This is a genomic window from Pseudomonas sp. GW821-FHT01A09 (assembly GCF_058986725.1).
On record NZ_JBYSWB010000016.1, the window covers coordinates 57,237 to 112,754 of the forward strand.

Genomic DNA, 55,518 nt, shown 5'->3' on the forward strand with positions numbered 1-55,518 from the left:
GCAGCAGGTGGTCTACAACCTGATCGTCAATGCCTGCGATGCCATGGCCGGGGTATCGGCGCAGCAGCGCTGGTTGACCATCGGGTCCAGCCTGCCGTGCCCGGATCAACTGGTGGTGACCATCGAAGACACCGGTACCGGCATCAGCCAGGAGAACCAGGAGCAGATCTTCAACGCGTTCTTTACTACCAAGAGCAGCGGCATGGGCATGGGACTGGCGATCTGCCGGTCGATCATGAACGCTCAGGGCGGGACCTTGCACATGCTGCAAGGGCGGCAGGGGCAGACGATTTTCGTGTTTACCTTGCCGTGCTGACAGGTCCACCGATCGCCTGCTAAGCGCACTGTCGGCAGTACCGGCTGCCGACAGTGCCGGTTCCTATTGGCTGGCGAAGGCCAGCAGGTCCTGGTTCAGCTCGTCCTTGTGGGTGAAGTAGGTCGCATGGGGCGCGCCGGGGTAGACCTTGAGTTCGGCGCCGCGGACCAGTTCGGCCGCCGCCTTGCCGGTCACATCGAAATTCACCACGGCATCGCCGTCGCCATGGATCACCAGCGTGGGGATGTCGATGGCCTTGAGGTCAGGACGGAAGTCGGTTTCGGAGAAGGCTTCGATGCAGTCATAGGTGCCTTTGATGCCGGCTTGCAGGGCCAGGAACTGGGTCCAGTCGAGCATCGGCTTGCCGACCTTGGAGCCAGGCTGGTCGCTGCCGGTGAAGATCGGACCGAAGGCGTCGAGGAAACCTGCGCGGTCATTGAGCAAGCCGGCGCGGATGCCATCGAAGATCGCCGGGTCCATGCCCTCGGGGTGATCGTCGCGGCGAATCATCAGCGGAGTCACCGCGCTCAGCAGCACGGCCTTGGATACGCGCGCGGTGCCGTGGCGTGTGAGGTAGCGGGCCACTTCGCCGCCGCCCATGGAAAAGCCCACCAGCACGGCATCCTTGACGTCCAGTTCGGTCAGCAGGGTCTGCAGGTCGTCGGCGAAGGTGTCGTAGTCGTAGCCGCTCCAGGGCTGGCTCGAACGACCGAAGCCGCGGCGGTCGTGGGCGATCACACGAAAGCCGTTGGCGGCGAGGAAGTTCATCTGGTAGTCCCACATGTCGGCGTTCAGCGGCCAGCCGTGACAGAGCACGATGGGCCGGCCGCTGCCCCAGTCCTTGTAATGGATTTCGGTACCATCGGCGGTAGTGACGTAAGGCATCTCTGACTCCTGCAGCGGTGGATTGAGTTGAAGATCAAACCTAAGCGCATGGCGCGACAAAGTACTTTAGCCGAGCCTGAATCCTTCTGAAGGCTGCCTCGCGAGGCGCGCCGGGTGGATCGGCAGTTTCGCGCACAAGCCTTGCTCCCAGCGGGTGCGCTCAGGATCGGCATGCGCTGTGTGAGCAGGGCCTGCCCGCGAAGAGGCGAGCCCTGCCAGCACAGATTTCAGAACGTTTAACCTTTGCCAAAGTACAAGGCGCCCGGCGGTGGGGGAGACTGGCGTCGTTGACCTGTCTTCGCAAAGGAACGTCACCCATGAACACGTTGACCCTTGCCGCCCCGGCCGCGCTGGACTCTGTCGCCCTGCAACTGGTGCAGGCCCTGGCCACCGCACTGGCGCAAGCCAATCATGCCCAGCAGGAGGTGCTGTACACCACCTCCCGGGCCCTGTGCAGTCACCTGCTCGACCGCTATGCCGGCGACTGCGGCGAGGCCTCCCACCAGCGGGTGGCGTTGTCACCCTGGCAGGAGCGGCTCGCCAAGCAGACGATGCTCGAACACATGGCCCACGGCCTCTCGATCGCGGAAGTCGCGAGCCAGTGTTCGCTGTCGCGCAGCCACTTTTCCCGAGCCTTCAAGAAAACCACCGGCATGGCGCCGCGCGACTGGTTCCTGCAGGCGCGTCTGGACAAGGCCCGCGCCTTGCTGGCCGACAGCCCGGCGTCGATTTCGCAGATCAGCCTGGAATGCGGCTTCGCCGATCAGTCGCACTTCACCCGCGTGTTCACCCGCAGCATCGGCACCACGCCTTTTACCTGGCGTCGTGCGGCAGCGGCTCGCAGTGCCTGATGTGGCGTTGTTGGCTGGCCGGGACGTAGTTGGCCCTGTGGGTAACATCCGCAGGGATCGGCATGGCCCGGGCTGAAAAAAGCACATTTGTTCAAGGCGCAATCGCCGGCCCCGTGCTTGACTCGCTGCAGACATCTGCCCGCCCCTCGGATGAGGCCGCTCCCTCGCCAAGGACGACGCCTGGAGCCTTGCCATGAACCGTAATGACCTGCGCCACGTAGACATGAATCTGCTGGTGATCTTCGAAGCGCTGATGTTCGAGCGCAACCTGACCCGCGTGGCCGAAAAGCACTTCATGGGCCAGCCCGCGGTCAGCGCCGCCCTCGGTCGCCTGCGCGATCTGTTCGACGACCCGTTGCTTATCCGCAATGGCCGCAGCATGGACCCGACTCCACGGGCGCTGGCCATTCTCGAAGAGCTGCAGCCGGCCCTGGATACCATCTCGGGCGCCGTCAGCCGCGCCAAGGACTTCGACCCGGCCAGCAGTTGCAGCGTGTTCCGCATCGGCCTGTCGGACGACGCCGAATTCGGCCTGTTCCCGCCGTTGCTCAACACCCTGCGCGAGGAGGCGCCGGGCATCGTCATCGTCGTGCGCCGGGCCAATTACCTGCTGATGCCGACCTTGCTCGCCTCGGGGGAAATATCCGTGGGCGTGAGCTACACCACCGACCTGCCGGCCAACGCCAAGCGCCGCAAGATGCGCGACATCGGCTGCAAGGTGTTGCGCGGCGATTCACGGCCCGGGCCGCTGACACTGGATGAGTACTGCGAGCGGCCACACGCGATGGTGTCGTTCTCGGGTGACCTGAGCGGCAATATCGACCTGGATCTGGCCAAGGTCGGCCGCTCGCGTCGGGTGGTGCTTGGGGTGCCGCAGTTCAACGGCCTGCGCGCGCTGCTCAAGGGCACCGACTTGATCGCCACCGTACCGGATTACGCCGCCTGCGCGCTGGTGGACGATGGCGTGTTGCGCGCCGAGGAGCCGCCGTTTCCGATCGTGCCGGCGGAGCTGTCGATGGCCTGGAGCGGGGTACACGATAACGATCCGGCCGAGCGCTGGTTGCGTGGGCATATTGCCCAATTCATGTCGGCGCCGTTGCCGGGGTAACTGGCCTGGACGTTATGGGCCAGCCATGCCGGCCTCTTCGCCAGCAAGCTGTGCTCCCACAGATGCGAGACTTGGGCCTCCTCGCCAGCAACTGTGCTGCCACAGGTGCTGGACTCAGGGCCTGCCTGCTTTGTGGGAGCAAGGCTTGCCCGCGAAGGGGCCAGTCAGCGCGGCGAAAAATACCAGGCAGCACGACCGTTCCAAAGGCAGCACGCTCATGCAAGCCGTGCGTGCCTGGCTGATTCATGATGACTCGCATCGACCATGGCCCGAAGGCGGGCCGCGTGCCCCAGGGACGAACACTATGAGTGCCGGCAATCTGCAGCCCATTGAATTTGATGACCCTGCCAAGGAGCTCGGGTTGTTGTGGCTGCGCGTCAGCGCTGCACTGTTTCTGCTGTGCGTGCACGGCCTGCCCAAGTTGCTGAATTTCTCTCAGCAGTTGCAGTTGATCGAAGACCCTTTCCACTTGGGTTCTGCCGTGACGTTGAGCCTGGCCATTTTCGCCGAGGTCGCCTGTCCGCTGTTGATCATCGCCGGCGTGCTGACGCGCCTGGCCTGCTTGCCGGTGCTGTGCGTGCTGCTCATTGCAGTGGGCGTGGTGCATCCCGACTGGACACTGGACCAGGGCCAGTTCGCCTGGCTGCTGTTGATTCTGTTCAGCGCGATTCTGCTGGCCGGTCCGGGGCAACTGTCGCTGCGTTCGAGCTTGCCCGGGCGTCTGCGCTACGCCTGAACCCTAGCCGTTGGCCGGGTCGCGAGGGTGCGGCGCCGTGCTCTTGCGAATCCAGTTCAAGGAGTCACCGTACATGCCGAATTCATCCATCGTCGAACCCGCATTGCAGGGCAATGCCGACGAGTTGGTCACACTGGTGGTCAAGCACCGGGTCAAGGCAGGCACCGAGCAGGCCTACGAGGCCTGGCTGCGGCGGATCGTCAGCACTGCGCGGACCTTCCCCGGCCATCTGGGCGTCGACGTCATGCCGGGCACCAGCGCCGGTCTGCGCACCTTCACCAGCGTGCTGCGCTTCTGCTCCACCGCGCAGGTGCAGCAATGGCTCGATTCGCCGCAGCGCCTGGCGTTGCTCAAGGAGGCCGAGCACATGCTGGCCGACGGTGACGTGACTGAAATCGGCGACGCTGGCGAATTCTGGTTCACCCCGCCCAGCGAGCCCGGCACTGCGCCGCCCCCGCGGTGGAAGCAGGCCGTGGTGAGCCTGCTCGTCATTCTGCCGCAGACCCTGTTGCTGCCCTTCATTTGGGGCCCGGTGTTTCGCCTCAACAGCTTTTTCGGCAGCTACTTCGTCAGCACCTTTCTCGTCACCATCACCATCGTGCTGTTGGTGGTGTACCTGTTGATGCCGGCTGCCACGCGCCTGTTCGCGCCCTGGCTCAACGCTTCTTCCTCTGCAGAAAAGGACCCGCAATGAACGCCGATCTGATTCTATTCAATGGCAAGTTCCACACCGTCGACCGTGCAAAACCCCGCGCGACCGCGGTCGCCATCAGCGCCGGTCGCTTCGTCGCGGTCGGCAATGATGCCGAGGCCATGGCCCTGCGTGGCACCGGCACCCAGGTGATCGACCTCAAGGGCCGCACCGTGATCCCCGGCCTCAACGACTCGCACCTGCACCTGATTCGTGGCGGCCTGAACTACAACCTCGAGCTGCGCTGGGAAGGTGTGCCGTCGCTGGCCGATGCCATGCGCATGCTCAAGGAACAGGCCGATCGCACGCCGACGCCACAGTGGGTACGCGTGGTCGGTGGCTGGAACGAATTCCAGTTCGCCGAGAAACGCATGCCCACCCTGGCCGAACTCAACCAGGCCGCACCCGACACGCCGGTGTTCGTGCTGCACCTGTATGACCGCGCCTTGCTCAACCGTGCCGCCTTGCGTGTGGCCGGTTATACCCGCGACACGCCCAATCCGCCGGGTGGCGAGATCCAGCGTGACGCCAACGGTGACCCGACCGGCATGCTGGTTGCACGCCCCAACGCCATGATTCTGTACTCGACCCTGGCCAAGGGCCCGACCCTGCCATTGGAGTACCAGGTCAACTCGACTCGTCAGTTCATGCGCGAGCTCAACCGCCTGGGGCTGACCAGCGTGATCGACGCCGGCGGTGGTTTCCAGAACTATCCGGATGACTACGCGGTGATCGAGGAGCTGGCCAAGGCCGAGCAACTGACCATCCGCATCGCCTATAACCTGTTCACCCAGAAGCCCAAGGCCGAGCTGCAGGACTTCAAGAACTGGACCGGCAGCGTCACCCTGCACCAGGGCGATGACTTTTTGCGCCATAACGGCGCCGGCGAAATGCTGGTGTTCTCGGCGGCCGACTTCGAGGACTTCCTCGAGCCGCGCCCGGACCTGCCGCAGACCATGGAACAGGAGCTGGAGCCGGTGGTGCGCCACCTGGTCGAGCACCGCTGGCCGTTCCGCCTGCACGCCACCTACGACGAATCGATCTCGCGCATGCTGGATGTGTTCGAGAAGGTCGACCGCGATATCCCCTTCAATGGCCTGCCGTGGTTCTTCGACCATGCCGAGACCATTTCGCCAAAGAACATCGAGCGTGTGCGGGCCTTGAACGGCGGCATCGCGATCCAGGACCGCATGGCCTTCCAGGGCGAATATTTCGTCGATCGTTACGGCGCGCGTGCGGCGCAAGCCACGCCACCGATCAAGCGCATGCTGGCCGAAGGCGTGCCGGTCGGCGCCGGTACCGACGCCACGCGGGTGTCGAGCTACAACCCCTGGACCTCGCTGTACTGGATGGTCAGTGGCCGTACCGTTGGCGGCCTGGAGCTGTATCCGGAAGGCCTGTCGCGGGACACCGCTCTGGAACTGTTCACCCATGGCAGCGCCTGGTTCTCGTCCGAGCAGGGCAAGAAGGGCCAGATCAAGGTCGGGCAACTGGCCGATGTGGTGGCCCTGTCGGCGGACTTCTTCAGCGTCGAGGAAGAAGCCATCAAGTGGATCGAGTCGGTGCTGACCGTGGTGGGCGGCAAGGTGGTGCATGCCGACGCGGAGTTCGGCGACCTCGATCCGCCGCGCCTGCCGGTGCTGCCTGACTGGTCGCCGGTGGTGCGCGTACCGGGCCACTGGCGCCCGACCTCGCCACTGCAGGCCCAGGTGCACCAGTGCAGCGGCCCCTGCGCCGTGCATTCCCACAGCCACGAGCGAGCGCGGCAGTCGAGCGTTCCGGTGAGCGACTTCCAGGGCTTCTGGGGTGCCTTCGGCTGTTCCTGCTTCGCGTTCTGATGGCCTGGTCGCCTTGTTCGCCGAGGGGGCTTGCCCCCGATGGGCGACCCTGGCCTGTTGCTGGCCGTAAAACTTTTCGGGGGCAAGCCCCCTCGCTACACCTGACCCGTAACCTTCGAGGATTGCACAATGAGCAACGCCCCCCGTTACAACCGCTTGAACAAAGACGACGCCGTGGTTCTGCTGGTCGACCACCAGGCTGGCCTGATCTCGCTGGTGCAGGATTTCTCGCCCAACGAATTCAAGAACAACGTGCTGGCGCTGGCCGATTGCGCGAAGTTCTTCGGCTTGCCGACCATCCTGACCACCAGCTTCGAAAAAGGCCCCAACGGGCCGATGGTCCCAGAGCTCAAGGAGATGTTCCCGGACGCGCCGTACATCCCGCGCCCTGGCCAGATCAACGCCTGGGACAACGATGACTTCGTTGCTGCGGTCAAGGCGACCGGCAAGAAACAACTGATCATCGCTGGCGTGGTGACTGACGTGTGTGTGGCATTCCCGACCTTGTCGGCATTGGCTGAAGGCTTTGACGTGTTCGTGGTGACCGATGCTTCCGGTACCTTCAACGAAACCGTGCAGCAGGCTGCCTGGGCACGCATGAGCGCTGCCGGCGCGCAATTGCTGAACTGGTTCGCGGTAGCCTGCGAGCTGCAACGCGACTGGCGCAATGACATCGAAGGCTTGGGCAACCTGTTGTCCAACCGCCTGCCGAACTATCGCAACCTGATGAACAGCTACTCGGCCAATACCGCCAAGTAATGCTTGGCCTGTAGCGAGGGGGCTTGCCCCCGACAGGGTGTGTCAGCGCCAAAGATGTGGCTGACACCCCGTATCGGGAGCAAGCCCCCTCGCCACAGCTCCGATTCAGCCCGCCATTTCAGGAATTTTCAGCTTTGCCGCCGCTTCACCGCTTCTGCAACCAACTCAAGAATCCGCCTTTTCTGATGGCCACCGGCTTGTGCAGCAGCAACGCATGACTGGTCTGCTGCCTGACCGCCTGCAACTTGTTCAGCGCCTTGCCCACTGCAGCGCTTTGCTCGACGCAGTGTTGCGTCAGCGTCTTGTCGATCCGGTACACCATGGTCGACGTCAACGCGGTGAAGCGCGCCTGCGACGGCGTGTCACCCATGATTCCTTGCTCGCCCATGATCTCCCCGGGGCCCATGCGCCCGACTTCCATGAACCCTTCGCCATCGACGACTTCGGCCGCGACGACGCCGGTGCCGATGATCATCAGGAACTGGGCCACTTCGTCGATCTCGAGAATCCGCTGACCCGCAGCGAACTCCCTGGCGACCATGGCCGCTGCCAGTTGGTCCCTGGCGTCGACGTTCAGCCCCTGGAAGATCTTCACCTCGTCGAGCAGCTCCCGCGCCCGCGTCACCCCCTGCACTGGCGCCATCCCCTCGGCCAGGCGGCTGATGCCGGCGGCCTCCAGATGCCGATGGGCAAGGTCGAACAGTTGATTGCGGACCTCGCCGCGCTTGGCCAGGTCAGCGATAAAGCCGCTGGCCACGTACTCGGTAACGGTTTCGCCAGACGCCTTGACCAGGGCCTTGGGCGGCGGATTGGTCAGCAGCAGGCTAGTACCGCGCAGGCTGCGCTCAAGGGCATCGAGCACGCGCCGCGGGCGCACGTGGTTGGGCAGTTGCACACTGATGGACACGCCGTGCAGGCTGCTGGGGCGGCTGAGGTTGATGATCTTGGCCTTGGCCGCGACCGAGTTGGGCACCACGGCGGTGCTGCCGTCGATGGTCAGCAGGTAGGTGGCGCGCCAGTTGATGTCCAGGACCTTGCCTTCGACGCCGTCGATGCTGATCGAGTCGTCGACCTGATAGGGCTTGGTGGTGTTCAGCACGATGCCCGAAAACACGTCGCTCAAGGTACTTTGCAGCGCCAGGCCGACGATGATCGCCATGGCGCCGGAGGTGGCCAGCAGGCCCTTGACCGGCAGCTGCATGACATAACCGGCGGCGGCGACGATGGCGATGAGAAACACCAGCGCGCCGATCACGTCCTGCAGCAGGCGGCCGCTGTGGCCAATGCGGTGGGTGAGCAGCAGGCCGAGCAGTTCGGTCAGCACCCGCGCCAGATACAGCCACCAGAAGATCGCCAGCGCCGTGGCGCACATCTGCAGCAGCGTGTCGTCCGGCCAGGGCGGCGCGAGCAACGGGCTGACGCCGCCACCGATGATCATCCAGCTGTACAGCAGGAACAGGCCCAGGCGTATGCCCACCTTGGCGATCGGATGCCGCACGGGGGCCAGTTGCCAGACCAGCAGGTCCAGCAGCAGCACCAGCGCGCTCCACAGCAGGAGATGATTGAACACAAGCGTCGTCATGGCGTTATCCGCAGAAGGGCAGGGTAGAGGGTAGGAGGACGCCAGGCATTACGCCATTGGCTAAAGGTTGGGCCGGGCTTGATGGCCTCTTCGCAAGCAAGCTTGGCTCCAACAGGTATACGGATCGGCAACTTTAAGATCAGGGCAGTTCCAACAGGTGTACGGATTGGCATCTGTAAGAGCAGGACATGGCTCCCACAGGTGTACGGATTGGCATCTGTGGGAGCGAGGCTTGCCCGCGAAAGGGCCAGCCGCCGCATCGCAAACCTTGCAGGGTTGCGATATTAATCTGCAGTCCACTACACGAAAATCGGCTATAACGAGCCTGACTGTCTACCGAGGCGAGACAATGAATGCGTTTGAAGACATGCGCCTGTTCGTACAGGTCATGGAATCCGGGAGTTTCACCGCGGCGGCCGATCAACTGGGGCTGTCCAAGCAATACGTCAGTCGGCGCCTGATGCAGTTGGAGGGCCGACTGGGTACCCGCCTGCTCAACCGCTCGACCCGGCGCCTGGATGTCACGCCTCCCGGCCAGAGCTATTACGAGTCGGCGGTGCGCCTGCTGGGCGAGGTCGAGCAGGTCGAGCAGGGCATCGCAGGACAGAACGCCGAGCCGCGCGGCAAGATCCGCCTGAGCGCGCCGCTGTCGTTCGCGGTGGCTCATCTGGGCTGCATCTTGCCGGAGTTTCTGCAGCGATATCCGCAGGTCTCGGTGGAGGTCGACCTCAGCGATCGTCCGGTGGATCTGCTGGGCGAGGGCTATGACGTGGTGTTGCGCATCGGTGTGCTCGAGGACTCCTCCCTGATTGCCCGACGCATCGCCTCGATCCCGCGGGTGTACTGCTGCAGCCCGGCCTATCTGGCCGAACACGGCGAGCCTCGCAGCCCCGAAGATCTCGCCGACCATCAATGCCTGCCCTATGGCCACAGCCGCCAGGTGCAATGGCAGTTTCAGAGCAAGGGCAAACCGCTGGTGCAGGCGGTCAGTGGACGTATTCGCGCCAACAATGGCGAGGTGCTCAAGGATGCGGCGATCGCCGGCCTGGGGATCACCTATCTACCGTTGTTCATTGTCGGTGACGCCGTGGCCGATGGCCGCCTGGTCAGGGTGCTGGACGCCTACGCCACGGAGGCGCTGCAGCTGTCGGCGGTGTACCCGCAGCATCGGCAAAGCTCGCGTGCGGTGCAGGTGTTGGTGGAGTTCCTGCGTGAATGCCTGGCCCACAATGTGGCCTTGCAGGAGAGCGTGCGATGAAGACGGTGGCCATGCTGCTGTATCCCGATTTTCTGCTGCTGGACATGGCGGGGCCGCTGGAAGTGTTCTCCATCGCCAATCGTTATCTCGATCCGGGTCAGCGCTATGAAATCATCACCATGGGCCCCGATGAAGGCATGACTCGTGCGTCCAACGGCATCAAGGTTCAGCCCGACCTGAGTCTTGCCGACGCCGATGGCGCCTATGATCTGCTGTTGGTGCCCGGCGGCCCGGGCGCCTATAACACTCGGCATGATGGCGTCACCGCGTGGCTTCAAAGCGCCGCGCACAAGGCCCGGCGCTATGGTTCGATCTGCACCGGGGCGTTCATTCTCGGCCATGCCGGCCTGCTGGATGGCCATCGGGTCACCACCCACTGGCATTACACCGAACGGCTGCTCAAGGCGTTTCCCAAGGCGTTGGTGGGCACCGATCAGATCTATATCCACGATCGCCAGTTGATCACGTCGGGGGGCGTGACGGCGGGTATCGATATGGCGTTGTCGATCGTCGCCGAAGACCATGGTCGCAAGGTCGCGCTGGATGTGGCCAAGGTGCTGCTGGTGATCATGCGTCGGCAAGGCGGGCAGGCGCAGTTCAGCCCGCTGGTGGCGGCGGTGGCGACTCAGGAATCGCCGATCACGCGGGTGCAGCATTTCATCCTGGACAATCTCGAACAGGAGCTGACCATTGAGCGCCTGGCTGGTCTCGCGGCCATGAGCAGCCGGCACTTTGCGCGGGTATTCACCCGTGAGGTGGAGATGACCCCCATGGAGTTCGTGCAGAGCGCGCGGATCGACAGGGCGCGCAGCTTGCTGGAGAGCACCGAACTGCCGCTTAAGACGGTGGCCTACAAGAGCGGTTTCGGCAGCGTCAGGCACATGCGCGTGTTGTTCAGCGAGCGGCTGGGGCGCACGCCGACGCAATATCGCCAGCAATTCACCTGACTGCAGGGGCCTTGGCCGAAATGTGCATTCGAATGGCCGTGCTAGGCCCCTCATGAATGATTTCGTTTTTGCGCCGGGCTGCCAAGATAGCGCCATACCAGAGACATCCCCGGGGAGGCGCTCCATGACCAGCAACAGCGTGACCGACGAGATTGCCGCCGCGTTGGGCGACAGCATGAGCCCGCGCGATCGTTTGGCCAGTTGGACGTTTCGCTGGTCACTGCAGAGCGGTCAGCTGGTGTGCGCGCAATGTCAGGCATCGCAGTCCGCCAATCAGCCCGAGGTCAGTTTCGTCCATCGCCCCGGGTGCCGGGCGCGGCGTGAAGATCAGCCCTGGCAGGAGCTGGAAACCTTGCTGGGCGCGGTAGCGATGCGCGCGTCGCGGCGCCGCTGAGCGTCGCTCAAGGACGTTTCGCCTTGGGCGCGGCGATGGCCCCATCCCACTCGGTAACCAGCGCTTTTTGCGTGGCGCGCTGGAACAGGCACAGCTCCATGCCGCTGCGGTTGTTCATGAACTTTTGCGGGTAGGTGCCTTGGATCAGCAGGGCGGTGTAGCCGATGCTGTCATCGAACAGTGCCGGGCTGCCGGCGGCGTGGGGGTTCTTGAGTTGGCTGGCTTGCAGGCATTTGCCGAGCAGGGCCTGGTCGTGGGCGGCCCAGGCTTGCGGGGTGGCGGCTTGGATGGTGGTGCAGGCGAGCAGAGTGATGGTTGCGAGCGATATATTGCGCAAGGTCATGGATGTTGGCCTCTGAGGTCGGATCCAGGGCTGCTTCCCGGAGACGGAACTGGGGAAATAGAAACCTATGTCGGCGCCCATTGACGGTCGTATATCTACTTTTTCCGTCATAGGACACGCACCTCGCAAACTGCCTGCAATACGGTCTGTGCGTCCGCTTTCACTATCCCCATCGGACGGCCATCTCGAAGTGCGTCATCAGCGACTGAAAGCAGTGCGAAGGCACGGCGTATCGCTTCCTCTTTGCTGATGCGGTAGCGCCGCGCAATATCCACGAGCGTGGCATCGATGTTATCGCTGACGTATAGGTCGAACCTTGCCATTGGCTTGTCTTCCCTGGGCAGGTGGAAAGTCGTCCAGTTTAGATGGGCTGCGCCAGAAAAGTCATGGGCAAGGATGCCTTTGTCAGGAAGCGGATATTGCTGGGACCAACTAGCGAGCCGCCTGTGTTGCCGAAGGCTTCGCACCGGCCTCGATCGCGGCGCTGAACGAGTCATCGAACAAGCGCGCCGCCGGGTACGGCTTGACCAGCCCGACCTCACCGAAGAAATCCACGGTCTGTTGCGCCTGGGCGATGGCCTTGGCGTCGATCGGGCGCAGGTTGGTGGCGGCGCGGGCGAACCAGCTTTGCGCGATGTTGACATCGGCGTGGGTCAGGTCGGCCCAGGCGGTGGCGTAGGCTTTGGTGTGTGCGGGATCGGCGGCAGCCCATTCGCGGGCGACGCGCAAGCGGGTGAGGAAGTCGGCGATGGCGCTGCGCTTGCTGGCGATGGCCTTGTCGGTGGCGACGAGGAAGGTCTGCGCCGGGATCAGCCCCTTGGCCGTGGCGATGACGCGGGCGCCTTGGCGCTCCTGTTGGGTGACATAGGGTTCCCAGGTGGCGATCACGTCCACCGAACCGCCATCCAGCGCGTGGGAAGCATCCAGGGCGCTGAGGTAATTCAACTGCACCGATTCCTTGGGAATGCCGGCCTTGGCCAGCGCCGTCAGCAGCAACTGCTGGCTCCAGGAGCCTTTCCAGATGGCTGCGCGCTTGCCCTTCAAATCGGCCAGCGTCTTGATCGGCGAATCCTTGGGCACCAGGATGGCGATGCCGTCCAGATTCTGCTGGCTGATGCCCACCACCTTGATTGGCGCCCCCAGCGCACCGAGAAACAACGGTGGCGCATCACCGAGCATGCCGACATCGAGGCTGCCGGCGTTCAGCGCCTCGGCCACTGGCGAGCCCGCAGTGAATTGCTTCCAGTCCAGGGTATAAGGCAGGTCCTTGAGCACCCCGGCGGCTTCCATCACGGTGCGGGTGTTATAGCTTTGATCACCGACGACCAGGGTCTCGGCCTGCAGGGTGAAACTCAGGGTGGCGGCTAGCAAGGTGGCGGCCGTGGTCAGCAGTCTGCGCATGGGATCTCTCCGGTGGGCTCGTTGGCGAGCGAAATAGGGCGAGTCCGGTCCGCTGGTGCGGTGGCAGACACTGGATCAGTGTGGGATGCAGGGGGCGCATTTCGCAGGTGCGGTAGGGCGCGCCGGGGTGTTTGCTTAGAAGCGAAATCGCTGTAATTCGATATTTTTATAATCTACAGCGATTTTGTTATGGTTTGAAATTCATTTTTTTCATAAGTTAATATGATTTTAAGTAATAACCTTACTCACTCCTCTCCCACACCCCCATCACCTGCGTCACCGCGCCATCCAGCACCTCATATTCGACCCCATCCCTGGCCAGCGTGGTCAAGCCTAGCAAGAAGCTGTCGAACACCGCCGCCAGCACTTTCGGTCTGGTACTGGCGGGCAATTCACCCGAGGCGATGGCGCGTTCGATACACGCAGCCATCCCCGCGCGGTTTTGCGCGCGGGCATGGGCCAGCGGGGCGCTGATCAGGGCGCTTTCGGGCGAACAACTGCTCAGGGTACCCAAGGCCACCAGGCAGCCCTTGGGATGGTCAGACTCGCTCTGCATACGTGCGGATCGGCGCAGCGCCAGTTCGATGGCCTGACGCGGCGGCAACCGGGTGTCGAACAGGCTCTCGGTCACGCGCCCGTGGGTCGCCAGGTAGCGCGTCATGACTTCCTTGAACAACGCCTGTTTGGAGCCGAACGCCGCATAGAAGCTCGGCGCCGAGATGCCGCCACCGATGTGGCTCTTGAGTTGACTGAGCGAGGTGGAGTCGTAGCCATGCTCCCAGAACAGGTGCATGGCTTGGGTGATTGCCGTATCGCGGTCGAAGGTGCGCGGGCGTCCCATCGTGGCCATGTGCATTTCTCCTCTGCAAGACTTAAATACTAATCGATACAAAAGTCATTGACCATCATCACCACGCCGATTTACATTTGTATCGATCGTTATATAAATGAGGGGTGGGACATGGCGCGACACGAACACGACACCGGCAAGTTACCGATGGGGGCCCTGTTGGCGTTGGCGATGACCGGGTTTACCTGCATCGTCACCGAAACCTTGCCGGCCGGCTTGTTACCGGCGATGGGCGAGGGCCTGCAGGTTTCGCCGTCGCTGGCGGGGCAGAGTGTCACGGTCTACGCCCTTGGCTCGCTGCTGGCGGCTATTCCGCTGACGATCGCTACTCAAGGATGGCGCCGCCGCAACGTCCTGCTGCTGGCCATCTTCGGCTTCCTGCTGTTCAACTCGATCACCGCCTGGTCGCCCAGTTACAGCGTGATGCTGATCGCGCGGTTTTTCGCCGGGGTGTCGGCAGGGCTGGCCTGGAGCCTGGTGGCTGGCTATGCGCGACGTATGGTCGAGCCGTCCTTGCAGGGGCGGGCGCTGGCGGTGGCCATGGTCGGCACGCCCATCGCCTTGTCGTTAGGCGTGCCGCTGGGAACCTGGCTGGGCAACCTGCTGGGCTGGCGCGCGGCGTTCGCGGTGATGTCCGGGCTTACCTTGATCCTGATCGTCTGGGTGCTGGTCAGGGTGCCCGATTATCCCGGGCAGGCGGCCAGCGCGCGCATTCGCTTGCGGCCAGTGTTGCGCACGCCAGGGGTGCGCCCGGTGCTGGCGGTGGTGATGACCTGGATGCTCGCCCACAACCTGCTGTACACCTATGTCGCGCCCTTCGTCACGCCGGCGGGCCTGGGTGATCGGGTCGATGCGGTGCTGCTGGTGTTCGGGCTGGCGGCGTTGCTGGGCATCGCGATGACCGGTCGCCTGGTGGACCGTCATCTGCGCAGCGCTGTGTTGCTCAGCCTGGTGGCGTTCGCGGCCACCACGCTGCTGTTCGGTCTGTTCGCCCAATCGGCCGTAGTCGCCTACGCCGGCGTATTCGTCTGGGGAATCAGCTTTGGAGGTGCGGCGACCTTGCTGCAGACCGCCCTGGCCGACAGCGCCGGTGATGGCGCAGACGTGGCCTTGTCGCTGAACGTGGTGGTGTGGAACGGCGCCATCGCCGGCGGCGGTGTGCTCGGCGGCGTGCTGCTGGACCAGTTCGGTGTGGACGCCTTTGCCTGGGCGGCACTGGCGTTGATCCTGGCCAGCCTGGCGATCGCCGCGGCCGCCCGCGAACATGGCTTTCCCGGCGGCCACCGACAGGCGCGGGGCCCGGCGCAAGAGGCGACGGCCTGACCTCAACCGATCCAGGCCGAACCGCGAATCACACTGCAGAAATTGCCCGGCTGGAAGGACGGGTCCTTGTCCGCGATGACATCGGCCTTGACGTTGCCGAAGGTGCTGCCCGGCTTGTGCTTGATGCCGTCGTAGAAGGCTTGAATGATGTCCTCCTTGAAGTGCTCGCCGCGCGGATGGGCCCGTACTATGGCGTCACGCTGGGCGTCGCTGTACTGCGGGTAGGTCAGGCCCAGCACGTCCATCTCCACGCCAGCGGTCACCAGGGCCACCACCGGGTGCATGTGCTGGGGAATGCCGGGGGTGGTGTGCAGGGCGATGGAGGTCCACACCGTGTCGATGTCCTGCTGAGCGATGCCGCGGCCCTGGAGGAAATCCCGCGCGGCATTGGCGCCATCGACCTCGAAGCGTTCGCAGGCGCTGCTGTGCTGATGGGTCAGGCCTATGTCGTGGAACATGCACCCGCAGTACAGCAGCTCTGGGTCGAAGCGCAGGCCGCGTTGCTGGCCGGCCAGGGCGGCAAAATAGAATACCCGGCTGGAGTGGTGGAAAAGCAGCGGCGAAGCGGTGTCGCGGACCTGCTCGGTGATTTCCCGGGCCAACTGGCTGTCGGGGATCTTGATGCCGTCGATGTTCAAACTCATGGTCTTGCTCCGTGAAGCGAATGTGCGTCCATTGTCAGCGGCAAATGATCTGTCCTCAATCGACGTAATGCGTCATATACTGCCATTTTCCGTATAAACACGCCGCCCCGTGGGATGCCTTTTCCATGTCCAGAACCATCGCCATGCTCGCCTTGCCGGGCGTGCAACTGCTCGACATCTCCGGCCCGCTGGACGTGTTCGCCCAGGCCAACATCGAGGCGGGGCGCGAGGCTTACCACCTGCAAATCATCGCCTGTGAAGCGGGGCCGATCCGCAGTTCCTCCGGGGCGCGGCTGCTGGCGGATCGGGTCGCCGGCGAGGCGGGGCCGGTGATCGACACCCTGCTGGTGGCCGGTGCGCCGCACGCCGCGAGCATCCGCCTGAGCCCGCCGCTGGTGGCGTGGATCCACGCCACCAGCCAGCAAGTGCGCCGCTTCGGTTCGGTGTGCACCGGTGCCTTTGCCCTGGCCGCCAGCGGCCTGCTGCAAGGGCGGCGGGTGACGACCCACTGGGCGTCGGTGACCGAGCTGCAGCGTCAATACCCGCAGGTGATCATCGAAGAGGACGCGCTCTACGTCCGCGACGGCAAGCTGCGCACGGCCGCCGGGGTGACCGCAGGGCTCGACCTGGCGCTGGCGCTGGTCGAGGAAGACCTTGGCCGGGAAGTGGCCATGCGGGTCGCCGCGCAACTGGTGATGTTCTTCAAGCGTCCCGGTGGTCAGCTGCAATTCAGCCGCAAAGGCGAAGCGCGACCGGCCGGGCGCTCGGTATTGCAGGAGGTGCAGCGCTGGGTGGCCGCCAATCCGCAACTTGAGCTGTCGATCGAGGCACTGGCCGCCCATGCGGGGCTGAGCCCTCGGCACTTTGCCCGGCTGTTTCATGCCGAAGTGGGCATGACCCCGGCCGCCTGGGTCGAGCAAAGCCGCATTGCCGCCGCCCGCGCCCTGCTCGAGGCCGGCACCGATGCGCCCAAGCAGGTCGCCGCCAAATGCGGTTTCGCCAACGCCGACACCTTGCGCCGGGCATTCGTGAAGCACGTGGGCATTACCCCGGCTGAATACCGCAAAAGCTGTGGAGGGACAGTTGACAGTGGCGCTGGCAGGGAATTTTCGGGGGCGAGCCCCCTCGCGACAGGAATGGAGATCAAAGGTCACGATTGTTCAAGATAGCCTGCTCGGGCGTCGGTGGTTGGACTAGATATCCCAGTCCATGATGAGTTTTTGCGCCGCAATCATGGAGTAGTTCCACTCCCGGCCACTCTTGCGTTTCTGGAATAGTCCGTGCTCCACCAAGCCATTCAGCACGGCGGCGGCCGTGTTATAGGAACAGCCCAGATTATCCTTCACGGTCGTGGCGGTGAATTTTTCGCCCCGGCTACTTTGCGCCACTTGCAGAATTGTCTTTTGCTTGTCGTTCAGTTGGGTGTACAGCCCTGATTGATACAGAAAGGCTTTGAACGCTTGCATGCCCTGCAGGGTTTTTTCGTAGGTCGCCTTGAACGTACCGATGGCACGGTTGATCACGGCGCATTGGTAATCAACGAAGTACGTCAGGTCCATCTCGTCGGTTTCGGTGTACAGATAACTCTTGCCGTATTGAACAGGCGCTCACGTAAACGAGCTCGGTGCGCTGGAAAGGGGGGGATGTGGATATTTATTGCAGAGGAGATTGGAGCGGGTAGAGGGAATCGAACCCTCAACTAAAGCTTGGGAAGCTTTCGTTTTGCCACTAAACTATACCCGCATCACTGCTGCAAAAGCGGTAGTCCAATGCAAGCCCTGAGTCGATCCGGGAAGCTGGAGCGCTGTCTGTCACGACACCCGCTGATGCGGCTGACTTTGTACCAGAACTCTTCCCCGATTTGAAGCTTTTCCTGCGCATTCAGTCAGATCACCCCTGTAGCACCGCCCCCCACAGCAAGGCAGCAGCGCTACAGGCGCGATCGATCGTCAGATGGCAAAGGCATGTTGATCCTGCGCCGGACGTGGATGAAAGCGCACGCGTTTCTCGGCGGGCGTGTTGCTGAGGAAATCGATCAGCGCCTGGCGACTGTCGCGACATGCGGCCTTGTGTTCCATATCGAGGAAGTGCCCGGCGCTTTGGATGGTCACGAAATGGCTCTGCGGGATGTGAGCGCCGAACAGGCGAGCATCGAGTGGAGTGGTGTATTCGTCCCATTCGCCATTCATGAACAGCACCGGCACATTGATGTTGGTCGCCGCTTCCAGCGCGCCCCCCAGATTGCTTTGCAGCACCTCGCTGACGTGGAAGTGCATCTGCGCGTATTCGTGCTCGGCCAGGGTGCTGACGTGCTTGTAGTTGAAGCGTTTGAACAGCGAGGGCAGATGCTTGCCGATGGTTTCGTTGATCAGGTCGCCCACCTTATAGCGCTCGCAGGCGCCCAGGTACTCGATGCCGCGGGTCAGGTAGTCGTTCATGTGCTCGTTGATGATCGGCGAGAACGAACTGATGACCGCGCGTTCCAGCGTACGGGGCCGTTGCGACAGGGCCAGCAGCGCGCAAGCGCCACCCCAACTGAAGGACATGACTTGCTCGGCGGCGAAGTGGTCGATGAGTTCGAGCAGAATATGGCCTTCGTCCTCTTTGGTCAGCGAGCGCGCGTTGGCGTTGTGCGCCTTGGACTTGCCGGCGTAAGGCTGATCGAATAGCACCACATTGAACTGGGGATGAAGATTGCGAACGGTCTGGGCGAAGGATGCAGTCGTGGCCAATGAGCCGTTCACCAGGATGATGGTCTTGGCGGCGGCCTCTGCGCGATAGAACTCCGTGTAAACCCGATACTGACCCTGTAAATCCAGCACAGCGATTTCTGGCCTCATGTCGATGACTCCTGGCAAACAATAACGAGTATTCGCGCAACCAGCGTGCACGTTGTTTATGACAGGTAGGCATATGCCTGGAAGAGGGCCCTTGTCGATCCGAGGGAAGGTCGACGGCTGTTGTTATAGGCGGGCATGCCGTGCTCGCGCGCGTCTAGGCGGCGATGAGCGGCAAAAAATTTGCTGAGACTGCGCAAGCGACTGCCGGGTCACATCAGGACCGGCACTTGGATTCAAGCAGTGAAACCTGGAACCCGCAAGTGCCGTCCAGACCCCACTCAGGCAGTTTCGGCCGAGCGGTCGTGACCGCGGAGTGGCTGAATCTCTTCAGCTGTCAGTGGTCGGTACTGGCCGGGTGCCAACTGCGGATCGAGGACGATTTCGCCGATGCGCTCGCGGTGCAGGCGCACCACCTTGTTCTGGAAAAAACCGAACATGCGCTTGACCTGATGGTAGCGGCCTTCGATCAATGTCAGGCGAGCGCTATGGCTACCAACCAGGGTCAGTTGCGCGGGCAGAGTGGTGAGGTCTTCGAAGGCGAAGTAGATGCCCTTGCTGAAGGTCTCGGCATAGTGCTCGCCGATCGGTTGTTCGGTCTCGACCTGATAGACCTTGGGCAGCTTGCTGCCGGGTTGGGTCAGGCGTCGCGACCACTGGCCGTCGTCGGTGATGAGCAGCAGGCCGGAGGTGTTGAAGTCCAGCCGTCCGGCGATGTGCAGCCGCTGTTTGTCCGGCTCGTCGAGGAGGTCGAGCACCGTGGGGTGTTGCGGATCGCTGGTGGCGCTGACGCAGCCCATGGGTTTGTGCAGCATGAAGTAGCGCGGCGGGCGACCCGCTTGCAGCACCTCGCCATCGACCGTCACCTGACTGAATTCGCTGACCGGGTGATGGCTGTCGCGCGCTGTTTCGCCGTCGACCTGCACGCGCCCCTGAACCAGCAGCAGGCGCACTTGCTGACGGTTGAAGCGGGGCAGATTGCTGAGGAAGCGGTCGACGCGCATAGGGGCAAAACGGCTGAAGAGGGGCGGCTATGTTAGCGGATTGTCGCGGCGCTTGCCTTGAGCCGGGCATCGACCTTGGCACAGCGCGGGCACAGACAGGCCTGGTTGCGCAGTTCGTCGGGCAGGGCGTCGAGGATGGCCGGATCGATGCTCACGCTGAAACACCAGCAGGGCTGGTCGGCGGTGGCGGGATCGGCCTGGGAGCAATCGTTGCGGGCGCCGCAGGCGGGACAGAGGGAGGGTTCGCTCATCATGGGATATCTGACGGGACTGGCGCGCATTATGCGCCTGCACCGATCAATGTAGCGAGGGGGCTTGCCCCCGATCGAGGTGGGTCAGTGACCCATCAGGTGGCTGACACCCCTCATCGGGGGCAAGCCCCCTCGCTACAGGGATCGGGTGTCAGCGGATCGGCGATCGCGGTGAATGGGTTGGCTGTCAGCGGCTGGCCAACCACGCGCGCCAGCCGCCGAGGTGGCTGATATCCTCTGCGCCCTCCAGGCCATAAGGCTCGCAGATAAATCCACTCTCCCATCGTCCATCGGCCAGTTGTACTTTGCCCAGGCCCAGCGGCGCCGGTATCCCGGTCAGGAACGAGCCCAGCTCGCTGCTCGGCAACTCCCAGACTTCCACCTCGATGGCTACCCCGCCCTCGGCGACGCGCAACATGCCCGGGCGCAGCGGTGGGCCGCCGGCCAGCGCATACAAACGGTAATCGGCCGAGCTGTGGGTGGTTTCCAGCAGGCGTGCGCCGCGACGCTTGAGCTGCCAGTTGAGGGCCAGCCCATCCAGGTGCGCGCCGCAGACCACCAGGCGGGCTTTGTCGCCGCGTGCCGGGGTGCCTGGAACCTGCTCGCCACCGTGCAAGGCGCTGGCCACGCTGAGCAGGTATTGATCGGTGAAGGCGCGACCAAACAGGGTCACGCCCCAGGGCAGCCCGTTGGCCATGAAGGCGGTCGGCACCGCGACGGCGGCGTAATCCAGCAGGTTCATGAAGTTGGTGTAGTAGCCCAGTTCGGAATTGCGCAGCAGCGGTTCCTCGGCCAGCTCGGCTAGGGTCACGGGGCGGCCGATGGTGGGGGTGAGCATGCAGTCCAGGCCGGCGAGGATCTGGTCGCATTGCGCCTTGAGCACCTGCAGGCGGTACTGCGCGCGGAAGGTCTGCACGCCGGTCACGCTCGGCGCTTTGGCGAGGACGTCGCGGATCACCGGCAGCACCGCTTCGGGCTGGGTTTCGATCAGCTCGCCGACCACGCTGTAGCGCTCCGCTACCCAAGGGCCTTCGTACAGCAGGCGGGCGACTTCGAGGAAGGGCGCCAGGTCGAACGGCACCGCTTCACCACCGATTGCCTGCAAGCGCGCCACAGCATCGGCGAACAGGGCCGGGCCTTCGTTGCAGCCGAAAAACTCCAGCTGGCTGGGCACGCCGAAGCGAAACGGGCGCAGGCTGCCGAATGCCGAGGCGTCGTTCCACAGCGGGTTGGCGCGGCTGTATTCATCGCGCGGGTCGAGGCCGCCGGTCAGCGCCAGCAGTTGGCTGGCTTCGCGGCAGGTGGCGGTGAAGGTGGTCACGCAATCGAGCGTGCGGCACGCGGGCAGCACGCCAGCGGTGGAGATCAGGCCCTTGGTGGCCTTGAGTCCGACCAGGTTGTTGAGCGCTGCCGGCACGCGGCCGGAGCCTGCGGTGTCGGTGCCCAGGGCGAAACTGGCGACGCCCAGTGCCACCGCCAGCGGCGAACCGGCGCTGGAGCCGCCGCTGGGGTAGTCCTTGAGCACGCTGTTGATGCAGGCGCCGTAGGGCGAGCGGGTGCCGTTGAGGCCGGTGGCGAACTGGTCGAGGTTGGTCTTGCCCAGCGGAATGGCACCGAGGGCGATCAGCTGTTCAACGATGGTCGCCGAGCGGGCCGGGGTGAAGGCGAACGCCGGGCAGGCTGCGGTGGTGGGGATGCCGGCCAGGTCGATGTTGTCCTTGAGGGCGAAGGGAATGCCGTACAGCGGCAGTTCGTCGAGGCTGCGCTGTTCGAGGGCGGTTAGGTAGGGTTCGAGCTCGGCCTCGCTGAGCAGGTGGATGAACAGGTGGTACTCGGGGTTCAGGGCCGCCGCTTTTTCCCGCAGTTGCAGGATGAGCTGACGCGGCGTGCAGGTGCCGGCGCGGTAGGCGGCGCGCAGGTTGTCGAGTTGCAGGTTCGGGGTGGTCATGAACAATTCTCCTGATAGGAATTGGGTTGGCGATCTTGCGGACCTCTTCGCGAGCAAGCTCTGCTCCCACAGTGCAAGCAGTTCCACGGTCGTACAGCTGTGAGAGCAAGGCTTACCTCAGTTCCACAGTCGTACACCTGTGAGAGCAAGGCTTACCTCAGTTCCACAGTCGTACACCTGTGGGAGCAAGGCTTACCTCAGTTCCACAGTCGTACACCTGTGGGAGCAAGGCTGACCTCAGTTCCACAGTCGTACACCTGTGGGAGCAAGGCTTGCCTCAGTTCCACGGTCGTACACCTGTGGGAGCAAGGCTTGCCCGCGAAGAGGCCAGTCAATTCAGCGATCAGCCAAAAGTGTCTCGTTGGTGCAGCTAACCTCTTCGCGGACGCAGCCGCGCTTACAGGGATCAGTCGGTCTCCAGCACCACCACCCGTTGCCCGGCACGAATCGCCGAGCCGGGATGCACGCGGATATCGCGGACCACGCCAGCGCAGGGCGCCAGCACCGGGATTTCCATCTTCATCGACTCAAGCACCACCAACGGCGCACCGGCTTCGACGCGCTCGCCCACGGCGACCTGCACCTGCCACAGGTTGCCGGCGATCGGGCTGTCGACGCTGAGCTGGCCAGCCTCCAATGGCGCCTCATCAGTGATCTGCGCCACCGCCTCGGTGCTGTCGAAATGCGCCTGGCCGCTGGCTATCCAACGCTCGCGCTCGGCATTGAAGGCGTGCTGTTGATGCGCTCGGAAGGCGCCGATGCTGTCGGCATTGCGTTCGAGAAAGCCCTGGTAATCGGCCAGGTTGAGCTGGCTGTGTTCGATGTTCAGGTCGAAGCGCCCGAGCGGGAAGTCACGGCGAATCCGCAGCAGTTCATCGGCGCTCACCGGGTAGAAGCGGATCTGATCGAAAAAACGCAGCAGCCACGGTTTGCCCTCGAAAGCTTCGACCTGGCGATAGCGGTTCCACATCTGCAGCGTGCGCCCGACGAACTGATAACCGCCGGGGCCTTCCATGCCATATACGCACAGGTAGGCGCCGCCGATGCCCACGGAGTTTTCCGCGGTCCAGGTGCGCGCCGGGTTGTATTTGGTGGTCACCAGCCGATGGCGCGGATCCAGCGGGGTAGCCACCGGCGCACCGAGGTAGACGTCGCCCAGGCCCATCACCAGATAGCTGGCGTCGAACACCGTACGCTGCACGTGATCGAGGTCGGGCAGATCGTTGATGCGGCGGATGAACTCCAGGTTGCTCGGGCACCAGGGGGCGTCCTTGCGCACCGTGGTCATGTACTTGTCGATGGCCAGTTGGCAGGCCGGGTCGTCCCAGGACAGCGGCAGATGGACGATGCGCGACGGTACCTGCAGGTCGCGGGCGGCACAGACGGCGTCCCATTCACCGGCGATCAGCGCGAGCAACTGCGACAACGGCAGTTGTTCGGGCTGGTAGTGGATCTGCAGGGAGCGGATGCCTGGGGTGAGGTCGATGACCCCGGCCAGCGCCTTGGCTTCCAGTGCCTGCATCAGCGCGTGACCGCGGAAGCGCAGCACCAGGTCGAGTTCGGCGGCGCCGATTTCCAGCAGCAGGTGGGTATCGCCGGCCAGACGCGCGACCAGGCGGGTGTCGTTGGCGCCGAGGTCGAGAACGATGGGGGAGATCAGGTTTTGCGCTGTGGCGGATGGCCCCTTCGCGAGCAAGCTCTGCTCCCACAGGGGAGGTGTGCTGCCTGTGGGAGCGAGGCTTGCCTGCGAAGCTTCTAGCTGCAGTATTGCATTCAGCTCGGCATTGAACGCCCGCGCGGTCGCCACATCCACCGGCACGAACTCGATCTTGTCCCCGGCCTTCAACTGCCCCAGTTGCCACAAATCCGCCTCGATCACCGTCACCGGGCACACGAAGCCGCCCAGGCTCGGCCCGTCCGGCCCGAGAATCACCGGCATGTCGCCGGTGAAGTCCACCGCGCCGATGGCATAAGGATTGTCATGGATGTTCGAGGGATGCAGTCCGGCCTCGCCGCCATCGCTACGCGCCCATTCAGGCTTGGGCCCGATCAGGCGCACGCCGGTACGGCTGGAATTGAAATGCACCTCCCAGGCCGTGGCGAAGAACTGTTCGATATAGGCGCCGGTGAAGTATTCCGGCGCGCCATGGGGGCCGTAGATCACCCGGATGATGCGTCGTTCGCCCAGTTGCGCCAAGGCTTGCACCGGCACAGTGGCGCCCGCGGCAGCGTCACTCAGCGGCGGCAGATGCAGCACATCCCCCGCACGCAATGCGCGACCGCCATGGCCGCCGAACTGGCCCAAAGTGAAGGTGCTTTTGCTGCCCAGGTAATCCGCTACCTGAATGCCGCCACGCACGCACAGATAGGCCCGCGCGCCATGTCCGTGCACCACGCCGAGGCTCAGGGTTGCGCCGGCGGGAATCGACAGCGCGGTATTGAGGGGCTGCACCACGCCGTCCAGGGTCACGGCAATATCGCTGCCGGTCACCGCCACCACGGCCGCGCCGTTGAAGCGCAGCAGCGGACCGTTCATGGTGATTTCCAGCCCGGCGCAATCGGCGGCGTTGCCGAGCAACCGGTTGCCCAGGCGCAACGCGCGGCTGTCCATCGGCCCCGAAGGTGGCACGCCCACGGCCCAGTAGCCGAGGCGCCCGGGGTAGTCCTGCACGGTGGTCTGGGTGCCACCGCTGAGCACTTCGAAGGTGTCGGCGTGGTAGACCAACTGTTCCAGGCAGCGGGTCCATGGCTGGCCGCTGGCGAAGGGCGCGTCGAGCAGAATCTGCCGCAGGTAGTCGCGGTTACTCTCGACCCCATACAGGTGGCTGTCGCCCAGGGCTTTATGCAATTGCATACGCGCCTGTTCGCGGCTCGGTGCCCAGGCGATCAGCTTGGCGATCATCGGATCGAAGTACGGCGGGATCTCGCAACCGGCGTCGACCCAGGTGTCGATGCGCAGGTGCCGACCGTCGGCCGCCGGGAAGTCGACCTGGGTCAGCAAGCCCGGGCTCGGTTGAAAGTCCTTGCCCGGATCCTCGGCGTACAGCCGTGCCTGGATTGCGTGACCGCTGGGTTGCAACTCGGCGCTCAACTCGTCGAGGGGTGGCAGATCGCCCGCGGCCAGTTGCACCATCCAGCGCACCAGGTCGACGCCCCAGACCTGTTCAGTGACACCGTGCTCGACCTGCAAGCGGGTGTTCACTTCCAGAAAATAGAAACGCTGGTCGTCGCTGTCGAACACGAATTCGACGGTGCCGGCGCTGCGGTAATTCACCGCCTTGGCCAGTTGCACTGCGGCGTTGCACAGGGCTTCGGCCATGCCCTGCGGCAGGTTGGGCGCCGGGGTTTCTTCCAGCACCTTCTGGTTGCGCCGTTGCACCGAGCAGTCGCGTACGCCTAGAGCCAGCACCTCGCCGGCACCGTCGCCGAACACCTGGACTTCCAGATGGCGGGCGCGCTGGATGTATTTCTCGATGAACACCCCGGCGTCGCTGAAGTTGTTCTGGCCCAGGCGCTTGACGGTCTCGAAGGCCTCGCTCAGCTCGGTGGCCGAGCGGCAGACGCGCATGCCGATGCCGCCGCCACCGGCGGTGCTCTTGAGCATGATCGGATAACCGACCCGCGCGGCGGCGTGCAGCGCGTCGTCAAGGCTGTCGAGCAGGTCGGTGCCTTCGAGCAGCGGTACGCCGTGCTCGCGGGCCAGGGCACGGGCGGTGTGCTTGAGGCCGAACAGCCGCAGTTGCTCGGGCGTCGGCCCGACGAAGGCGATGCCGGCCGCTTCGCAGGCTTCAGCGAACGCAGCGTTCTCCGACAGGAAGCCGTAGCCCGGGTGGATCGCCTGGGCGCCGCTGGCCTTGGCGGCAGCGAGGATCTTGTCGACGCGCAGGTAGGTGTTGGCCGCCGCGCCTTCGCCCAGGCTGTGGGCTTCGTCGGCTTCGAGCAGGTGGCGGCTGGCCAGGTCGGCTTCGGAGTAGACCGCAACGCCGCGGACCTTGAGGTCGCGCAGGGTTCGCAGAATGCGGCAGGCAATGGCGCCGCGGTTGGCAATCAGCAGTGTGTCGAACATGGCGTGACCCCTGAAGACCCCCATAAGGGCCTCAAGTGGGAAGCGGGCCGTCCCGCTGTTTTTCGATAGGCCCCAGGGTCGTCCCCGGGGCGGGTGGAGCATCCGTTAATGGTTGTGGCGTTCACACTGGCCCCTTCGCGGGCAAGCCCTGCTCCCACAGGTGGGTGCATATTCTGGTGGGAGCCGGCGTTTGCACTGGCCCTTTCGCGGGCAAGCCCTGCTCTCACAGGTGGGTGCGGAGCCTTTGTGGGAGCAGGGCTTGCCCGCGAAGGGGCCCGCGAGGCCACCTCAATCCCAGATCAACACTTCAGCCGGCGTCGGGTTATAGCCATTGCATGGGTTGTTCAATTGCGGGCAGTTGGAGATCAGCACGATCACGTCCATCTCGGCGCGCAGTTCCACGTACTTGCCCGGCGCCGAAATGCCGTCCTCGAAGGTCAAGCCACCCTCGGCGGTCACTGGCACGTTCATGAAGAAGTTGATGTTGGGGCTGATGTCCTGCTTGCCCAGGCGACCGTCGTGCTGGCAGGCGTGCAGGAAGTTGTCGCGGCAGCTGTGCATGTGGCGTTTGTCCAGGGCGTAACGCACCGTGTTGCTCTCTTGCGAGCAGGCACCGCCAAGGGTGTCGTGGCGCCCGCAGGTGTCATCGACGATGGTCAGCAAGGGTCTGCCGAGATTGGAATACAGCACGCTGCCGGTGCTCAGGTACACCCGGCCCTGACGACGCAGGGTACGTTGCACGTCGTAACGCTCGCTGGGGTCGGCGGCGCTGTAGAACAGCGTGTCCACGGCCTGGTTGCCTTCGAGGTCGAGCAGGCGCATCGTCTGCCCGGCCTTGACCTCGGTCATGAAGGGTTCGCCGGCGCCGACGGTGTAGCGGGCAACAGCAGTTTCAGGATGCAGTGTGGAAAGTGTCATGGTCGGGATCCTCGGCTCGTCTCAGGCAAACAGCCGGTCGGTGTTGATGAAGCCGCGCTCGTTCTCGGGGCGCGAGGTACGGCAGCCTTCGGCGACGCTGGCATCGGCGTTCATCCAGGTCAGGGTCAGCGGCTTGGGGGCGTAAACCGGATTCGGGTCCATCGGGTGTTGCAGGGCGGTGAGCAACACCAGGGTGTCCATCGGTGCGTACAACTCGATGTAGTCGCCAGCCTTGGAGTTGCCCGGCACGAAGTGCAATTGCGCATCGCGGTCGACATCGACGCGGCTGAACAGGTTGAGGGTCATCAACAGATCCGCCAGCCCCAGGCCCCATTTGCCCAGCTCGATCAGCAGGTTGTCGACGCCGTTGCGGTGGTAGCTGTTGCGCAACTCCTGATAGCGGCCCGGCCCGTATTTTTCCAGCGCTTCGCTGGCGCTGAGGATGCCACCGAAGCTGTCGCTCCAGCCGCAGGTGTCCTGGGTGATGGCGGCCAGCACGTTGCCCATGTCCGAGTACAGGCAGTGGCCCTGGGTGAGCTTGGCGGTGTGCTGGCACTTGAGACTGTCGGGCAGATTCAGGCGCTCGGTCTTTTCCCGGGCGTTGAGCAGCATCAGGCTGACGTTGGCGCCGCCTTCGAGGTCAGTGAGGCGCAGCAGTTGGCCGCGCTTGAGCACAAAGGAGCGGTGGCCGCCGCCGGGTAGGGCTTCTTCGGCGAAAACAGGGTAGTGGAAAGTCGTCATGGCTCGGTTCCTCAAATCGGTTGCAGATGGCCCAACAGCGCAGCTGGCAGGGCCTCTTCGGCGGTGCGCAGGGCACGCCGTTCGGCGTTCAGGGGCAGGTCGTAGGTGATGCGCGCGCCGTAGGCCATGGGGGCGTGAGGGTCGATACGGACCTTGTCGAATACCATCAATCGGGTGCCCAGGCTGAAGCCTTCGCTGAGGTCATGGGTGACCATGAACACGGTCAGCCGGGTCTCGCGCCACAGGTCCAGCAACAACGCATGCATGTCCTTGCGAATGCCGGGGTCGAGGGCGCCGAAGGGTTCGTCGAGCAGCAGCACCCGCGGCTTCATGATCAACGCCTGGGCGATGGCCAGGCGTTGCTGCATGCCGCCCGACAGCTGCGCGGGGTATTTACTCAGGGCATGGCCGAGGCCGACCTTGCTCAGCAGCGCCTCGGCCTCGTCCCGCGCCTGGCGTTTGCGTTGGCCGAACAGGCGCCCCAGCAGCGGCGCGTGGGGCAGTTCGAGGCCGAGGGCGACGTTGTCCAGCACGCTCAGATGAGGGAACACCGAGTAGCGCTGGAACACCACGCCACGGCTGGCATCCGGCTCCCCGGCCAGGGGCTGGCCATCGAGCAGGATCTCGCCGCGGCTGGCCCGTTCCTGGCCTAGCAGCAAGCGCAGGAAGGTCGATTTGCCGCAGCCAGACGTGCCTACCATGGTGCAGAACTCGCCTTCGGCGATGCTCAGGTTCAAGCCTTCGAGCACCACGTGGTCGCCGTATTGCTGCCACACGTTGCGGACCTGGATGAAGCTCATGCGCGGGCTCCTTCATACCAGGGGAAGGCTTGGCGGGTGAGGGATTTGAGCCCCAGGTCCATGAGCCATGCCAGCAAGGTGATCCACACCACATAGGGCAGGATCACGTCCATGGCCAGGTAGCGGCGTACCAGGAAGATCCGATAGCCCAGGCCATCCTCGGAGGCGATGGCCTCGGCTGCGATCAAAAACAACCAGGCCGAGCCCAGCACCAGCCGCAGCGAGATCAGCAAGCGCGGCAGCAGCTGCGGCAGCACCACGCGCAGGATCAAGGTCCAGGTCGAGGCGCCCAGGGTCTGCGCCTTGATCAGCAGCTCGACGGGAATTTCCCGGGCGCGCTGTTCCAGATCACGGGCGAGGATGGGCGTGATACCGATGACGATCAGCATCACCTTGGACAACTCGCCCAGGCCGAAGACGATGAACAGGATCGGCAGGATCGCCAGCGGCGGCACCATCGACAGGACCACCAGCAAGGGCGACAACGGCGCGCCGAACAGCGGCAAAGTGCCGGAGGCGATGCCCAGGCACAGGCCTACCACGGCGCTGACGCCCAGGCCGATGGCCAGGCGCTGCAGGCTCGATGCGGTGTCCTGCCAGAGCAGGTAGCCGCCGCTGCGCTTGTCCTCGGTAAAGGCCATGCGATTTACCGCATCGCTCATCTGCACGGCGCTGGGCAGCAGCTTGTCGTTGGGGTTTGCCGTCAGCCGTTGTGCCGAACCCAAAAAGTAGGCGCACAGCAACAGGGCGAACGGCAGGATCACCAGCAACAGCCGACTGGGGCGATCGGGATGACGATTGATCAGGCGCATGGCGCGTCCTCCAGATTACAGCTTGCCGTCGGCGGCCATTTGCACGTAAGTCGGGTCGAAGTGCAGCTTGAGGTTGGCCTTGTCGCCGCGAGTCACACCGTGAGCGAAGCTCATGCCCACCGCGTTGCTGTCCTTGGCGCCTTCGCCGAGCAAGCCGTGGTCAAAGGAGAAACCGGCGACCTTGTCCATGGTCTTGGGCAGCTCGGCGCTGTTGGCGAAGTCCAGGGTCTGCTGCGGGGTGTAAAACAGTGCGGTGGTTGCCAGCTGCGACTTGAAGCCCGCCAGGTCGGTACCCGAGGCTTTGGCCATGTGCTCCAGAGCTGCTTCACCGGCCGCGGACTTGCTGTTGATCAAGGCCATGACTTCGAACCAGGCGCCGGTCAGCGCCTTGCCCAGGGCGGGGTTGTCTTTGAGGGTCTGGGTGTTGACGACCATCATGTCCATGATCTCGCCGGGGATCTTGCTCGAGTCGAACACTTCGGTGACGCCGGGCTTGGCCTTGATGTCGGCGAGCATCGGATTCCAGGTGGTCACGGCCTGCACCTGATCGGTGTTGAAGGCGGCAGAGATGTCGGCGTCAGAGGTGTTTATCACCTTGAGGTCTTTCTCGCGCAGGCCGACGCTGTCCAGTGCCCGGGCCAGCAGATAGTGGGACACCGAGAGCTCGACCAGATTGACGTTCATGCCCTTGAGGTCCTTGACGGTCTTGCCGGCGCCCTTGATGACGATGCCGTCGTTGCCGTTGGAGAAGTCGCTGACCACCAGCGCGGTGCTGTCCACGCCACCGGCGGCGGGGATGGTCAGGGCATCCATGTTGGTCATGGTGCAGCCGTCGAACTGGCCGGCGGTGTACTGGTTGATCGATTCGACGTAGTCGTTGAGCTGGGTGACCTTGATGTCGATGCCGTACTTTTTCGCCCACTTGTCGACGATGCCCTGGGTGCCCGCGTATTCCCAGGGCATCCAGCCGGCATAGAGGGTCCAGCAGACGTTGAAGTGGTCTTTGCTGGCGGCTTGGGAAGAGAAGCTGAGCGCGGCGCTGAGGCCGACGGCGAGGATCGCCAAAAAGCGGGGTCTTGAGGTTTGCATAGTGAATCTCCAGTTGATGGTGGGTGCACAGGAGGCCTCGCGACACCAATGAAGGTGTGCCGTCTCCCGGGCTTTTATCCCGCCGTGTAACCTCAACTGGAGGTCGCCGACTCTCGGACCAGTCACTCGCGATCAGCGAGCCGGAACCCTAGTCAGCCATTGCAAATTGTAGTGCCGCGAACCTGTGATGACTCCTGCACGGCAAGTGACAAGCGAGAGTTGTGCCAACTCGCTGGAGGGCGCGGTTTTGTTGGGTAGCACCAGATTGGGTGAGAATATCTGCGCCCCGAAACAGTGCTCACGCACCAACCTGTGGCGAGGGGGCTTGCCCCCGATCGCGGTGGGTCAGTGGCCTATCAGGTGGCTGACATACCTCATCGGGGGCAAGCCCCCTCGCCACAAGAAATCAGGCGGCGATGCGCAGGTTCTCGAGCACCACCGGGCGCGCCCAGCGCTGGTCGAAATCCAGTTCGCTTTGCTGTTTGGCCAGGGTGGCGGCGTCGAAGGGGGCGGGTGCGGCGGGCAGCAGGTCGGTTTCGAATTCGGCGATCGGCAGGAACAGCGGACGTGGCGCAGGGCCCTGGCTCGGCTCGGGCAGTGCCTGGCCCTGGCTCATCACCAGCGGGCGGCGCCAGCTGACATCGGTGTCCAGATGCGTCTGCTGAGCGACGATTTCGCTGCTGCTGAACGGCGTGGCGGGGGTGGGCAGCAGGTCCAGATCGAACTCGGCGATCGGCAGGAACAGCGGCTCGGGCGGGCGTACTTCGGTGTCCTGGACGTTGCATTGGCGCTGGCTGACGATCTGCTCGAGGATCTGGCTGCCGGTGATCGGTTCGCCTTCGCTGCTCACCGCAGGCTCTGCGCTGTAGGCCCCCAGTGCGGTATCCTCGCCGCCCTGATCCGCCATTGCCCGGGCAAAGAAGTCTTGCCACAGATGGCTGACGCCGCCCAGTGCCTGGGTGTTGTGCAGGTTAAAGTCGTTGAAGGGCGACAGATAACCAATGGCGTTGGATTGGAGTTGGGTCATGGCAGTCGGGACCGCGAGGCGCTGGATTCTGGGGCAAAATACCCGGACACAATGCTTATCGGCGGCGCTGGCCGATCTTTTAATTTTTTTTCGAGAAAGCGATTCATGTCAGAACCCCAGGCCCCGAGCCGAATCCAGGTGCAGGCGCTGAGTGCCGTTTGTCAGCCACAGGCCGAACAGTGGGCCCAACGCCTGGGCTTGCCGCTGCAACTCGATGACCCTGAGTTCGCCCTGCAAGCCACCGAGCAGGGGCTGCAGTTGCAGCAACTGGGCCCGCAAGCGCCGGGCGCGGTGCGTGTGGATTTCGTCGAGGGCGCGGTGGCCCACCGGCGGCTGTTCGGCGGTGGCAGCGGGCAGATGATCGCCAAGGCGGTCGGTATTCAACCGGGCGTTCGCCCGCAGGTGCTGGATGCCACCGCGGGGCTGGGCAAGGATGCGTTCGTGCTGGCCAGCCTCGGCTGCACCCTGAGCATGATCGAGCGCCAGCCGATCATCGCTGCCTTGCTCGAAGACGGCCTGAGCCGTGCGGTGGGCGATGAAGAGGTGGGCGCTATCGTTGCGCGGATGCGCTTGCTGACCGGTAACGCCATCGAATTGATGCGCGGCTGGCAGCAAGAGCCGCCCCAGGTGATCTACCTCGATCCGATGTTTCCTCATCGCGACAAGAGCGCGTTGGTGAAAAAGGAGATGCGCCTGTTCCGGCCACTGGTGGGCGATGACATGGATGCCCCGGCGTTGCTCGAAGCCGCCTTGGCGCTGGCCAGCCACCGGGTAGTGGTCAAGCGACCGCGCAAGGCGCCGTGCATCGAGGGGCCCAAGCCGGGTCATGCGCTGGAGGGTAAATCCAGTCGGTATGACATCTATCCGAAAAAGGCGCTCAAGCCCTGAGCGTTGTTTCAGGGGGAGGGACGGATCCGCCCATGGCGCTCATTTCCGCGATAAGGATGTTCAGTCGGGTGCCTTCGATTTGTTCGTTTTGCAGCCGGGCGGCAATCGTCTTGTAGGCTTCCCCGAAAGTAACCTTCGGGTCTTCCAGCAGCGGTGCCGATTGGATTTTATCAAGGACCGGGTGCGAGAAGGTTTGGCAGAACGACTCGATATCAGCGGCAACATCGCTAGAACCGAACGTGCCGTTATTTTCGATGATTTGATAGATCGCCCTATCCCGTCGCTCAGGCGTCAGGTTGTTGGCATCGAACTGCGCACTCAGGGGATTGTTCAGTTCGCCTTCCTCGAACGGGGGTGTCGCCAGCGTGAACGGCGGGAATTCCTTGAATACATCCACAGTGCTGGTCAACTTGCTGCACAGGGCAAGGCCGGCTTCGCTCAAGTTGCCGTTATCCTGAAAGAACGTTGCACCAAACCCTGCGGGGTCGTCTGCCGCGCAGTTTTGCAACAGCGTGTAGGTTTGCGGTGCCTGCTTGTGTATCGATTCGTCGGTCGGGCGCGCTAGGCCCGCCAGGTTGTTGCGCTGGGTATCGCAGATGGACAGTGTATAGGACATGGCGATGAGGTCGTCCGCCGCTTCACCCCGCTGTGCCGGCAAGGTATTGCCACGCAGCATGCTTTCGATGGTCGTTCCCAGCCCCGCTTTCTCCGGACCTGCGGCACCCATCAAGAAGCTGAAGGCGGTGCCGGATGGAATCACTGCCCCCGCCACTTTGAGCAGCGCAGCCTGTGCTTCGGGCGTAGCGCCTGCGGCATCGGCGACAGTGGCCAGCGCGGCGGCGGTCGCGATCTCGTTGAGGCCCCAATGTTCGCTGTTGCCGACACCCATGCCATGGGCGTCGAGGATCTGCACATGGTCATGGAAATACGCCAGCATCTGTGCCAATTCCTTGTTGGGGTCATCGGCGAAGAAGTGGCTCACATCGCTTCTCATCTCTCTGGCGTGGCCCATTGCGCCGTTTGCATGCGATGCCTTGTGGTAGGAAAGCTCGAGGTCATTCAGCGCCCTGTCCAACGGCGTATTTGCGAGATGATCAAGATGGCTGTCGAACCTGCCGGTTATGGCCTTGACCGCGTCCTGAGCCAAGTGGAGATCATCTCTCGTGACGCTGCCTAACAGGTTATTGGTCAGTTCGCGCACCACAGAGAATTTGTCACCTGCGCCCGCATCCTCCGCGATCTGCAGCAAAGTAGTCAGGTGGTTGGCCATGACGAGAGACATCTGCGATGAGTCGTTTGCAAGGTTGCAGATGTTCGAGAATTTGGCCTGGCAAAATTCAGCCAATGATTGCTGATTCGCAAGATTGAGGGCTTGAAGCGCATTCGGTAGGCGCGCCGTAGCAGAGGCGGGAATGGGAGGTGGGGAATCTGGCTGGTAGGAAATTGTGTGCGAGGTGGCGGAGGCAACGTGCATAACGCTCTATCCATTCATGAATTGAACGCGCCAAGATATTGAGCTCTGCCTTTCTAGACTTGCATAAAACGGCTCTACCGGTGCCTGAAGCGTTGGGTGTTCCTATTATCAGACGATCCCTTGCGGCGGTCTGAGTAAGGGTGGCTATACCCGCGACGGGTAGCGCCACCTGCATCGGCTTACAACGCGCTAAACACCTTCTTGGCCAGACTGGTCGCCGCCGCGGCCGGATTCTGGCGAATCGTTTCTTCCTGCTGAGCAATCATCTTGAACAGCCCGTCCAGGGCCTTCTCGGTGACGTAGCCCTCGACATTGGCATCCTTGGAATCGACCACGCCCAAGGCGGCCGCCTTGCCCGCGAAGCTGTTGTACTGCTGCGCCAGGCCGACCTTGTCGGTGGCCTGCTTGACGATCGGCAGGAACTTGGCGCGGATCTTGTCGCGGCTGCTGGTGTTGAGGTACTGCGTGGCCGAGTCCTTGCCACCGGTAAGGATACCCTTGGCATCGGTCACGCTCATGTTCTTGACCGCATCCACCAGGATTGCCTGAGCCTGAGGCACCGCCGCTTCGGCGGCCTGGTTCATGCTCGTTTCGAGCGAGTCGACCTGGCTGCCCATGCCAAGCATTTTCATCTTGTCGGCGACCTTGCCCAGCTTGCCGGGCAGGCCGATGCGTACGTCCTTGTTGTTGCTGAAACCACCTGGTACGCCGAGCTCCTTGACCGCCACCTGGGCGCCTTGGGTCAGGGCATCCTTGAGGCCGCCATTGGCATCGCCCTGGGACAGGCTGGACAGCGACAACGCAAAGGCATTGGCGCAAATGAGCAGGCCAGCGCAGAGGCCGGCGACGGTGGCGGTGCGACGAATCATGGGCAACATCCTTTCAGAGTGACGGGATCGCAGGCGCCCTGCGATCGCTGTTGTAGAGGGCCGAATCGGGTCAGCGCAAGGCATCGACGCGAATACGCAGCGGCACGGGGTCAGTGCCATCGAGCTTGACCCCATTGTGCTCGGTACTGATGAACAGCAGTTTGCCGTCCACTTCGATGCGCGCGCTCACGGCATAGCGATGGCCAGACTGCACCTTGGCCGGATCGTATGGCAAGTGAAACGCCAGAGGCACCTGGCCGTTGACCGGCCCGCTCTGGCGCGCCAGCACCACGGCCGGGGCATCGGCCAGGGACACATCCTGCAGCGTCACGCTGAGGATCGCGGTCGGCGGCAGTGCCGAACGCTGCAGGTAGAACACTTCGCCGTTGAGCTGGTGTGACGGGGCCGGATGCATGCTGGCGCAGGCGCTGAGCAAGGTGCCCAAAAGGGCGAGGGTGAGTCGTTTCAAAGCGTCTTCCTTATACGGGGTGAAAGCCACTCGCCTCGGGCTTCAAGGCGAGTCGATGATGGCCAGGTCGGCTGCGTCCTCGTGACGGTGCAAGGCGACCTGGCGGATAGAGAGGCGTATGTCCGGGGGCAGCACGCGTTTGGCCGCGCCTTCGGCCAGTTCGCCAAGCATCTCGTGGTAGCTGAGCTTGCCGTCTTCGCCGCGGCGTACCACGCCGACGTCCAGCAGGCTCTGGATGAAGTGGCGGAACAGGCTCTTGTCGAAGAACTCCGGAGCGTTCAAGCCATGCAGAATCGACAGGCGCTGAGCCATGACCGTGCACAACTCTTCGAGCTCCTCGCTGGTGAGGTTGCTCTGGCCGGCGTTGAGCAGCAAAGCGATGGCCATGTAGAAGCGTTGCAGCGTCTGGGCGATGGTGCGCGACAGCAATGTCAGCAGCACGAAGTGCCGCGAACTCGGTGCCGGGCGCAGGTACAGGTCGTTCTCCAGGCGCAGCAGGCCGTGCTCGACGAACGCCGCCAGCCACTGATCGACCACGGCGTCCAGCTCCATGAGGTCCCAGCGAATGAACAGCTCCTTCTGCAAAAACGGATACAGCGCCTTGGTGTAGCGCAGGATCTGCTCGCGATTCATCCGCGATGAGCTCTGGAAGAAGCTCGCCAGCAGCGCCGGCAGGGCGAAGATGTGCAGCACGTTGTTGCGGTAGTAGGTCATCAGGACGGCGTTCTGCTCGTCCAGATAGTAGATCTTGCCCAACGCATCGGCCTGTTCGGCCAGCAGGTCCATGCTTTTGACATGCTCGATCAGGCTGCGCGCGTCACCCTCGGGCACCGTGGTATGCGGCGAGTAGGGCACCTGGCGCAACAGGGCCAGATACAGGTCGAGCACCCGAGCCAGGGCTCGTTCATCCAGCGCCAGGCGCGAGGTGGACAACAGTGCCAGCGCCACCAGGTTGACCGGGTTCACCGCCGCCGCTTCATTGAGATGGCGTGCCACGGTTTCGCCCAGGCGGTGGGTGGTCGCGTTCAGCCACTCGGGTTTGAACTGCGGCCCCAGCTCCTGCTGGCGCCAGCCCGGCTGCTCGTGTTCGAGAAACTCTGCCAGCCTGATCGGCTCACCGAAGTTGACCGCCACCTGGCCGAACTTCTGCTTGAGCGCGCCGATGACCTTGAAGATGTCGAAAATCGACTCCTTCTTCTTGCTCGCCCCGCGCAATTCGCCCAGGTAGGTGCGACCTTCGAGTACGCGCTCGTAGCCGATGTACACCGGTACGAAGACGATGGGCGTGCGCGAGGAGCGCAGAAAGCTGCGCAGCGTGATCGCCAGCATGCCGGTTTTCGGTTGCAGCATGCGCCCGGTACGGGAGCGCCCGCCTTCGACGAAGTACTCCACCGGAAAGCCCTTGGTGAACAGGGTGTGCAGGTACTCGTTGAACACCGCGGTGTAGAGCGGGTTGCCCTTGAAGGTGCGGCGCATGAAAAACGCTCCGCCACGGCGCAGCAGCGCACCGATGACCGGCATGTTGAGGTTGATGCCGGCGGCGATGTGCGGGGTGGTCAGGCCGTTGCGAAACAGCAGATAGGACAGCAGCAGATAATCGATATGGCTGCGGTGGCAGGGCACGTAGATGATCTCGTTGCCTTGGGCGATGTCCTGCACCCCCTCGATATGGTTGACCTTGACGCCATCGTAGATCTTGTTCCAGAACCAGCTCAGCACCACTTCGAGGAAGCGGATGGCGGTGTAGGTATAGTCCGAGGCGATCTCGTTGCCATAGCGCAGCGCCTGGGCTTCGGCCTTGGCGAGCGGGATGTTCTGGCGTTCGGCTTCCTCGCTGATGGCCTGGCGGACCAGCGGATCGTGGACCAGGCCCTTGACCAGATTGCGCCGGTGGGAGATATCCGGGCCAATGACGGCGGTCTTCTGATTGCGAAAGTGTACGCGCAGGGTGCGCTGGGCCAGGCGTACGGTGCGCTCCTGGCCCTTGTTGTGGCCGACCAGTTCGCGCAGCTGGATGGGCGCGGCGAACTGCACCCGGGTCTTGCGCCCGAGAATGAGGATGGTCACCAACCGGCGCAGCCGCCCGGTGACTGCCCAGCTGTCGGCGAACAGCAGCTTCCAGGGGCTCGACTCGCTGGCGGGCGACTGCCCCCAGAACACACTGACCGGTACGATCTGCGCGTCCTGGCTGCTGTCCTCGATCAGCGTCTTGACCAGCCGTTCGAGGGTCGGCGGCGCCCCGCGTTTATCCTGCCGGCCCAGCCAGTCGGGGGCCGGCGTCAGGTAGAAATAGGCCATCGGCTCCATCTGCGTGCCGACCGCTACCGGCAGGACCGGGCGTGGCAGGTTGGCCTTGGTGCACTCGCGATCCACCACCGCCAGATCGCTCACCGACGGCGACTGCAGCACGTAGAACGTAGGCCGGCTGCGGTCCAGGTTGAGGTTGAACGAAGACTGGTTGATGGTCTCGGAACGGACCCACAGGTATAGCAATCGGCGCAGGGTACCAAAGAAGAGACGGCGCAGCGGTGATCGGGTCATACGGCTTCTGCGTGATGGATTGAGCGCGGGCTCGGTCTTGTCAGTGTGACCTATCAGGCCCGCTTGGGCAAAAAAGCGCTCAGCCGGCGGGCTGCCGGACGGCCAGACTGAGGGCGTCGCACACCCACTGGTTGATGCTCTTGTGGGAAGGGCAATGTAGGAAATTTCGCGGCGCAAGGCGTGCGCCGCGCAAAGGGCGATCAGGTGGTACGCCAGGTGATTTCTTCTTCGCCATCGGCGCTGATGCGGATCCAGCGGTCGGCGTCGTCTTCGCCCTCTTCCTCGACCCAGGTGCCAGGGGCGCAGCGGACTTCGACCTGCAGCGCGGCGTAGGCGGCGCGGGCGCAGGCGATGTCGTCGTCCCAGGGCGTCTGGTCGCTTTCAAGGAACAGGCTGTTCCACTTGCCCACGGCCTTGGGCAGCCAGGTCACCGGTACGGCACCCGCACGGCATTTCCAGGTGTGGCCTTTTTGCACCCACTCGCTGCAGGTGCCCAGGGCGGCTTCGAGCCAGGCGGTAATGGCCTTGTGGTCGACGTCGGCGTCCTTGAGGTAAATCTCGATATCCGGTTGGCGCATGGCAGGGCTCGCTGAAGCAGGAGTTAGTGTGCGACGAAATAATCGTATCGCATGGAAACAGTGACCACGAACGGCTTGGCCTGTTCGATCACTGCGGCACGACGTTCGGCACTGGCACGCCAGCCGTGAGGCGTCATGGCCAGCAGATTGGCACGCGATGGCCCGTCGATCAGCTTGAGCTTGAAGGTCAGGGTTTCGCTGTGATCGAGCTGCATGCCGGCCGGCACCTGGGCCAGGTGTTTGTCGTCGATGTATTCGCGCACTTCATCATATAAAGCCTCGCGCAGTTCCATCAGGTGACCGCTGGTCGGGCCCACACGCATCAGGCCGCCGCCCGGGCTGAGCAGGCGCTTGGCCTCGTTCCAGTCCAGTGGGCTGAATACGCTGGTGATGAACTGGCAGTTGGCATCGGCCAAGGGCACACGGGCCATGCTCGCCACCAGCCAGTTGACCGAAGGCGCGCGTTTGCAGGCGCGCTTGACCGCTTCGCGTGAGATATCCAGGGCGTAACCGTCGGAGCGGGGCAGGGCTTCGGCGATTTGCGCGGTGTAGTAACCCTCGCCACAGCCGATGTCGAGCCAGCGTTGCGGCCAGCGTTTGGCCGCCAGTTCAGCCAGGCGCGCGGCAACGGGGGCGTAATGACCCTCGTTGAGGAAGTCGCGGCGAGCCTCGACCATCGCCAGGTTGTCGCCTGGGTCGCGGCTGTTCTTGTGCTGTACCGGCAGCAGATTCAGGTAACCCTGGCGTGCGCGGTCGAAGCGATGGCCGCTGGGGCAGACCATGCCGTTTTCGGCCTTGGCGAGCATGGCCGTGCAGAGGGGGCAGGTGAGCATCAGGCGAGCAACTTGATCAAGGTGTGATAGTAGATTTCGGTCAGCACGTCGAGATCGCTGGCCAGCACGCGTTCGTCGACCTGGTGAATGGTGGCATTGACCGGGCCCAGTTCGACCACCTGGGTGCCCATGGTGGCGATGAAGCGGCCATCGGAAGTCCCACCGCTGGTCGATGGTTGCGTATCGCGGCCGGTAACCGCCTTGATGCTGGCCGATACGGCGTCCAGCAGATCACCCGGTTCGGTGAGGAATGGCAGGCCGGACAGCGCCCAGTCGATGTGCCAGTCCAGGCCGTGCTTGTCGAGGATGGTGGCAACGCGCTGCTGCAGCCCTTCGACCGTGGACTCGGTCGAAAAGCGGAAATTGAAGATCGCCGTCAGTTCACCCGGGATGACGTTGGTGGCGCCGGTACCCGAATTGAGATTGGAGACCTGGAAGCTGGTCGGCGGGAAGAAATCGTTGCCGTGGTCCCAGTGTTCCGCGGCCAGTTCGGCCAGCGCCGCAGCGGCCAGGTGGATCGGGTTTCGCGCCAGGTGCGGATAGGCCACGTGGCCTTGCTTGCCGCGCACCGTCAAGGTCGCGCCCAGCGAGCCGCGGCGGCCGTTCTTGACCACATCGCCGACCAGGGTGGTGCTCGACGGTTCGCCGACGATGCACCAGTCCAGCCGCTCGTTGCGCGCCTTGAGGCGCTCGACCACGGCCTTGGTGCCGTGATGGGCCGGGCCTTCTTCGTCGCTGGTGATCAGAAAGGTAATTGCGCCGCGATGGTCGGGGTAGTCGGCCACGAAGCGCTCGGCCGCCACCACCATGGCCGCCAGGCTGCCCTTCATGTCGGCAGCGCCGCGGCCGCAGAGCATGCCTTGTTCATCGATCAGGGCATTGAACGGCTCGACCTGCCAGGCGCTGACCGGGCCGGTCGGCACCACATCGGTATGGCCGGCGAAGCACAGCACCGGGCCCTCGGTATTGCCATGGCGAGCCCAGAAGTTGTCGACATCCTCGATGCGCATAGGCTCCAGCGCGAACCCGGCCGCGCCCAGGCGCTGCATCATCAGCTTCTGGCAGTCGGCATCGATTGGCGTCACCGAAGGGCGACGGATAAGGTCGCAGGCAAGTTGCAGGGTGGGGGACAGGTCGGCGGGGGCCGTCATGGAAAGACTCCGAAAGCAGGATCGAGGGCGCATAAAGGCCGCTATCTTAAAGCAAATCGGGGTAGGGCGCAGGCGCCAGTTGGTCTGCCGGGGAGCTGTGTCCCGGTTCACCTGGGAGGCGCACTCCCGGCAGTATGCGGGTCGGGATGCGCAAGTGTCCCTCCCTCTTGTCTTGGTAAAGGAATGAAAAGATATGAAAGCGATAATCCCGTTGTTTGCCGCCAGCCTTTTGTGCAGTACCGCTGCGCTGGCTTCGTCTGCCGTGGAATTCAGCGTGGTGGGCAAGATCACCCCCGGCGCCTGTTATCCGACCTTGAGCGACCATTCAGTGGATTTCGGCGAGATCAAGGTCACTGAACTTGAACGTCACACCGCTACCCTGCTCGATCGCAAGCGCCTCAGCACCCTCGATATCAGCTGCGATGCTGCCACCCTGTTCGGTGTCCGCGGGGTCGATGACCGTGCCGGCAGTGTCGGTAACCATTGGTATGACTCGGCGTATGGTTTGGGGCTGACGGACCGCGGCGAGAAAATCGGCGCACATTACGTGGAGGTGCACCCTGATCTATCGACGATAGATGGCATGGCGGTATACACCACCTACAGCGACGCCCGCGGCCAGCAGTGGGATTATGCTGGAGACGAGCCAAGCGCCATCCCCAATGACGGGCGTTTGCTGGGGTTCACCAGCAAAAGCGGTTCCGGCAACGGCCCTGTCCCTATCAAGAATGCCCGCTTCGGCTTGAACCATTTTGTGGTGGTGGCACCCGCCAGCGAGCTGACGCTGACCAGTGAAGTGCTGCTCGATGGCAAGGCGACTATCGAATTGATCTATCTGTGATCCGTGCTCCGGGGAGCGTTGCGCTCCCCGAACACCTGGCCAGCATTATTTGGCTTCAGCCGGCTCCACCTGCAGCAGCGGACGAGGTTGCGCCGACAACAGCGCCATGATCAACGCTGCCAGATACGGCAGCGACTGCACCAGCAGCATCGCCACCCAGAAGCGCATGTCCGAGCTCGGCAGGCCCTGCACCAGGCAGATACCGGCCGCCGCGCCCCACAGCAAAAGCATGATGAACAGCTCTTCACGGGCTTCCGAAACGGCCACCCAGAAGCCATGGCTGTCGGCGTTCTTTGGCGTGCGGAAGAACGGGATGGTGGTGGTGAAGAAGCCGTACAGCACCGCCTTGGCGATGGTATGCGACAGCGCCAGGCCGGCCAGCGCTGCGGCGAATGCATCCTTGAGGTTGACGCCCACGGCGCGGCGGTACAGGAAGATGATCTTGCCGACCTTGAACACGAACAGCGCCAACGGCGGAATCGCGAAGATCATCAACGGCGGATCGACCCGATGCGGCACGATGATCATCGCCGCCGACCACAACAGCGCACCGACGGTGAAGAAGATATTCATGCCGTCGGCCACCCACGGCAGCCAGCCCGCGAGGAAGTGATAACGCTGGCCGCGGGTCAGCTCGGTATCCTTGCCGCGCAGCAGGCTGGCGGTGTGGCGCTTGATGATCTGGATGGCGCCGTAGGCCCAGCGGAACCGCTGTTTCTTGAAGTCGATGAAGGTATCCGGCATCAGGCCTTTGCCGTAGCTCTCGTGGTGATACGCAGCGGACCAGCCCTTTTCGAACACCCGCAGGCCCAACTCGGCATCCTCGCAGATACACCAGTCGGCCCAGCCCAGCTCCTCGAGGACGCTGCGGCGGGTCATGGTCATGGTGCCATGCTGGATGATCGCATCGCGGTCGTTGCGGGTGACCATGCCGATATGGAAGAAGCCCTTGTACTCGGAGTAGCAGAGCTTCTTGAAGGTACTTTCGTCCTGATCGCGATAGTCCTGCGGGGACTGTACGATGGCGATCTTGGGATCGGCGAAGTGCGGCACCATGTGCTTGAGCCAGTTGCGATGTACGCAGTAATCGGAGTCGATCACCGCGATCACCTCGGCATCCTTTGCGGTGTGCGGCAGCAGGTAGTTGAGGGCTCCGCCCTTGAAGCCGGCCAGCGGCGCAACGTGGAAGAACTTGAAGCGCGGGCCGAGGGTTTCGCAATGTGCCTTGACCGGCTCCCAGACGGCCGGGTCCTTGGTGTTGTTGTCGATCAGCAGCACTTCGAAGTCAGGGTAATCCAGGGCCGCGAGGGCGTTGAGGGTCTGTTTGACCATCTCCGGTGGCTCGTTGTAGCACGGCACATGGATCGAGACTTTGGGACGATAGGCGCTGTCGGTCTCGTTGGGCAGGAATTCCCGACGGCGCTTGTGGGTCCACACCGCTTCGGCCAGTTCGTGGGCCTCGGTCAGCAACACGATGAACACTCCCAACGCCCCGAGCGCCAGCAGGAAGCCCACCGTCAGGCTGAACCAGGTGCTGTATTGCTGGCTGTAGTCGTAGCCGATCCAGACCAGCACCGAGCCGCACAGAAAGGCGATGAACGTCAGGAAGGTGCGACCGCGCTGGCGCAGCGCCGAGCCGTCGATGAGCATCAACGCCAGGGCCAAGGTCGCCAACACCGCCGAGCCGATCGCCAGGACCCGCCACTGCGGAATGGCGACGATCGGGCCTTCGAAATTGAATTTCTGTTGGCGCTGGGCGTTGAACACGCCCCAGTACGCGCCCACCGAGCCTTCATCGCTGGCCTTCCACGGCTGGTCGTAGGCTTCGATCACGAAGTAGTTGTAGCCGCGACGATTGAGGGTGTTGACCAGATTACGCAGATAAATGGCCTGATCCGCAGGCGATGCATCGGCTCCACCGCGCATGCGGCCATTACTCGGCCAGCCCACTTCGGAGAGCAGCAGCGGCTTTTTCGGGAACATCTTTTTCAGCTCATGGGCGCGGTCGAGCACGAACTGCTGGGCATTGCCCACCTTGATGAACTCCCAATACGGCAGGATGTGCGCGGCGATCAGGTCGACGTGCTTGGCCAGCTCCGGATTGTGTTCCCAGATGTGCCATTGCTCGGAAGTGGTGACCGGCACCTTGACGGCGGCCCGGACACGATCGAGATAGTCGGTCAACTGCTTGACCGTGACTTCCTTGCGAAACAGCGCTTCGTTGCCCACCACGACGCGCACGACGCTGCGAGTACTGTTGGCCAGCTCGATGACTTTGGCGATTTCCCGCTCGTTACGCTCCAGATCGGTGCCGATCCACGCCCCCAGGGTCACGCGCAGGCCGAACTCTTCGGCCAGGCGCGGGATGTCTTCCTGGCTGCCGTCGACCGAGTACACACGGATGTGGTCGGTCAGTTTGCTCATTTGTTCGAGGTCCTGACGCATTTCTTCGTCGGACGGGTACACGCCTTTTTGCGGGTTCTGCCCCAGGCGGAACGGCGAGTAGGAAAATCCGGAGATCTGATCCGGCCAGTCGGGTGCTGACACCGGACGGTTGATCAAGGCCCAGAAGCCGGTGAACAGCGCGGCGATTGCCACGATCACCACAAGGTTGAGACCAAATTTACGCGATGACATAGGGTGTTCAGGTTCCGATAGGGGGAACGGGCGATTTGAGATGCGCGAATCCTACGCAGGCGTTGTAGGACTGTATAGGTATAGCCTGTAGGACATTTCTCTGATCGAGATTCGCGGACGAAGTTCGCTGTAGCGGGGGGGCTTGCCCCCGAAAACCCGCCAGCGCTATTCAAGAGGCTGATACACCGCAATCGGGGGCAAGCCCCCTCGCTACAGGGACGCTGCACGCATCCCCATGTATACTGCGCGCCGAATTTCGAGGGCCCGAACCATGACTGAACAAGATCCCCGTTTTGCCGGCATCGCCCGTTTGTACGGCGTGCAAGGCCTGCAACGCCTGCGTGATGCCCATGTGGCGATCGTCGGTGTCGGCGGTGTCGGCTCATGGGCGGCCGAAGCCATGGCCCGTAGCGGCGTGGGGGAGATCTCGCTGTTCGATCTGGACGACGTTTGCGTCAGCAACAGCAACCGTCAGTTGCATGCGCTGGCGGACACGGTCGGCAAATCCAAGGTCGAAGTGATGGCGGAACGCCTGCGGGGGATCAACCCCGATTGCGTGGTGCATGCGGTGGCCGACTTCGTGACCCGCGAGACCATGGCCGAATACATCACTCAAGACATGGACTGCGTGCTCGACTGCATCGACAGCATCCATGCCAAGGCGGCCCTGATCGCCTGGTGCAAGCGGCGCAAGATCCTCATCATCACCACCGGCGGCGCGGGCGGGCAGATCGATCCGACGCTGATCAGGGTGGGAGATCTGAACCGTACCTACAACGATCCGCTGGCGTCCAACGTGCGCTCGATGCTGCGCCGCGATTACGGGTTTTCCCGCAATGTGACCCGGCATTACAGCGTCCCTTGCGTGTATTCCACCGAGCAGCTGCGTTATCCGCTGCCCGATGGCAGCGTGTGCCTGCAGAAGGGGTTCGTTGGCGAGGGCGTCAAGCTCGACTGCGCCGGTGGCTTTGGCGCGGTGATGATGGTGACCGCCAGCTTCGGCATGGTGGCGGCGTCCAAGGCGGTGGAGAAGATCGTCTCCGGCTCGCGGCGGCCGTCAGAGCGCTGAGGTTTTTGCGCAAACGGTGGCGATCTCTGCACCTGTGGGAGGCTTGCCCACGAAGGGGCCGGCACAGGCACTCTGCGGTGTATCAAATCGGGCCTCTTCGCGGGCGGGCCCGGCTCCCACAGGTGTACGGCGATCCAGCGTGGGAGCAACGCTTGCGCGCGAAGAGGCCCCCAAGCCTAGCGACCATCTGCCAGATACTCACGCATCCGCTTGAGCACCGCATGCATGCCATTGCTGCGTGAAGGTGACAATTGCCGAGCCAGGCCGAGCTCGGAGAACCAGCGCGGCATGTCGAGCGCTTCGACCTCGGCGGCGCCCAGGCCTTCGATCCGTACCAGCAGCAGGGCCAGCAGCCCGCGGATCAAGCGCGCGTCGCTGTAGGCCGCGAATTGCCAGCGCCCATCTACGACCTCGGCGCTCAACCACACCTGACTCTCGCAGCCATGCACGCGGTGCTCGTCGCGCTTTTCGGTGTCGCTCATGGGGGCCAGGCGTTCGCCCCACTGCATCAGCAACCGCGCCCGTTGCTCCCAGCCGGGAGCCTGTTGGAAGGCCTGCAAGGCCTGCGCCGCAGCGTCCGGCAGGATCATCGAAGCATCTCCAGCGCTTTGTCCAGTGCCTCGAAAAAACGCTGCAGGTCGTCGCTGTCGTTGTACAAGGCCAGCGAGACCCTGATCGCGCCCTGCAAGCCCAAACGCTTGAGCAATGGCATCGCGCAGTGATGGCCGGCGCGCACGGCGATGCCCTGGTCGGTCAGCAAGTGGGCGAGATCGGCGTTGTGCACGCCGTCAACGGTGAAACTGGCCAATGCTGCTTGTGGATCACCGAGTACGCGCACACCTTCGCGGTCGTGCAGGCCGCGCAGCAGTTGGCGATGCAGGATCGCCTCATGGGCCAGCACCGCCTTGGTATCCAGAGCACCCAGGTAGTCGAGGCTGGCGCTGAGGCCGATCACGCTGGCGATCGGCGGCGTGCCGGCTTCGAACCCCAAGGGCGCCGGATGAAAGCTGGCCTGGTGATAGTCGGCGATATGCACCATTTCGCCGCCGAACTGCCAGTGCTGCAGCCGGCCCAGGCCGCGGCAGCTGCCGTACAGGGCGCCAAGGCCGTCCGGACCATAGAGCTTGTGGCTCGAAAACACGTAGAAGTCACAGTCGAGTTGCTGCACGTCGTGCCGCCCATGCACGACGCCCTGGGCGCCATCGACCACAGTCAGTGCGTCTTGGGCACGGGCCATGGCCAGCAGCGAATCCAGCGGCTGCCAGGTGCCGAGCACGTTGGACAGCTGGCTGACGGCCAGTAAGCGGGTGCGCGGGCCGATCAGGGCGGCGGCGCTGTCGAGGTCGATGACCCCGGCGGCGGTCAGCGGCAAGATCACCAGCTTCAGGCCGCGGCGTTGTGCCAGTTGCTGCCAGGGCAGCAGATTGGCGTGGTGCTCCAGGGCGCTGATGGCGATTTCGTCGCCGGGGCGAAACTCGTTCTCCAGGCCATAGGCCAGCAGGTTGAGCGCCGAGGTGGCGCCATGGGTGAAGATGATCTGGCTGGGGCTCGGGGCATTCAGCCATTGGCCGATCTTTTCCCGGCTGCCTTCGAACGCCTGGGTCGCCATGGCGCCCGGCAGGTGTTGCGCACGGTGCACATTGGCGGCGCCGTGGCTGTAATAGTGAGCAATCGCGTCGAGCAGGGCCTGGGGCTTTTGCGTGGTGGCAGCGCTGTCCAGGTAGGTCTGCTGCTGGCGTTGCAAGGCGGCGATGGCCGGAAAATCGGCGCGCCAGGGAGAGGGCTGGAACATGGGTATGGGCTCTGGCAGTCGGGGCCGCCCGCTGGCGCCCCCGATGCGCCACTTAGTTGTGAGCGTGCAGTGCTTCGTTCAGCTCGATGGCCGACTTGTGGGTCTTGCATTCCACAGCGCCGGTTTCCGAGTTGCGACGGAACAGCAGGTCAGTCTGGCCGGCCAGGTCGCGAGCCTTGACCACTTTGACCAACTGATTGTTTTCGTCCAGCAGGGCCACTTTGGTGCCAGCGGTGACATACAGACCGGATTCAACGGTGTTGCGGTCGCCCAGCGGGATACCGATACCGGCGTTGGCGCCGATCAGGCAGCCTTCGCCGACCTTGATGACGATATTGCCGCCGCCCGACAGGGTGCCCATGGTCGAGCAACCGCCGCCCAGGTCGGAACCCTTGCCGACGAACACACCCGCCGACACGCGGCCTTCGATCATGCCAGGGCCTTCGGTGCCGCCGTTAAAGTTGACGAAGCCTTCGTGCATGATGGTGGTGCCTTCGCCGATGTAGGCACCCAGGCGCACACGGGCAGCGTCGGCGATACGCACGCCGGCCGGCACCACGTAATCGGTCATTTTCGGGAACTTGTCCACCGAGAACACTTCCAGCAGCTCGCCCTTGAGGCGTGCTTCGAGTTGACGCTCGGCCAGCTCGCCCAGATCGATGGCGCCTTGGCTGGTCCACGCGACGTTCGGCAGCAGCGGGAAGATACCGGCCAGGCTCACGCCGTGCGGCTTGACCAGGCGGTGCGACAGCAGGTGCAGCTTGAGGTAGGCCTCGGGGGTGGAGGTCAGAGCGATGTCTTCGGCCAGAATGGTGGCGACCAGTGGGCGATGGCTTTCAGCCAGGCGAGTCAGCAGCGCGGACTGGCTGGCGTCGACGGTCTTCAGCGCTTCGGCCAGTTGCGCGGCCTGGGCGGTGGTGAAGGTGATGGCCTGGTTGCCGCCAGTGTAGTCCAGCAGCGGGGCGATGGCCTGGATCAGGTCGCCGGGCGGGTTCAGCAATGGCTGTGCGTAGAACACTTCCAGCCAGGTGCCGTTGCGGTTTTGGGTGCCGACGCCGAAGGCCAGGCTGAATGGAGTGGTGGACATGCAATTACCTCGTTGCAAGTGAAAGGGGGCCATGGGTGCCAGTGCTTACTGGACGGCCGCCGCATAAATATCGGGTTTGAAGCCAATCAGGGTCTTGTTGCCCAGATCGAGCACGGGGCGCTTGATCATCGAGGGCTGGGCGAGCATCAGTTCGATGGCCTTGGCCTGGTCGAGGTCGGCCTTCTGGGCGTCCTCGAGTTTGCGAAAAGTGGTGCCCGCGCGGTTGAGCACCACTTGCCAGCCGTGCTCGTTGCACCACTGGGTCAGGTGCTCGCGGTCGATGCCTTGGGTCTTGTAGTCATGGAAGGCATATTCGACCGGTTTTTCGTCAAGCCAGGTACGGGCTTTTTTCATGGTGTCGCAGGCCTTGATGCCATAGAGAGTGTAAGCCATGGATTGTCGCCGGGCGGGTGGCACTGGCCGCCCGTCCCCTGTTCTCCGCAAGATTGATCGACGAATTATGCGGCATCACGTGTTTCGATGCCATGACTGCGTCCGGGGCAAAGGTGACCGGATTATGCGCGATGCAATTTTTCAAGCGCCGCGTCGGCCAGGAACGAGGATCGGCTTTTGATGTGGTGGTCGCGCACAAAGCGATCGATGCGCTGGATCACGAATCCCGGAAGCGTAACGTTGACCTTCTCGGTCTTGCCCAGATAAGGGCTGATGTCTATTTCGAGCATGCCCCAGCCCATGTTCTGGAAATCAGCGTTTTCCCGGTGTGCGGCCGCAGAGGTCGGCATGGGGATAGGCGTTCCGGAGGTCGCGATTTCCTCCAGCATGATGTGGGCAATTTCGATGGCCGCGCTATAGGCCTCCTCAAAGGTGTCGCCAGCGGTCACCGCCCCAGGGATGTCCGGGATCTGGATGCCGATTGCAGTGGTTTCGTCGCCCCACTCGATGCAGATGGGATATTGCATGATGTTCTCCTGTGCCGACGTCATATCAAACCAGCGCGTTGCCGGATGCTTTTGACCGTACCAATCGGCAAATCCTTTTTTGGATGCGGGATGGGGAGGGTGTTGGGATTTCCCGGAAACTTGAAAAGATGATGACTTCCGGTAATCCGATCAAGAACCCAGCCTGCCTTTTCCAGTTCTTTTATCAACAGTCTGCTCTGCACCGACATTTCCTTCAGTAGTCGAAGGTGCAAAAATAACTCTGGGGTTATCTTCTATCAATGCTGGCCCTGTTTCCAGATATATCCGTCGGCATACTGCGACGATGGTGCAGCAGCGCTGCTTCATTAGTAACCGGTACCATAGCCTCAAGCGGACGCCTCTCTTCCTGGAGGCGTCTTGATCAGTCTTCCCGCACAGGAACCGCGTCGCCCCCATGCAAACCGCCTATACCGTCCTTATTCTGCTCATGCTCGTGAGCCTGTCCAAGCTGGTCGCGAGACTGGTACCGCTGCCCTTGCCGATTCTGCAGATTGCCGCCGGGGCCCTGCTGGCGTTGCCCACGCTGGGCTTGCATGTGGCGTTGGAGCCGGAGTTGTTTCTGTTCCTGTTCCTGCCGCCCTTGTTGTTTTCCGATGGCTGGCGGATGCCCAAGCGCGAGCTGTGGCGCCTGCGCGGTTCGATCCTGACGCTGGCGGTGGGGCTGGTGCTGTTCACGGTGATCGGTGCCGGGTACTTCATCCATTGGTTGATCCCGTCGATCTCCTTGCCCGTCGCCTTCGCCCTCGCCGCGGTGTTGTCGCCGACCGACGCCGTGGCGGTGTCGGCCATCGCCCAGGACCGCTTGCCCACGCCCTTGATGCATGTGCTGCAAGGCGAGGCGTTGATGAACGATGCCTCGGGCCTGGTGACCTTCAAGTTCGCCCTGGCGGCGGCCATGACCGGTTATTTTTCCCTCGCCGATGCCAGTTTGACCTTCGTCCTGGTCGCCGTTGGCGGCCTGGCGCTCGGGGTAGCGCTGAGCTGGCTGGTGGGCCGTCTGCGGGTGTGGATGATCAACCGCGGCTGGGACGATCCGGCCACCCATGTGGTGTTCATGCTGGTGTTGCCGTTCGCCTCCTACGTGCTGGCCGAGCGCCTGGGCGCTTCGGGGATTCTCTCGGCGGTGGCTGCCGGGATGATGCAGAGCTGGCTCGATCTGCTGCCGCGGCAGACGGCGACGCGCCTGCTCAATCGCAGCGTCTGGTCGCTGCTGGAGTTCTCCTTCAACGGCTTGATCTTCCTTATCCTCGGTCTGCAACTGCCGGATATCGTCAAGGCGGTGGCCAGTCACCAGACCGATCTGTGGTCGAGCATGGGCTCGCGCGGCCTGGAGGTCGTGGCGATTTTCATCGTGCTGGTGGTGCTGCGCTTCATCTGGGTGCAAGGGGTCTGGCGCCTGACTGTGTTGCTGCGTCGCTGGCGCGGCTCCAAACAGATCACGGCGGTACCGACGGCGCGCTCCTGCTGGTTGTTGACCGTAGGTGGCGTGCGCGGCGCGGTGACCTTGGCGGGTACCTTGTCGGTGCCGCTGTTGATGGGTGACCAGGCATTTCCCGACCGTGACTTGCTGCTGTTCATCGCAGCCGGGGTGATCCTGCTGTCGCTGATTGCCGCCTGCATCGTTTTGCCGCTGTTGCTGCGGGGCATGGACAAGGGCTCGGACGAGAAGCTCCACGCCGAAGTTCGCGAAACCCGTCGGCAGACGGCTCAAGCGGCAATCAAGGCCCTTGAGGCCGAAGAGCTGGGGGACAGCGGCGGCGATGCGGCGCAAGCCGCCTTGGCCACCGAGATGAAAGCGCAGTTGATGGCCGAATATCGCCATCAGCTGGATATCATCAACGATTCCGAAGAAGCCCAGGCCCAGGCGCTGCAGATGCACCAACTGGAGCGGCGTTTGCGCCTCGCAGCGCTGCGGGCTCAGCGGCGCAAGCTCTATGACCTGCGACGGCATCGGCAGATCGGGGACGATGTGGTGCGTCAGTTGCTGGCTGAGTTGGATATCAATGAGGCGAATCTGGGGGGTGGGCGATAAGCGGGCGTCGCTATCCGAGGTGGTGGCAATGCCGGCTCGCTGCAGCCGGTCATGCTTGTTCGCCATGATATAGCATTGAAATCTAAGGGAAGAATTCGCACGGAGGTAGGGTCGCCGGGAACGATCTTGGGCGGTTTATAGAAGTTTGATGTGGATGGGTCTTGGATGATGTTCGAGATTTGCAAGCGTTCAACGCGCTCCCATTTAACTATGTAAACAATCAGGATGGTGTCTGTGATAGGTGGAATTGGTAGTAGTGCCTCGATTTCTCTGAGTGCGCCAATAAGTAAGGAAAATAGGCTGAATGGTGAGTTGGAGTCAGTCAAAAACCAAGTCTCTGAACTCAAAAGCAAAATTCAAGACATTAAAAGTGAGTTGGATTTAGCGAGGCAGAAGTTGAAAGAGCTCGGGGGTATTTCAACCAGGTACGGTGGTGACGCTGCCGTTCGATTGAAGGATGGGAAGTTCAAGGTAGGGCAGTTTGGAGTCATCAAGAATATAGTACACGGCAGTCGTTATAAAGCCGAGCTCAATCACGCGGCCAAGTTGTTAGGTGAGGAAAAGCATGTGTCTGTTTCACGCATGGAAACATCCATGCAAGGTTTTGTCGTTGAAAAGCGCCAGGAGAGGGACGCCTTTGAACAAGACCTCCGAATTTCTACTGCTAAATCTACGCGATTGCAAGGAGCATTAAATAAGATAGCGAAGCGCACGTCTAAGGCTGAAACTTCTGCAGCAAAAGCAAGAAAAGCAACGGAGGACGCTGCCGAGCGTCGCGTCGAGTTTGCGACGATTTATCAGACCAATGTCGGAGCTCGCGAGATAAATAAAATGAGTCGTTCGTTATATGGCAAATGCAATGGCGGCGCTGAGTTGAATAGTAAGGATGTGATCAGTGAATATAAAAAGGCCCATGGTGATAACATTTTCAGTCGCGGGAATGCCCCGCTGCTTTCAAATATTAAAGCTCTCTGTTCTGATTTGCCCGGGCTGGTAGAAAAAGCCGCCCAAGATTATTACGTTCCATCTACTACTGATTCGACGTCCTATCGGGGGCAGGGTATGCGTCTATCGGCACTAAAGATGCTTATTTCCCGGTTTGATTCCGATCGAAAGTTTAATATGGCGACCGTGTACAGGCCGGGGCAGTTTTTCTCGACGTCCACTGATAAAAAGGTAGCCGATACGTTTGCCAGCATCAGTACGGATGAAGTTAAAGTCATATATCGCATTAAGGGTAATAGTGGTGCGGGTGTTTCGGTCTCTGGGGGGCTTACTTTTTCTGACAGGGAGTGCGAGTTGCTCTATTCCCCGCTGGCAAGATTCGAGGTGCTCAGTATCCGATTAGATCCTAAGTCCAACACCTACGACATCAACCTTCGAGAGACCGCCAAGGCAGCTGAATATGCGCTCCCTTGGTGACCGACAAATCAGATCATGCTCAGCCGCGCAGGTTCGATCATAGCGTTGTAACCGCGCAGAGCTACGAGGGATAGGCATCCCTCGTTTCCTGCGGATCTCTAACGCGACAGCACAAACTCCCGAATCCGCTGCGCCGCCTCGACACATTCCGCCAACGGCGCCACCAAGGCCAGGCGCACGCGGCCGGCGCCTGGGTTGAGACCGTCGACCTCGCGGCTCAGGTACGAGCCCGGCACCACGGTCACATGCTGCGCTTCGAACAGCGCGCGGGTGAACTCGGCGTCATCACCTTCGACCTTCGGCCACAGATAGAAGCTGCCATCGGGGCGTTGCACGTCCATGACCGGGGCGAGGATGTCGAGCACCGCGTCGAACTTCTCGCGATACAGGTCGCGGTTCGCCCTTACGTGGGCTTCGTCGTTCCAGGCGGCGACGCTGGCGAGTTGGGTCTGCACCGGCATGGCGCAACCGTGATAGGTGCGGTACAGCAGGAAGGCCTTGAGAATCTCGGCATCGCCGGCCACGAACCCCGATCGCAGCCCGGGCAGATTGGAGCGCTTCGACAGGCTGTGAAACACCACGCAACGCTTGAAGTCGCTGCGGCCCAGCTCCGCGCAAGCGGTCAGCAGGCCCGGGGGCGGCGATTGCTCGTCGAAGTACAGCTCGCTGTAGCACTCGTCCGCAGCGATCACGAAGTCGTACTGGTCCGCCAGGGTGATCAGCTTTTTCAGGGTGTTCAGCGGAATCAGCGCGCCGGTCGGGTTGCCGGGCGAGCACAGGAACAGGATCTGGCAGTGCTGCCAGGTCCGGGCCGATACCGCGTCGAAGTCCGGGTTGAAGCCGTTGTCGTCGAGGCAAGGCAGGTAGTGCGGCTTGGCGCCGGCCAGCAGCGCTGCGCCTTCGTAGATCTGATAGAACGGGTTGGGGCTGATCACCAGGCCGTTGTCGCTGCGCTGCACCACGGTCTGGGTGAACGCGAACAAGGCTTCCCGGGTGCCGTTGACCGGCAGCACGTGGCGTGCCGGATCGATCCAGCCGGCCGGCACGCCGAAGCGCCGCTCGCACCAGTGACCGATGGCCTCGCGCAACGCCGGGACGCCCAAGGTGGTGGGGTAGACCGACATCTTGTCGAGGTTGTCGGTCAGTGCCTGGCCGACAAAGGCCGGTGACGCATGCTTGGGTTCGCCGATCGACAGGGCGATCGGGCGTTTGTCGGCAGCCGGCTGCACGCCGCCGAGCAGGGCGCGCAGTTTTTCGAACGGGTAAGGCTGCAGCTGGTTCAGGGCGTTGTTCATCGATCGGGTCTCGTTAAATGCTCATTCGCGTTGGGTCGACGCCGTTGACCTTCAGATGGTCGACGATCGACTCCTGCAGGCGGCTGCACAGTTGCGGATCGGACAGCGGCTGATTGTGCGCGTCGGTGATGAAAAAAACGTCCTCGACGCGTTCGCCCAAGGTAGCGATCTTGGCGTTCTGCAGCGACAGGTCGAACTCCAGGAAGATCTTGCCGATGCGTGCCAGCAGCCCTGGGCGATCCGGCGCGCTGAGCTCCAGCACGGTCACCGGGCGCCCGGCATCGTTGCTGATGGTCACCTGTGGCTCGAAGGCGAAATGCTTGAGCTGGCGGGGGACGCGGCGTTGAATGATGTTCGGGTAGTCGTCCGGGTTGCGCAGGGCGCCTGTCAGGCCGTCACGGATCTGCTGGATACGCTGGGGATCGTCGCCGATCGAGCCGCCATCGGTGTCGAGCACTATATAGGTGTCGAGGGTGAACTGACTGCTCGACGTGATGATGCGCGCGTCGTGGATGTTGAGGTTGAGCTGGTCCATGGCCGCCACGGTCACGGCGAAGAAGTCGTGCTGGTCGGGCGCATAGATGAAGATCTGCGTACCGCCTTCGAACTCGCGCTGGGTGGTTTCCTTGATCAGTACCAACGGTTCGGCATGGGCCGGCTGCTGCAGGATCGCGTCGCTGTGCCAGGCCACGTCGCCGGCGGTGTGGCGCAAAAAGTAGTCGTCGCCCAGTTGCGCCCAGAGCTGTTCCACTTCGTCAGGGTCGGTTCCGGCGCGCACGAGGATGTCCAGCGCGGCGCTTTGCGTCTGGCGAATCTGCTCTTCGCGATCCAGCGGATTCTCCAGGCCGCGGCGCAGGGCTCGCTTGGTCTCGGTATACAGCTGGCGCAACAGGCTGGCGCGCCAGGAGTTCCACAGGCTCGGGTTGGTGGCGTTGATGTCGGCCACGGTGAGCACGTACAGGTAGTCCAGATGGACATCGTCGCCCGCCATGGCGGCAAAATCATGAATCACCTGGGGATCGGAAAGATCCTTGCGTTGTGCGGTCGTCGACATCACCAGGTGGTTCTGCACCAGCCAGACGATCAGGCGGCTGTCCCACGCGGGCAATTGATGGCGCTGGCAGAATGCCTCGGCATCCACCGCGCCCAGCTCGGAGTGATCGCCATTACGGCCCTTGCCGATGTCGTGGTACAACCCGGCCAGATAGATCAGCTCCGGTTTGGGCAGCTTGCACATGATCTTGCTGGCCAGCGGGAATTTCTCGGAGATCGGCGTGTACTGCAGCTTGCGCAGGTGCTTGATGAGATTCAGCGTGTGCGCATCGACGGTGTAGATGTGGAACAGGTCGTGCTGCATCTGCCCGACGATATGGCCGAACTCTGGCAGGTAGCGGCCCAGAATCCCGTAACGGTTCATCCGGCGCAGGTTGCGATGGATGCCGATCTCGCACTTGAACAATTCGATGAACAGGCTGGTATTGCGGATATCGTGGCGGAAACTGTCATCGATCAGGTGGCGATGTTCGCGGATCAGGCGAATGGTGTCCGCGCGCACGCCCTTGATTTCCGGGTTTTGCGCCATGAGCACGAAGATTTCCAGCATGGCGAACGGTGTGCGCTTGAAGACGTTGGCATGGGTCGCCTCGATATAGCCGTCGTGCAGCTGAAAGCGCGAGTTGATCGGCTGCACCGCGCAGCAGTCGTCTTCGGCGAGGATGACTTCCTCGAAATGCTGGATGATCAAGTCGCTGAGCTCGGCGATGCTCATCACCACCCGATAATACTGCTGCATGAAGCGCTCGATGGCCTTCTTCGCGTCGGTGTCCTTGAAGCCCAGCAGTTCAGCGATATGGCGCTGGTAATCGAACAGCAGGCGATCTTCGGCGCGCCCGGCGAGCATGTGCAGGGCGTAGCGGACTTTCCAGAGAAATTCCTGGGAGGCGGCCAGCAGGTTGTTTTCGCTTTCGACCAGAAAGCCTTCTCCGGCCAGGGCGTGCAGGTTCAGCGTGCCGTACTGGCGGCGCGCGACCCAGAGAATGGTCTGGATATCGCGCAGCCCCCCCGGGGAGCCTTTGACGTTCGGCTCCAGGTTGTACTCGGTGTCGAAGTACTTGTGGTGGCGGGTCTTCTGTTCGGCGCGCTTGGCCAGGAAGAATTCCTTGCTGGGCCACATGTGGGCG

General features: G+C 63.0%; 52 protein-coding genes, 1 tRNA gene and 1 riboswitch (2 of these 54 running past the window's edge). Of the genes, 17 read left to right on the forward strand and 36 right to left on the reverse strand.

Features of this window, described 5'->3' with window-relative positions; all coding sequences use genetic code 11:
* Positions 1-316 carry the 3' portion of a trifunctional serine/threonine-protein kinase/ATP-binding protein/sensor histidine kinase gene (locus AC3WJP_RS18425; protein WP_493722001.1) on the forward strand. It extends 4,883 nt beyond the left edge of the window, so 316 of the gene's 5,199 nt are visible here — the last part of the coding sequence; the start codon falls outside the window, past its left edge; the stop codon is at positions 314-316.
* A 63-nt stretch (positions 317-379) separates the two neighbouring features.
* Here the strand turns inward: AC3WJP_RS18425 and AC3WJP_RS18430 are convergent, their stop codons facing one another.
* Positions 380-1,201, reverse strand: a complete 822-nt coding sequence (locus AC3WJP_RS18430; RefSeq protein ID WP_493722002.1) for an alpha/beta fold hydrolase — start codon at positions 1,199-1,201, stop codon at positions 380-382.
* Between the two features lie 317 nt (positions 1,202-1,518).
* Between AC3WJP_RS18430 and AC3WJP_RS18435 the strand changes: the two genes are divergently transcribed.
* The 6 genes from AC3WJP_RS18435 to ycaC all read left to right on the forward strand — a co-directional run bounded on the left by AC3WJP_RS18435 (position 1,519) and on the right by ycaC (position 7,184).
* Positions 1,519-2,052 carry a helix-turn-helix transcriptional regulator gene (locus AC3WJP_RS18435; protein ID WP_493722003.1) on the forward strand — a complete coding sequence of 178 codons (534 nt, stop codon included), beginning with the start codon at positions 1,519-1,521 and terminating at the stop codon, positions 2,050-2,052.
* Between the two features lie 193 nt (positions 2,053-2,245).
* Complete coding sequence (locus tag AC3WJP_RS18440; protein WP_493722004.1) at positions 2,246-3,160, forward strand: LysR family transcriptional regulator; 915 nt, start codon at positions 2,246-2,248, stop codon at positions 3,158-3,160.
* A 304-nt stretch (positions 3,161-3,464) separates the two neighbouring features.
* The gene (locus tag AC3WJP_RS18445; protein WP_493722005.1) at positions 3,465-3,896 is read left to right on the forward strand and encodes a DoxX family protein; all 432 of its coding nucleotides are present in this window, start codon (positions 3,465-3,467) and stop codon (positions 3,894-3,896) included.
* Between the two features lie 73 nt (positions 3,897-3,969).
* On the forward strand, positions 3,970-4,590 hold the full coding sequence (locus AC3WJP_RS18450; RefSeq protein WP_493722006.1) for an antibiotic biosynthesis monooxygenase: 621 nt from the start codon (positions 3,970-3,972) through the stop codon (positions 4,588-4,590).
* Positions 4,587-6,425, forward strand: coding sequence for an amidohydrolase (locus tag AC3WJP_RS18455; protein WP_493722007.1), 1,839 nt, complete (start codon positions 4,587-4,589; stop codon positions 6,423-6,425). The genes AC3WJP_RS18450 and AC3WJP_RS18455 overlap by 4 nt, the downstream gene beginning before the upstream one ends.
* Before the next feature lie 129 nt (positions 6,426-6,554).
* The gene (gene ycaC, locus AC3WJP_RS18460; protein ID WP_226506858.1) at positions 6,555-7,184 is read left to right on the forward strand and encodes an isochorismate family cysteine hydrolase YcaC; all 630 of its coding nucleotides are present in this window, start codon (positions 6,555-6,557) and stop codon (positions 7,182-7,184) included.
* Between the two features lie 145 nt (positions 7,185-7,329).
* Here the strand turns inward: ycaC and AC3WJP_RS18465 are convergent, their stop codons facing one another.
* On the reverse strand, positions 7,330-8,766 hold the full coding sequence (locus AC3WJP_RS18465) for a mechanosensitive ion channel domain-containing protein (RefSeq protein ID WP_493722008.1): 1,437 nt from the start codon (positions 8,764-8,766) through the stop codon (positions 7,330-7,332).
* A gap of 349 nt (positions 8,767-9,115) precedes the next feature.
* Between AC3WJP_RS18465 and AC3WJP_RS18470 the strand changes: the two genes are divergently transcribed.
* The 3 genes from AC3WJP_RS18470 to AC3WJP_RS18480 all read left to right on the forward strand — a co-directional run bounded on the left by AC3WJP_RS18470 (position 9,116) and on the right by AC3WJP_RS18480 (position 11,365).
* Positions 9,116-10,024: a LysR family transcriptional regulator gene (locus AC3WJP_RS18470; RefSeq protein WP_493722009.1), complete on the forward strand. Its 909-nt coding sequence runs from the start codon at positions 9,116-9,118 to the stop codon at positions 10,022-10,024.
* Positions 10,021-10,971, forward strand: coding sequence for a GlxA family transcriptional regulator (locus tag AC3WJP_RS18475; RefSeq protein WP_493722010.1), 951 nt, complete (start codon positions 10,021-10,023; stop codon positions 10,969-10,971). The genes AC3WJP_RS18470 and AC3WJP_RS18475 overlap by 4 nt, the downstream gene beginning before the upstream one ends.
* 124 nt (positions 10,972-11,095) lie before the next feature.
* On the forward strand, positions 11,096-11,365 hold the full coding sequence (locus AC3WJP_RS18480; RefSeq protein ID WP_493722011.1) for a hypothetical protein: 270 nt from the start codon (positions 11,096-11,098) through the stop codon (positions 11,363-11,365).
* 7 nt (positions 11,366-11,372) lie between these two features.
* Here the strand turns inward: AC3WJP_RS18480 and AC3WJP_RS18485 are convergent, their stop codons facing one another.
* The 4 genes from AC3WJP_RS18485 to AC3WJP_RS18500 form a co-directional block, all read right to left on the reverse strand.
* The gene (locus AC3WJP_RS18485; protein ID WP_493722012.1) at positions 11,373-11,708 is read right to left on the reverse strand and encodes a hypothetical protein; all 336 of its coding nucleotides are present in this window, start codon (positions 11,706-11,708) and stop codon (positions 11,373-11,375) included.
* A gap of 107 nt (positions 11,709-11,815) precedes the next feature.
* Positions 11,816-12,031, reverse strand: coding sequence for a hypothetical protein (locus AC3WJP_RS18490; protein ID WP_493722013.1), 216 nt, complete (start codon positions 12,029-12,031; stop codon positions 11,816-11,818).
* Between the two features lie 109 nt (positions 12,032-12,140).
* Positions 12,141-13,109 carry an ABC transporter substrate-binding protein gene (locus tag AC3WJP_RS18495; RefSeq protein ID WP_493722014.1) on the reverse strand — a complete coding sequence of 323 codons (969 nt, stop codon included), beginning with the start codon at positions 13,107-13,109 and terminating at the stop codon, positions 12,141-12,143.
* Positions 13,110-13,350: 241 nt separating this feature from the next.
* Positions 13,351-13,959, reverse strand: a complete 609-nt coding sequence (locus AC3WJP_RS18500; RefSeq protein ID WP_493722015.1) for a TetR/AcrR family transcriptional regulator — start codon at positions 13,957-13,959, stop codon at positions 13,351-13,353.
* Between the two features lie 111 nt (positions 13,960-14,070).
* On the opposite strand from AC3WJP_RS18500, the gene AC3WJP_RS18505 reads away from it, so the two are divergent.
* Entirely contained in the window at positions 14,071-15,282 is a 1,212-nt protein-coding gene (locus tag AC3WJP_RS18505; RefSeq protein WP_493722016.1) for an MFS transporter, read from the forward strand.
* Between the two features lie 2 nt (positions 15,283-15,284).
* Here AC3WJP_RS18505 and AC3WJP_RS18510 read toward each other — a convergent pair whose 3' ends face one another.
* Positions 15,285-15,926 carry an HD domain-containing protein gene (locus AC3WJP_RS18510; RefSeq protein ID WP_493722017.1) on the reverse strand — a complete coding sequence of 214 codons (642 nt, stop codon included), beginning with the start codon at positions 15,924-15,926 and terminating at the stop codon, positions 15,285-15,287.
* A 125-nt stretch (positions 15,927-16,051) separates the two neighbouring features.
* On the opposite strand from AC3WJP_RS18510, the gene AC3WJP_RS18515 reads away from it, so the two are divergent.
* The gene (locus AC3WJP_RS18515; protein ID WP_493722018.1) at positions 16,052-17,095 is read left to right on the forward strand and encodes a GlxA family transcriptional regulator; all 1,044 of its coding nucleotides are present in this window, start codon (positions 16,052-16,054) and stop codon (positions 17,093-17,095) included.
* Between the two features lie 24 nt (positions 17,096-17,119).
* On the opposite strand, the gene AC3WJP_RS18520 is transcribed toward AC3WJP_RS18515, so the two are convergent.
* The 13 genes from AC3WJP_RS18520 to AC3WJP_RS18580 all read right to left on the reverse strand — a co-directional run bounded on the left by AC3WJP_RS18520 (position 17,120) and on the right by AC3WJP_RS18580 (position 31,419).
* A complete protein-coding gene (locus tag AC3WJP_RS18520) occupies positions 17,120-17,485 on the reverse strand; it encodes a hypothetical protein (RefSeq protein ID WP_493722019.1) in 366 nt (121 codons plus the stop codon).
* 110 nt (positions 17,486-17,595) lie between these two features.
* A tRNA-Gly gene (locus tag AC3WJP_RS18525) sits at positions 17,596-17,669 on the reverse strand.
* A gap of 206 nt (positions 17,670-17,875) precedes the next feature.
* Entirely contained in the window at positions 17,876-18,766 is an 891-nt protein-coding gene (locus AC3WJP_RS18530) for an alpha/beta fold hydrolase (protein ID WP_493722020.1), read from the reverse strand.
* A 278-nt stretch (positions 18,767-19,044) separates the two neighbouring features.
* A complete protein-coding gene (locus tag AC3WJP_RS18535; protein ID WP_493722021.1) occupies positions 19,045-19,767 on the reverse strand; it encodes a pseudouridine synthase in 723 nt (240 codons plus the stop codon).
* Between the two features lie 32 nt (positions 19,768-19,799).
* Complete coding sequence (locus tag AC3WJP_RS18540) at positions 19,800-20,018, reverse strand: cysteine-rich CWC family protein (RefSeq protein ID WP_493722022.1); 219 nt, start codon at positions 20,016-20,018, stop codon at positions 19,800-19,802.
* A gap of 187 nt (positions 20,019-20,205) precedes the next feature.
* On the reverse strand, positions 20,206-21,966 hold the full coding sequence (atzF, locus tag AC3WJP_RS18545) for an allophanate hydrolase (protein WP_493722023.1): 1,761 nt from the start codon (positions 21,964-21,966) through the stop codon (positions 20,206-20,208).
* Positions 21,967-22,372: 406 nt separating this feature from the next.
* A complete protein-coding gene (gene uca / locus AC3WJP_RS18550; protein ID WP_493722024.1) occupies positions 22,373-26,032 on the reverse strand; it encodes an urea carboxylase in 3,660 nt (1,219 codons plus the stop codon).
* Positions 26,033-26,320: 288 nt separating this feature from the next.
* Positions 26,321-26,950, reverse strand: coding sequence for an urea amidolyase associated protein UAAP2 (locus AC3WJP_RS18555; RefSeq protein WP_493722025.1), 630 nt, complete (start codon positions 26,948-26,950; stop codon positions 26,321-26,323).
* A gap of 21 nt (positions 26,951-26,971) precedes the next feature.
* Positions 26,972-27,691 carry an urea amidolyase associated protein UAAP1 gene (locus tag AC3WJP_RS18560; RefSeq protein WP_493722026.1) on the reverse strand — a complete coding sequence of 240 codons (720 nt, stop codon included), beginning with the start codon at positions 27,689-27,691 and terminating at the stop codon, positions 26,972-26,974.
* 11 nt (positions 27,692-27,702) lie between these two features.
* The gene (locus AC3WJP_RS18565) at positions 27,703-28,491 is read right to left on the reverse strand and encodes an ABC transporter ATP-binding protein (protein ID WP_493722027.1); all 789 of its coding nucleotides are present in this window, start codon (positions 28,489-28,491) and stop codon (positions 27,703-27,705) included.
* On the reverse strand, positions 28,488-29,303 hold the full coding sequence (locus AC3WJP_RS18570) for an ABC transporter permease (protein WP_493722028.1): 816 nt from the start codon (positions 29,301-29,303) through the stop codon (positions 28,488-28,490). The genes AC3WJP_RS18565 and AC3WJP_RS18570 overlap by 4 nt, the downstream gene beginning before the upstream one ends.
* Before the next feature lie 15 nt (positions 29,304-29,318).
* On the reverse strand, positions 29,319-30,392 hold the full coding sequence (locus tag AC3WJP_RS18575) for a putative urea ABC transporter substrate-binding protein (protein ID WP_493722029.1): 1,074 nt from the start codon (positions 30,390-30,392) through the stop codon (positions 29,319-29,321).
* A gap of 61 nt (positions 30,393-30,453) precedes the next feature.
* Positions 30,454-30,555, reverse strand: a riboswitch (guanidine-I (ykkC/yxkD leader).
* A 243-nt stretch (positions 30,556-30,798) separates the two neighbouring features.
* Positions 30,799-31,419 (reverse strand): energy transducer TonB, encoded by a 621-nt coding sequence (locus AC3WJP_RS18580; protein ID WP_493722030.1) that lies wholly within the window; start codon positions 31,417-31,419, stop codon positions 30,799-30,801.
* A gap of 105 nt (positions 31,420-31,524) precedes the next feature.
* On the opposite strand from AC3WJP_RS18580, the gene AC3WJP_RS18585 reads away from it, so the two are divergent.
* The gene (locus AC3WJP_RS18585) at positions 31,525-32,307 is read left to right on the forward strand and encodes a class I SAM-dependent methyltransferase (RefSeq protein WP_493722031.1); all 783 of its coding nucleotides are present in this window, start codon (positions 31,525-31,527) and stop codon (positions 32,305-32,307) included.
* Here the strand turns inward: AC3WJP_RS18585 and AC3WJP_RS18590 are convergent.
* The 7 genes from AC3WJP_RS18590 to dapE form a co-directional block, all read right to left on the reverse strand.
* Entirely contained in the window at positions 32,297-33,781 is a 1,485-nt protein-coding gene (locus AC3WJP_RS18590; RefSeq protein WP_493722032.1) for a hypothetical protein, read from the reverse strand. The two genes, AC3WJP_RS18585 and AC3WJP_RS18590, sit on opposite strands and share 11 nt — an antisense overlap.
* Positions 33,782-33,960: 179 nt before the next feature.
* The gene (locus AC3WJP_RS18595) at positions 33,961-34,650 is read right to left on the reverse strand and encodes a DUF4197 domain-containing protein (RefSeq protein WP_493722033.1); all 690 of its coding nucleotides are present in this window, start codon (positions 34,648-34,650) and stop codon (positions 33,961-33,963) included.
* A gap of 70 nt (positions 34,651-34,720) precedes the next feature.
* Complete coding sequence (locus AC3WJP_RS18600) at positions 34,721-35,119, reverse strand: YbaY family lipoprotein (protein ID WP_493722034.1); 399 nt, start codon at positions 35,117-35,119, stop codon at positions 34,721-34,723.
* 42 nt (positions 35,120-35,161) lie between these two features.
* A complete protein-coding gene (plsB, locus tag AC3WJP_RS18605; RefSeq protein WP_493722035.1) occupies positions 35,162-37,660 on the reverse strand; it encodes a glycerol-3-phosphate 1-O-acyltransferase PlsB in 2,499 nt (832 codons plus the stop codon).
* Between the two features lie 200 nt (positions 37,661-37,860).
* Positions 37,861-38,238 carry a hypothetical protein gene (locus AC3WJP_RS18610; RefSeq protein ID WP_493722036.1) on the reverse strand — a complete coding sequence of 126 codons (378 nt, stop codon included), beginning with the start codon at positions 38,236-38,238 and terminating at the stop codon, positions 37,861-37,863.
* A gap of 23 nt (positions 38,239-38,261) precedes the next feature.
* Positions 38,262-39,071, reverse strand: coding sequence for a putative RNA methyltransferase (locus AC3WJP_RS18615; protein ID WP_493722037.1), 810 nt, complete (start codon positions 39,069-39,071; stop codon positions 38,262-38,264).
* Complete coding sequence (gene dapE / locus AC3WJP_RS18620; RefSeq protein WP_493722038.1) at positions 39,071-40,222, reverse strand: succinyl-diaminopimelate desuccinylase; 1,152 nt, start codon at positions 40,220-40,222, stop codon at positions 39,071-39,073. Before dapE ends, AC3WJP_RS18615 begins: the two co-directional genes overlap by 1 nt.
* Positions 40,223-40,415: 193 nt before the next feature.
* On the opposite strand from dapE, the gene AC3WJP_RS18625 reads away from it, so the two are divergent.
* Complete coding sequence (locus tag AC3WJP_RS18625; RefSeq protein ID WP_493722039.1) at positions 40,416-41,063, forward strand: DUF1120 domain-containing protein; 648 nt, start codon at positions 40,416-40,418, stop codon at positions 41,061-41,063.
* Between the two features lie 45 nt (positions 41,064-41,108).
* Here AC3WJP_RS18625 and AC3WJP_RS18630 read toward each other — a convergent pair whose 3' ends face one another.
* On the reverse strand, positions 41,109-43,700 hold the full coding sequence (locus AC3WJP_RS18630) for a glycosyltransferase (protein WP_493722040.1): 2,592 nt from the start codon (positions 43,698-43,700) through the stop codon (positions 41,109-41,111).
* Between the two features lie 271 nt (positions 43,701-43,971).
* On the opposite strand from AC3WJP_RS18630, the gene tcdA reads away from it, so the two are divergent.
* Positions 43,972-44,769: a tRNA cyclic N6-threonylcarbamoyladenosine(37) synthase TcdA gene (tcdA, locus tag AC3WJP_RS18635; RefSeq protein ID WP_493722041.1), complete on the forward strand. Its 798-nt coding sequence runs from the start codon at positions 43,972-43,974 to the stop codon at positions 44,767-44,769.
* Positions 44,770-44,945: 176 nt separating this feature from the next.
* Here tcdA and AC3WJP_RS18640 read toward each other — a convergent pair whose 3' ends face one another.
* The 6 genes from AC3WJP_RS18640 to AC3WJP_RS18665 form a co-directional block, all read right to left on the reverse strand.
* A complete protein-coding gene (locus AC3WJP_RS18640) occupies positions 44,946-45,359 on the reverse strand; it encodes a SufE family protein (RefSeq protein ID WP_493722042.1) in 414 nt (137 codons plus the stop codon).
* Positions 45,356-46,561, reverse strand: coding sequence for an aminotransferase class V-fold PLP-dependent enzyme (locus AC3WJP_RS18645; protein WP_493722043.1), 1,206 nt, complete (start codon positions 46,559-46,561; stop codon positions 45,356-45,358). The genes AC3WJP_RS18640 and AC3WJP_RS18645 overlap by 4 nt, the downstream gene beginning before the upstream one ends.
* A gap of 52 nt (positions 46,562-46,613) precedes the next feature.
* The gene (gene dapD / locus AC3WJP_RS18650; RefSeq protein WP_493722044.1) at positions 46,614-47,648 is read right to left on the reverse strand and encodes a 2,3,4,5-tetrahydropyridine-2,6-dicarboxylate N-succinyltransferase; all 1,035 of its coding nucleotides are present in this window, start codon (positions 47,646-47,648) and stop codon (positions 46,614-46,616) included.
* A gap of 45 nt (positions 47,649-47,693) precedes the next feature.
* Complete coding sequence (locus AC3WJP_RS18655; RefSeq protein ID WP_493722045.1) at positions 47,694-48,041, reverse strand: ArsC family reductase; 348 nt, start codon at positions 48,039-48,041, stop codon at positions 47,694-47,696.
* Between the two features lie 122 nt (positions 48,042-48,163).
* Positions 48,164-48,568 carry a type II toxin-antitoxin system HicB family antitoxin gene (locus AC3WJP_RS18660; RefSeq protein ID WP_493722046.1) on the reverse strand — a complete coding sequence of 135 codons (405 nt, stop codon included), beginning with the start codon at positions 48,566-48,568 and terminating at the stop codon, positions 48,164-48,166.
* A 20-nt stretch (positions 48,569-48,588) separates the two neighbouring features.
* Positions 48,589-48,771 carry a type II toxin-antitoxin system HicA family toxin gene (locus AC3WJP_RS18665; protein WP_493722047.1) on the reverse strand — a complete coding sequence of 61 codons (183 nt, stop codon included), beginning with the start codon at positions 48,769-48,771 and terminating at the stop codon, positions 48,589-48,591.
* A 212-nt stretch (positions 48,772-48,983) separates the two neighbouring features.
* On the opposite strand from AC3WJP_RS18665, the gene AC3WJP_RS18670 reads away from it, so the two are divergent.
* Positions 48,984-50,621 carry a Na+/H+ antiporter gene (locus tag AC3WJP_RS18670; RefSeq protein WP_493722048.1) on the forward strand — a complete coding sequence of 546 codons (1,638 nt, stop codon included), beginning with the start codon at positions 48,984-48,986 and terminating at the stop codon, positions 50,619-50,621.
* Between the two features lie 234 nt (positions 50,622-50,855).
* Positions 50,856-52,043 carry an ADP-ribosyltransferase family protein gene (locus AC3WJP_RS18675; RefSeq protein ID WP_493722049.1) on the forward strand — a complete coding sequence of 396 codons (1,188 nt, stop codon included), beginning with the start codon at positions 50,856-50,858 and terminating at the stop codon, positions 52,041-52,043.
* A 98-nt stretch (positions 52,044-52,141) separates the two neighbouring features.
* On the opposite strand, the gene dapC is transcribed toward AC3WJP_RS18675, so the two are convergent.
* On the reverse strand, positions 52,142-53,338 hold the full coding sequence (dapC, locus tag AC3WJP_RS18680; protein WP_493722050.1) for a succinyldiaminopimelate transaminase: 1,197 nt from the start codon (positions 53,336-53,338) through the stop codon (positions 52,142-52,144).
* Between the two features lie 13 nt (positions 53,339-53,351).
* Positions 53,352-55,518, reverse strand: the 3' portion of a protein-coding gene (locus tag AC3WJP_RS18685; RefSeq protein ID WP_493722051.1) for a [protein-PII] uridylyltransferase. It continues 527 nt past the right edge of the window; 2,167 of the gene's 2,694 nt are visible here — the last part of the coding sequence; the start codon falls outside the window, past its right edge — the gene reads right to left on this strand; its stop codon occupies positions 53,352-53,354.

What these genes read in the sequence shown, in the direction of transcription:
- AC3WJP_RS18430 (WP_493722002.1), bottom strand. Translation starts at nt 1,201, where the DNA reads ATGCCTTACGTCACTACCGCCGATGGTACCGAAATCCATTACAAGGAC.
- AC3WJP_RS18435 (WP_493722003.1), top strand. Translation starts at nt 1,519, where the DNA reads ATGAACACGTTGACCCTTGCCGCCCCGGCCGCGCTGGACTCTGTCGCC.
- AC3WJP_RS18440 (WP_493722004.1), top strand. Translation starts at nt 2,246, where the DNA reads ATGAACCGTAATGACCTGCGCCACGTAGACATGAATCTGCTGGTGATC.
- AC3WJP_RS18445 (WP_493722005.1), top strand. Translation starts at nt 3,465, where the DNA reads ATGAGTGCCGGCAATCTGCAGCCCATTGAATTTGATGACCCTGCCAAG.
- AC3WJP_RS18450 (WP_493722006.1), top strand. Translation starts at nt 3,970, where the DNA reads ATGCCGAATTCATCCATCGTCGAACCCGCATTGCAGGGCAATGCCGAC.
- AC3WJP_RS18455 (WP_493722007.1), top strand. Translation starts at nt 4,587, where the DNA reads ATGAACGCCGATCTGATTCTATTCAATGGCAAGTTCCACACCGTCGAC.
- ycaC (WP_226506858.1), top strand. Translation starts at nt 6,555, where the DNA reads ATGAGCAACGCCCCCCGTTACAACCGCTTGAACAAAGACGACGCCGTG.
- AC3WJP_RS18465 (WP_493722008.1), bottom strand. Translation starts at nt 8,766, where the DNA reads ATGACGACGCTTGTGTTCAATCATCTCCTGCTGTGGAGCGCGCTGGTG.
- AC3WJP_RS18470 (WP_493722009.1), top strand. Translation starts at nt 9,116, where the DNA reads ATGAATGCGTTTGAAGACATGCGCCTGTTCGTACAGGTCATGGAATCC.
- AC3WJP_RS18475 (WP_493722010.1), top strand. Translation starts at nt 10,021, where the DNA reads ATGAAGACGGTGGCCATGCTGCTGTATCCCGATTTTCTGCTGCTGGAC.
- AC3WJP_RS18480 (WP_493722011.1), top strand. Translation starts at nt 11,096, where the DNA reads ATGACCAGCAACAGCGTGACCGACGAGATTGCCGCCGCGTTGGGCGAC.
- AC3WJP_RS18485 (WP_493722012.1), bottom strand. Translation starts at nt 11,708, where the DNA reads ATGACCTTGCGCAATATATCGCTCGCAACCATCACTCTGCTCGCCTGC.
- AC3WJP_RS18490 (WP_493722013.1), bottom strand. Translation starts at nt 12,031, where the DNA reads ATGGCAAGGTTCGACCTATACGTCAGCGATAACATCGATGCCACGCTC.
- AC3WJP_RS18495 (WP_493722014.1), bottom strand. Translation starts at nt 13,109, where the DNA reads ATGCGCAGACTGCTGACCACGGCCGCCACCTTGCTAGCCGCCACCCTG.
- AC3WJP_RS18500 (WP_493722015.1), bottom strand. Translation starts at nt 13,959, where the DNA reads ATGGCCACGATGGGACGCCCGCGCACCTTCGACCGCGATACGGCAATC.
- AC3WJP_RS18505 (WP_493722016.1), top strand. Translation starts at nt 14,071, where the DNA reads ATGGCGCGACACGAACACGACACCGGCAAGTTACCGATGGGGGCCCTG.
- AC3WJP_RS18510 (WP_493722017.1), bottom strand. Translation starts at nt 15,926, where the DNA reads ATGAGTTTGAACATCGACGGCATCAAGATCCCCGACAGCCAGTTGGCC.
- AC3WJP_RS18515 (WP_493722018.1), top strand. Translation starts at nt 16,052, where the DNA reads ATGTCCAGAACCATCGCCATGCTCGCCTTGCCGGGCGTGCAACTGCTC.
- AC3WJP_RS18520 (WP_493722019.1), bottom strand. Translation starts at nt 17,485, where the DNA reads ATGGACCTGACGTACTTCGTTGATTACCAATGCGCCGTGATCAACCGT.
- AC3WJP_RS18530 (WP_493722020.1), bottom strand. Translation starts at nt 18,766, where the DNA reads ATGAGGCCAGAAATCGCTGTGCTGGATTTACAGGGTCAGTATCGGGTT.
- AC3WJP_RS18535 (WP_493722021.1), bottom strand. Translation starts at nt 19,767, where the DNA reads ATGCGCGTCGACCGCTTCCTCAGCAATCTGCCCCGCTTCAACCGTCAG.
- AC3WJP_RS18540 (WP_493722022.1), bottom strand. Translation starts at nt 20,018, where the DNA reads ATGAGCGAACCCTCCCTCTGTCCCGCCTGCGGCGCCCGCAACGATTGC.
- atzF (WP_493722023.1), bottom strand. Translation starts at nt 21,966, where the DNA reads ATGACCACCCCGAACCTGCAACTCGACAACCTGCGCGCCGCCTACCGC.
- uca (WP_493722024.1), bottom strand. Translation starts at nt 26,032, where the DNA reads ATGTTCGACACACTGCTGATTGCCAACCGCGGCGCCATTGCCTGCCGC.
- AC3WJP_RS18555 (WP_493722025.1), bottom strand. Translation starts at nt 26,950, where the DNA reads ATGACACTTTCCACACTGCATCCTGAAACTGCTGTTGCCCGCTACACC.
- AC3WJP_RS18560 (WP_493722026.1), bottom strand. Translation starts at nt 27,691, where the DNA reads ATGACGACTTTCCACTACCCTGTTTTCGCCGAAGAAGCCCTACCCGGC.
- AC3WJP_RS18565 (WP_493722027.1), bottom strand. Translation starts at nt 28,491, where the DNA reads ATGAGCTTCATCCAGGTCCGCAACGTGTGGCAGCAATACGGCGACCAC.
- AC3WJP_RS18570 (WP_493722028.1), bottom strand. Translation starts at nt 29,303, where the DNA reads ATGCGCCTGATCAATCGTCATCCCGATCGCCCCAGTCGGCTGTTGCTG.
- AC3WJP_RS18575 (WP_493722029.1), bottom strand. Translation starts at nt 30,392, where the DNA reads ATGCAAACCTCAAGACCCCGCTTTTTGGCGATCCTCGCCGTCGGCCTC.
- AC3WJP_RS18580 (WP_493722030.1), bottom strand. Translation starts at nt 31,419, where the DNA reads ATGACCCAACTCCAATCCAACGCCATTGGTTATCTGTCGCCCTTCAAC.
- AC3WJP_RS18585 (WP_493722031.1), top strand. Translation starts at nt 31,525, where the DNA reads ATGTCAGAACCCCAGGCCCCGAGCCGAATCCAGGTGCAGGCGCTGAGT.
- AC3WJP_RS18590 (WP_493722032.1), bottom strand. Translation starts at nt 33,781, where the DNA reads ATGCACGTTGCCTCCGCCACCTCGCACACAATTTCCTACCAGCCAGAT.
- AC3WJP_RS18595 (WP_493722033.1), bottom strand. Translation starts at nt 34,650, where the DNA reads ATGATTCGTCGCACCGCCACCGTCGCCGGCCTCTGCGCTGGCCTGCTC.
- plsB (WP_493722035.1), bottom strand. Translation starts at nt 37,660, where the DNA reads ATGACCCGATCACCGCTGCGCCGTCTCTTCTTTGGTACCCTGCGCCGA.
- AC3WJP_RS18610 (WP_493722036.1), bottom strand. Translation starts at nt 38,238, where the DNA reads ATGCGCCAACCGGATATCGAGATTTACCTCAAGGACGCCGACGTCGAC.
- AC3WJP_RS18615 (WP_493722037.1), bottom strand. Translation starts at nt 39,071, where the DNA reads ATGCTCACCTGCCCCCTCTGCACGGCCATGCTCGCCAAGGCCGAAAAC.
- dapE (WP_493722038.1), bottom strand. Translation starts at nt 40,222, where the DNA reads ATGACGGCCCCCGCCGACCTGTCCCCCACCCTGCAACTTGCCTGCGAC.
- AC3WJP_RS18625 (WP_493722039.1), top strand. Translation starts at nt 40,416, where the DNA reads ATGAAAGCGATAATCCCGTTGTTTGCCGCCAGCCTTTTGTGCAGTACC.
- AC3WJP_RS18630 (WP_493722040.1), bottom strand. Translation starts at nt 43,700, where the DNA reads ATGTCATCGCGTAAATTTGGTCTCAACCTTGTGGTGATCGTGGCAATC.
- tcdA (WP_493722041.1), top strand. Translation starts at nt 43,972, where the DNA reads ATGACTGAACAAGATCCCCGTTTTGCCGGCATCGCCCGTTTGTACGGC.
- AC3WJP_RS18640 (WP_493722042.1), bottom strand. Translation starts at nt 45,359, where the DNA reads ATGATCCTGCCGGACGCTGCGGCGCAGGCCTTGCAGGCCTTCCAACAG.
- AC3WJP_RS18645 (WP_493722043.1), bottom strand. Translation starts at nt 46,561, where the DNA reads ATGTTCCAGCCCTCTCCCTGGCGCGCCGATTTTCCGGCCATCGCCGCC.
- dapD (WP_493722044.1), bottom strand. Translation starts at nt 47,648, where the DNA reads ATGTCCACCACTCCATTCAGCCTGGCCTTCGGCGTCGGCACCCAAAAC.
- AC3WJP_RS18655 (WP_493722045.1), bottom strand. Translation starts at nt 48,041, where the DNA reads ATGGCTTACACTCTCTATGGCATCAAGGCCTGCGACACCATGAAAAAA.
- AC3WJP_RS18660 (WP_493722046.1), bottom strand. Translation starts at nt 48,568, where the DNA reads ATGCAATATCCCATCTGCATCGAGTGGGGCGACGAAACCACTGCAATC.
- AC3WJP_RS18670 (WP_493722048.1), top strand. Translation starts at nt 48,984, where the DNA reads ATGCAAACCGCCTATACCGTCCTTATTCTGCTCATGCTCGTGAGCCTG.
- dapC (WP_493722050.1), bottom strand. Translation starts at nt 53,338, where the DNA reads ATGAACAACGCCCTGAACCAGCTGCAGCCTTACCCGTTCGAAAAACTG.